At 69.3% G+C, this 57671-nt stretch carries 52 protein-coding genes, 4 tRNA genes and 3 rRNA genes (2 of these 59 cut by a window edge); 27 read left to right on the top strand and 32 right to left on the bottom strand.

Translation table 11 applies throughout. From position 1 onward, the window contains the following. Positions 1-758, top strand: the end of a protein-coding gene (locus AC0VYL_RS00530) for a penicillin-binding protein (protein ID WP_475457831.1). The gene continues 1630 nt to the left of window position 1, outside the view; only the last 758 of its 2388 coding nucleotides appear in the window; the start codon falls outside the window, past its left edge; it ends in the stop codon at positions 756-758. A gap of 61 nt (positions 759-819) precedes the next feature. On the opposite strand, the gene AC0VYL_RS00525 is transcribed toward AC0VYL_RS00530, so the two are convergent. Continuing rightward, positions 820-1272, bottom strand: coding sequence for a GatB/YqeY domain-containing protein (locus tag AC0VYL_RS00525; RefSeq protein WP_475481992.1), 453 nt, complete (start codon positions 1270-1272; stop codon positions 820-822). Between the two features lie 97 nt (positions 1273-1369). Here AC0VYL_RS00525 and AC0VYL_RS00520 point away from each other — a divergent pair, with 97 nt between their 5' ends. Further along, on the top strand, positions 1370-2290 hold the full coding sequence (locus tag AC0VYL_RS00520) for a metallophosphoesterase (RefSeq protein ID WP_475481991.1): 921 nt from the start codon (positions 1370-1372) through the stop codon (positions 2288-2290). A 74-nt stretch (positions 2291-2364) separates the two neighbouring features. Continuing rightward, positions 2365-2438, top strand: a tRNA-Pro gene (locus tag AC0VYL_RS00515). Positions 2439-2506: 68 nt separating this feature from the next. Here the strand turns inward: AC0VYL_RS00515 and AC0VYL_RS00510 are convergent. Beyond that, entirely contained in the window at positions 2507-3736 is a 1230-nt protein-coding gene (locus AC0VYL_RS00510; protein ID WP_475457702.1) for an amidohydrolase, read from the bottom strand. Positions 3737-3858: 122 nt separating this feature from the next. Here AC0VYL_RS00510 and AC0VYL_RS00505 point away from each other — a divergent pair, with 122 nt between their 5' ends. Beyond that, positions 3859-5319 (top strand): amidase, encoded by a 1461-nt coding sequence (locus AC0VYL_RS00505; RefSeq protein WP_475481990.1) that lies wholly within the window; start codon positions 3859-3861, stop codon positions 5317-5319. A gap of 12 nt (positions 5320-5331) precedes the next feature. Here the strand turns inward: AC0VYL_RS00505 and AC0VYL_RS00500 are convergent, their stop codons facing one another. The 3 genes from AC0VYL_RS00500 to AC0VYL_RS00490 all read right to left on the bottom strand — a co-directional run bounded on the left by AC0VYL_RS00500 (position 5332) and on the right by AC0VYL_RS00490 (position 7772). After that, positions 5332-6102: a hypothetical protein gene (locus tag AC0VYL_RS00500; RefSeq protein WP_475481989.1), complete on the bottom strand. Its 771-nt coding sequence runs from the start codon at positions 6100-6102 to the stop codon at positions 5332-5334. A 48-nt stretch (positions 6103-6150) separates the two neighbouring features. Further along, a complete protein-coding gene (locus AC0VYL_RS00495) occupies positions 6151-6777 on the bottom strand; it encodes a hypothetical protein (protein ID WP_475481988.1) in 627 nt (208 codons plus the stop codon). Between the two features lie 470 nt (positions 6778-7247). After that, entirely contained in the window at positions 7248-7772 is a 525-nt protein-coding gene (locus tag AC0VYL_RS00490) for a lytic polysaccharide monooxygenase auxiliary activity family 9 protein (protein WP_475457694.1), read from the bottom strand. Positions 7773-8585: 813 nt separating this feature from the next. Here AC0VYL_RS00490 and AC0VYL_RS00485 point away from each other — a divergent pair. Together AC0VYL_RS00485 and AC0VYL_RS00480 are read left to right on the top strand one after the other, a co-directional pair. Beyond that, a complete protein-coding gene (locus AC0VYL_RS00485; protein WP_475483440.1) occupies positions 8586-9707 on the top strand; it encodes a DUF4037 domain-containing protein in 1122 nt (373 codons plus the stop codon). A gap of 55 nt (positions 9708-9762) precedes the next feature. Further along, the gene (locus AC0VYL_RS00480) at positions 9763-10560 is read left to right on the top strand and encodes an oxygenase MpaB family protein (RefSeq protein WP_475457692.1); all 798 of its coding nucleotides are present in this window, start codon (positions 9763-9765) and stop codon (positions 10558-10560) included. A 22-nt stretch (positions 10561-10582) separates the two neighbouring features. Here AC0VYL_RS00480 and AC0VYL_RS00475 read toward each other — a convergent pair whose 3' ends face one another. Together AC0VYL_RS00475 and AC0VYL_RS00470 are read right to left on the bottom strand one after the other, a co-directional pair. Next, positions 10583-13474, bottom strand: coding sequence for an AfsR/SARP family transcriptional regulator (locus AC0VYL_RS00475; protein WP_475457690.1), 2892 nt, complete (start codon positions 13472-13474; stop codon positions 10583-10585). Between the two features lie 215 nt (positions 13475-13689). Further along, on the bottom strand, positions 13690-13848 hold the full coding sequence (locus AC0VYL_RS00470) for a hypothetical protein (protein WP_475483594.1): 159 nt from the start codon (positions 13846-13848) through the stop codon (positions 13690-13692). 1626 nt (positions 13849-15474) lie between these two features. Here AC0VYL_RS00470 and AC0VYL_RS00465 point away from each other — a divergent pair. The 3 genes from AC0VYL_RS00465 (at position 15475) to AC0VYL_RS00455 (ending at position 17638) form a co-directional block, all read left to right on the top strand. Beyond that, on the top strand, positions 15475-15951 hold the full coding sequence (locus tag AC0VYL_RS00465) for an NUDIX hydrolase (protein ID WP_475481987.1): 477 nt from the start codon (positions 15475-15477) through the stop codon (positions 15949-15951). Positions 15952-16251: 300 nt separating this feature from the next. Beyond that, positions 16252-16689 carry a hypothetical protein gene (locus AC0VYL_RS00460; protein ID WP_475462897.1) on the top strand — a complete coding sequence of 146 codons (438 nt, stop codon included), beginning with the start codon at positions 16252-16254 and terminating at the stop codon, positions 16687-16689. 136 nt (positions 16690-16825) lie between these two features. Further along, a complete protein-coding gene (locus tag AC0VYL_RS00455; protein ID WP_475462896.1) occupies positions 16826-17638 on the top strand; it encodes a DUF2786 domain-containing protein in 813 nt (270 codons plus the stop codon). 200 nt (positions 17639-17838) lie between these two features. On the opposite strand, the gene dnaN is transcribed toward AC0VYL_RS00455, so the two are convergent. Both dnaN and AC0VYL_RS00445 read right to left on the bottom strand, forming a co-directional pair. Further along, positions 17839-18933 (bottom strand): DNA polymerase III subunit beta, encoded by a 1095-nt coding sequence (dnaN, locus tag AC0VYL_RS00450; RefSeq protein WP_475483439.1) that lies wholly within the window; start codon positions 18931-18933, stop codon positions 17839-17841. Positions 18934-19002: 69 nt separating this feature from the next. Beyond that, the gene (locus tag AC0VYL_RS00445) at positions 19003-19461 is read right to left on the bottom strand and encodes a DUF4442 domain-containing protein (protein WP_475483438.1); all 459 of its coding nucleotides are present in this window, start codon (positions 19459-19461) and stop codon (positions 19003-19005) included. Between the two features lie 127 nt (positions 19462-19588). On the opposite strand from AC0VYL_RS00445, the gene AC0VYL_RS00440 reads away from it, so the two are divergent. From AC0VYL_RS00440 to AC0VYL_RS00425, 4 genes are all read left to right on the top strand, one after another. Next, a tRNA-Ser gene (locus AC0VYL_RS00440) sits at positions 19589-19677 on the top strand. A 151-nt stretch (positions 19678-19828) separates the two neighbouring features. After that, positions 19829-20074: a hypothetical protein gene (locus AC0VYL_RS00435; protein WP_475481986.1), complete on the top strand. Its 246-nt coding sequence runs from the start codon at positions 19829-19831 to the stop codon at positions 20072-20074. Positions 20075-20078: 4 nt separating this feature from the next. Continuing rightward, positions 20079-20291 carry a hypothetical protein gene (locus AC0VYL_RS00430; RefSeq protein ID WP_475457674.1) on the top strand — a complete coding sequence of 71 codons (213 nt, stop codon included), beginning with the start codon at positions 20079-20081 and terminating at the stop codon, positions 20289-20291. Positions 20292-20400: 109 nt separating this feature from the next. Then, on the top strand, positions 20401-20601 hold the full coding sequence (locus AC0VYL_RS00425) for a hypothetical protein (protein ID WP_475457673.1): 201 nt from the start codon (positions 20401-20403) through the stop codon (positions 20599-20601). Between the two features lie 25 nt (positions 20602-20626). On the opposite strand, the gene AC0VYL_RS00420 is transcribed toward AC0VYL_RS00425, so the two are convergent. The 3 genes from AC0VYL_RS00420 to AC0VYL_RS00410 form a co-directional block, all read right to left on the bottom strand. Further along, positions 20627-21559: a universal stress protein gene (locus AC0VYL_RS00420; RefSeq protein WP_475457672.1), complete on the bottom strand. Its 933-nt coding sequence runs from the start codon at positions 21557-21559 to the stop codon at positions 20627-20629. 79 nt (positions 21560-21638) lie between these two features. Then, positions 21639-22520, bottom strand: a complete 882-nt coding sequence (locus AC0VYL_RS00415; RefSeq protein ID WP_475481985.1) for a universal stress protein — start codon at positions 22518-22520, stop codon at positions 21639-21641. A 75-nt stretch (positions 22521-22595) separates the two neighbouring features. Beyond that, positions 22596-24248: a MinD/ParA family ATP-binding protein gene (locus AC0VYL_RS00410; RefSeq protein WP_475481984.1), complete on the bottom strand. Its 1653-nt coding sequence runs from the start codon at positions 24246-24248 to the stop codon at positions 22596-22598. Positions 24249-24430: 182 nt separating this feature from the next. Between AC0VYL_RS00410 and AC0VYL_RS00405 the strand changes: the two genes are divergently transcribed. Both AC0VYL_RS00405 and AC0VYL_RS00400 read left to right on the top strand, forming a co-directional pair. Beyond that, positions 24431-25405: an NAD(P)H-quinone oxidoreductase gene (locus tag AC0VYL_RS00405; protein ID WP_475457669.1), complete on the top strand. Its 975-nt coding sequence runs from the start codon at positions 24431-24433 to the stop codon at positions 25403-25405. A 33-nt stretch (positions 25406-25438) separates the two neighbouring features. Next, a complete protein-coding gene (locus AC0VYL_RS00400; protein WP_378743345.1) occupies positions 25439-25990 on the top strand; it encodes a bacterial proteasome activator family protein in 552 nt (183 codons plus the stop codon). A 57-nt stretch (positions 25991-26047) separates the two neighbouring features. Here AC0VYL_RS00400 and serS read toward each other — a convergent pair whose 3' ends face one another. Next, positions 26048-27328, bottom strand: coding sequence for a serine--tRNA ligase (serS, locus tag AC0VYL_RS00395; protein ID WP_475481983.1), 1281 nt, complete (start codon positions 27326-27328; stop codon positions 26048-26050). Between the two features lie 148 nt (positions 27329-27476). On the opposite strand from serS, the gene AC0VYL_RS00390 reads away from it, so the two are divergent. After that, complete coding sequence (locus AC0VYL_RS00390; protein WP_475457665.1) at positions 27477-27653, top strand: hypothetical protein; 177 nt, start codon at positions 27477-27479, stop codon at positions 27651-27653. A 10-nt stretch (positions 27654-27663) separates the two neighbouring features. On the opposite strand, the gene pheA is transcribed toward AC0VYL_RS00390, so the two are convergent. The 7 genes from pheA to AC0VYL_RS00355 form a co-directional block, all read right to left on the bottom strand. Further along, positions 27664-28611 (bottom strand): prephenate dehydratase, encoded by a 948-nt coding sequence (pheA, locus tag AC0VYL_RS00385; RefSeq protein WP_475457662.1) that lies wholly within the window; start codon positions 28609-28611, stop codon positions 27664-27666. Between the two features lie 37 nt (positions 28612-28648). Beyond that, positions 28649-29239, bottom strand: coding sequence for a DUF4446 family protein (locus AC0VYL_RS00380; RefSeq protein WP_475481982.1), 591 nt, complete (start codon positions 29237-29239; stop codon positions 28649-28651). A gap of 36 nt (positions 29240-29275) precedes the next feature. After that, positions 29276-30124, bottom strand: a complete 849-nt coding sequence (locus AC0VYL_RS00375; RefSeq protein WP_475462892.1) for a glycosyltransferase — start codon at positions 30122-30124, stop codon at positions 29276-29278. Positions 30125-30134: 10 nt separating this feature from the next. Beyond that, the gene (locus AC0VYL_RS00370; RefSeq protein WP_378743335.1) at positions 30135-30491 is read right to left on the bottom strand and encodes an STAS domain-containing protein; all 357 of its coding nucleotides are present in this window, start codon (positions 30489-30491) and stop codon (positions 30135-30137) included. Between the two features lie 129 nt (positions 30492-30620). Continuing rightward, on the bottom strand, positions 30621-31214 hold the full coding sequence (locus AC0VYL_RS00365; protein WP_475481981.1) for an ATP-binding protein: 594 nt from the start codon (positions 31212-31214) through the stop codon (positions 30621-30623). Positions 31215-31441: 227 nt separating this feature from the next. Further along, positions 31442-33367: a sensor histidine kinase gene (locus AC0VYL_RS00360; protein ID WP_475457656.1), complete on the bottom strand. Its 1926-nt coding sequence runs from the start codon at positions 33365-33367 to the stop codon at positions 31442-31444. Between the two features lie 89 nt (positions 33368-33456). After that, positions 33457-33789, bottom strand: a complete 333-nt coding sequence (locus AC0VYL_RS00355) for a rhodanese-like domain-containing protein (RefSeq protein WP_475457653.1) — start codon at positions 33787-33789, stop codon at positions 33457-33459. 81 nt (positions 33790-33870) lie between these two features. On the opposite strand from AC0VYL_RS00355, the gene AC0VYL_RS00350 reads away from it, so the two are divergent. Further along, positions 33871-34362: an SSI family serine proteinase inhibitor gene (locus AC0VYL_RS00350; RefSeq protein WP_475481980.1), complete on the top strand. Its 492-nt coding sequence runs from the start codon at positions 33871-33873 to the stop codon at positions 34360-34362. A gap of 43 nt (positions 34363-34405) precedes the next feature. Here the strand turns inward: AC0VYL_RS00350 and AC0VYL_RS00345 are convergent, their stop codons facing one another. Both AC0VYL_RS00345 and AC0VYL_RS00340 read right to left on the bottom strand, forming a co-directional pair. Further along, positions 34406-35017: a TenA family protein gene (locus AC0VYL_RS00345; RefSeq protein ID WP_475481979.1), complete on the bottom strand. Its 612-nt coding sequence runs from the start codon at positions 35015-35017 to the stop codon at positions 34406-34408. Positions 35018-35669: 652 nt separating this feature from the next. Further along, a tRNA-Leu gene (locus tag AC0VYL_RS00340) sits at positions 35670-35752 on the bottom strand. A gap of 229 nt (positions 35753-35981) precedes the next feature. Between AC0VYL_RS00340 and AC0VYL_RS00335 the strand changes: the two genes are divergently transcribed. The 8 genes from AC0VYL_RS00335 (at position 35982) to AC0VYL_RS00300 (ending at position 45596) form a co-directional block, all read left to right on the top strand. Further along, the gene (locus tag AC0VYL_RS00335; RefSeq protein ID WP_475457647.1) at positions 35982-36746 is read left to right on the top strand and encodes an FhaA domain-containing protein; all 765 of its coding nucleotides are present in this window, start codon (positions 35982-35984) and stop codon (positions 36744-36746) included. A gap of 288 nt (positions 36747-37034) precedes the next feature. After that, complete coding sequence (locus AC0VYL_RS00330; RefSeq protein WP_475457645.1) at positions 37035-37535, top strand: FHA domain-containing protein FhaB/FipA; 501 nt, start codon at positions 37035-37037, stop codon at positions 37533-37535. After that, complete coding sequence (locus tag AC0VYL_RS00325; protein WP_475457642.1) at positions 37532-38926, top strand: Stp1/IreP family PP2C-type Ser/Thr phosphatase; 1395 nt, start codon at positions 37532-37534, stop codon at positions 38924-38926. The genes AC0VYL_RS00330 and AC0VYL_RS00325 overlap by 4 nt, the downstream gene beginning before the upstream one ends. 4 nt (positions 38927-38930) lie before the next feature. Then, positions 38931-40337: an FtsW/RodA/SpoVE family cell cycle protein gene (locus AC0VYL_RS00320; RefSeq protein WP_475457640.1), complete on the top strand. Its 1407-nt coding sequence runs from the start codon at positions 38931-38933 to the stop codon at positions 40335-40337. Beyond that, on the top strand, positions 40334-41797 hold the full coding sequence (locus AC0VYL_RS00315) for a peptidoglycan D,D-transpeptidase FtsI family protein (protein ID WP_475457638.1): 1464 nt from the start codon (positions 40334-40336) through the stop codon (positions 41795-41797). The genes AC0VYL_RS00320 and AC0VYL_RS00315 overlap by 4 nt, the downstream gene beginning before the upstream one ends. After that, entirely contained in the window at positions 41797-43275 is a 1479-nt protein-coding gene (locus tag AC0VYL_RS00310; protein WP_475457636.1) for a serine/threonine-protein kinase, read from the top strand. The genes AC0VYL_RS00315 and AC0VYL_RS00310 overlap by 1 nt, the downstream gene beginning before the upstream one ends. An 83-nt stretch (positions 43276-43358) precedes the next feature. After that, positions 43359-45167, top strand: a complete 1809-nt coding sequence (gene pknB / locus AC0VYL_RS00305; RefSeq protein WP_475457634.1) for a Stk1 family PASTA domain-containing Ser/Thr kinase — start codon at positions 43359-43361, stop codon at positions 45165-45167. A gap of 174 nt (positions 45168-45341) precedes the next feature. Further along, positions 45342-45596 (top strand): cell division protein CrgA, encoded by a 255-nt coding sequence (locus tag AC0VYL_RS00300; RefSeq protein ID WP_378743313.1) that lies wholly within the window; start codon positions 45342-45344, stop codon positions 45594-45596. A gap of 213 nt (positions 45597-45809) precedes the next feature. On the opposite strand, the gene AC0VYL_RS00295 is transcribed toward AC0VYL_RS00300, so the two are convergent. Both AC0VYL_RS00295 and AC0VYL_RS00290 read right to left on the bottom strand, forming a co-directional pair. Then, on the bottom strand, positions 45810-46724 hold the full coding sequence (locus AC0VYL_RS00295; RefSeq protein ID WP_475457632.1) for a rhomboid family intramembrane serine protease: 915 nt from the start codon (positions 46722-46724) through the stop codon (positions 45810-45812). A gap of 44 nt (positions 46725-46768) precedes the next feature. Next, on the bottom strand, positions 46769-47293 hold the full coding sequence (locus AC0VYL_RS00290) for a peptidylprolyl isomerase (protein WP_475457630.1): 525 nt from the start codon (positions 47291-47293) through the stop codon (positions 46769-46771). A gap of 236 nt (positions 47294-47529) precedes the next feature. Between AC0VYL_RS00290 and AC0VYL_RS00285 the strand changes: the two genes are divergently transcribed. Further along, positions 47530-48066, top strand: coding sequence for a hypothetical protein (locus tag AC0VYL_RS00285; protein WP_475457628.1), 537 nt, complete (start codon positions 47530-47532; stop codon positions 48064-48066). A 104-nt stretch (positions 48067-48170) separates the two neighbouring features. Here AC0VYL_RS00285 and AC0VYL_RS00280 read toward each other — a convergent pair whose 3' ends face one another. The 5 genes from AC0VYL_RS00280 to AC0VYL_RS00260 form a co-directional block, all read right to left on the bottom strand. Next, positions 48171-48791 (bottom strand): magnetosome magnetite crystal formation protein family, encoded by a 621-nt coding sequence (locus AC0VYL_RS00280; RefSeq protein WP_475457626.1) that lies wholly within the window; start codon positions 48789-48791, stop codon positions 48171-48173. 216 nt (positions 48792-49007) lie between these two features. Beyond that, positions 49008-49337, bottom strand: a complete 330-nt coding sequence (locus tag AC0VYL_RS00275; protein WP_475457623.1) for a WhiB family transcriptional regulator — start codon at positions 49335-49337, stop codon at positions 49008-49010. Positions 49338-50030: 693 nt separating this feature from the next. Continuing rightward, positions 50031-50103 (bottom strand) — tRNA-Ala (locus AC0VYL_RS00270). A gap of 162 nt (positions 50104-50265) precedes the next feature. Continuing rightward, a complete protein-coding gene (locus AC0VYL_RS00265) occupies positions 50266-50388 on the bottom strand; it encodes a DLW-39 family protein (protein WP_014912962.1) in 123 nt (40 codons plus the stop codon). A gap of 189 nt (positions 50389-50577) precedes the next feature. Continuing rightward, positions 50578-51411 (bottom strand): helix-turn-helix domain-containing protein, encoded by an 834-nt coding sequence (locus AC0VYL_RS00260; protein ID WP_475457621.1) that lies wholly within the window; start codon positions 51409-51411, stop codon positions 50578-50580. Between the two features lie 229 nt (positions 51412-51640). Between AC0VYL_RS00260 and AC0VYL_RS00255 the strand changes: the two genes are divergently transcribed. After that, positions 51641-51949 (top strand): hypothetical protein, encoded by a 309-nt coding sequence (locus AC0VYL_RS00255; protein ID WP_017546622.1) that lies wholly within the window; start codon positions 51641-51643, stop codon positions 51947-51949. A 1088-nt stretch (positions 51950-53037) separates the two neighbouring features. Here the strand turns inward: AC0VYL_RS00255 and rrf are convergent. From rrf to AC0VYL_RS00240, 3 genes are all read right to left on the bottom strand, one after another. Next, positions 53038-53153 (bottom strand): 5S ribosomal RNA (gene rrf / locus AC0VYL_RS00250). A 97-nt stretch (positions 53154-53250) separates the two neighbouring features. Beyond that, positions 53251-56340: ribosomal RNA gene (locus AC0VYL_RS00245) — 23S ribosomal RNA — on the bottom strand. Between the two features lie 306 nt (positions 56341-56646). Continuing rightward, positions 56647-57671: ribosomal RNA gene (locus AC0VYL_RS00240) — 16S ribosomal RNA — on the bottom strand (it continues 508 nt past the right edge of the window). Together the 16S, 23S and 5S rRNA genes form the textbook arrangement of a ribosomal RNA operon.

The following is a 57671-nucleotide window of genomic DNA, read 5'->3' as shown; positions in this document are numbered from 1 at the left end:
AGGACCGCCAGGCGGGCACCACGATCGAGATCGAGCCCGAGTGCGAGCGGGTGATGGACGAGGAGGTCGCGGACGGCACCAGCTACCTGCTGTCGCAGCCCTTCAACGGCGGCACCGCCGCCAGCCTGGGCATCGGTCGTCCGGCGGCGGGCAAGACGGGAACCACCGACGGCTCCGCTGCGGCCTGGTTCGCCGGGTTCACCCCGCAGATGGCCAGCAGCGTGTTCGTCGGCGACCCGCGCGGTCCCCAGCAGTACCCGCTGCGCAACGTCAGGATCGGTGACCGGTACTTCGGCACCGTGTACGGGGCCACCATCCCCGGCCCGATCTGGCAGGAGACCATGCGCGGCGCCCACGAGGGCCTGGACACCGAGCAGCTGGCGTCCGCGCCCGGCAAGTTCGGCTCCACCTCGGAGCCCCGCGCTCCCCGGGATGACGACGACGGGGACGAGGAGGCCAGTCCGGCCAGCGACGACGGCGGCGTCCCGAACGTCGTCGGGATGGGCGAGTCGGAAGCGGTGGCCGCCCTGGAGTCCGCCGGTTACACGGTGAACGTGTCCGGCACGACGGTCCGCTCCGCCGAGAGCGAGGGTTCGGTGGCCGCGGTCAACCCGAACCCGGGCACCCGTCTCCCCGAGGGCGCGACGGTCAACGTGTTCCTGAGCAGCGGCGGCGGCCGGGCCAACGCGGAGGAGGACCGGGGCCGCAACGGCTGGTTCCCGGCGACTCCGGCGGCCCAACCGGGCCGGGGCGACTGATCCCGTGACACCCGCGAGGGGGCGGTGGTGACCTGGTCACCACCGCCCCCTCGTCGTTTCGCTAGGCGAGCTGGCGCTTGACCTCGGCGGCCACGCGGGCGCCGTCGGCACGCCCGGCGATCTGGGCGTTGACGATCTTCATGACCTTGCCCATCTCCTTCATCCCGGAGGCACCGGTCTCGGTGACCGCGGCCGCGACCAGCTGGGAGAGCTCGTCGTCGGTGAGGGGCTTGGGCAGGTAGTCCGACAGGACCTCGCTCTCGGCCCGCTCGTTGGCGGCGGCCTCGGGGCGGTCGCCCTTGTCGAAGGCCTCGGCGGCCTCGCGACGCTTCTTGGCCTCGCGGATGAGGAGCTTGGTGACCTCGTCGTCGTCGAGCACCCGCTGCGAGGAGCCCGCGGACTCCTCGGTGGCGATGGTGGTGAGCACCATGCGCAGGGTGGCGGTGCGGACCTTGTCCTTCGCCTTCATGGCGGTGGTCAGGTCGGACTTGAGACGGGCTTTGAGTTCGGACATGGCCCGATCCTATGGCCGCCCCGACCGGGCCCACCAACGGTTTGCGCGCGGGGCACCCCGGATCTGAGACGATCGGTACTCGACGAAGGAGGGCCGGATGGGCGCCGACAACAGACCACTGCTGCGCCGGATCGGGCGCGCGGCCGCGATCACCGGGGCGGTCGGTGTGGCCGGGCTGGGGTACGCCTCGGTCATCGAACGCAACTGGTTCCGGCTGCGCCGGTACGAGCTGCCGCTGCTGCCTCCCGGCAGCCCCCGACTGCGTGTGCTGCACCTGTCCGACGCGCACCTGACGCCCGGGCGGAAGATGCTCATCGACTGGATCCGGGGACTGGAGGCCTACGAGCCCGACCTGGTGATCAACACCGGGGACTCGCTGGCCCACCCCGACGCGGTGGGGCCGTTCATCGACGCCCTGGGCCCGCTCCTGGACCGGCCGGGCGCGTTCGTGTACGGGTCCAACGACCTGTTCTCACCCCAGTTGAAGAACCCGGCGCGCTACCTGTGGCGAACCAGCAAGACGGACTACCGCAAGCGCCGGGTGCCGGACCTGCCCTGGCGTGAGCTGGGCGCGTCGATGTCGGCCTCGGGCTGGTTGGACCTGAACAACCACAAGGGCTCGCTGAAGGCCAACGGCCTCGACGTGGCCCTGGCGGGCGTGCACGACTCGCACATCAAGCTGGACCGCTACGAGGACGTCGCCGGACCGGCCGACCCGCTGGCCGACGTCAGGCTGGGCGTGCTGCACTCGCCGGAGCCCGCCAACCTGGACCGCTTCGAGGCCGACGGGTACCAGCTGCTGCTCGCCGGCCACACGCACGGCGGTCAGCTGTGCCTGCCCCTCTACGGGACGCTGGTCACCAACTGCGGGATCGACCGCCGCCGCGCCTGGGGTCTGAACGAGTACGGGGACGCGTGGCTGCACGTCTCCGGTGGTCTGGGCACGTCCCCGTACGCCCCGGTGCGGTTCTGCTGCCGCCCGGAGGCCTCGCTCCTGGACCTGGTCGCCCGACCCTGACCAGCGGGTTCGATGCGTCCGGAATTGACGTGCACAAGCACTCCCCGAGTCCGCTAGACTTGGGGATGTTGCTTCGGGGTGTAGCGCAGCTTGGCAGCGCGCTTCGTTCGGGACGAAGAGGTCGTGGGTTCAAATCCCGCCACCCCGACAGAGCACGAAGGCCGGTCCCACGGGACCGGCCTTCGTCGTGTCCGGGGTCGGTGCCGGACCGCCCCGTCAGTCCCGTGAGTCGGTGCCGAGGTAGGCCAGGATCCCGGCGACGGCGGCCCGCGTGCCGGTGGCCAGCGTCGGTTCCATGGCGGGCGCGAAGTACGGGGAGTGGTTGACCGGGGCCTCCTCGCCCGGGACGAGGTCGAACCCCCCGAACATCCAGAAGACCGAGGGGACCCCGATGGCCTCCGCCAGGTGGCCGAAGTCCTCGCTGCCCATCACCGGCTCGGCCACGGAGACGTTCCCCTCCCCCAGTCCGGCCCTGAGCGCCGACTCGACGCGTGCGGCCTGGGCCGGGTCGTTGTGGCAGCTCGGGAACGAGTAGACCTCCTCCACCAGCGGTTCCGGGGCGCCGGAGACGGCCGCCTCGCCGGAGACGATCCGGCGGACCGCGGAGAGGACCTGCTCGCGGACCTCGGGTTCGAACGTACGGATGTTCAGGGTGAACTCCGCGCGGTCCGGGATGATGTTCTCCTTCAGGCCCGCGTGGAAGGTCCCGGAGGTGACCACGGCGGGGGTGCGCGGGTCGAGTTCGCGGGAGACGATCGTCTGCAACCGGGCGATCATGTGCGCTCCGAGCACGATCGGGTCGATCGAGGACTGCGGCCGAGAGCCGTGGGACTGCTTCCCGAACACCGTCACCCGCAGCGCGTCGGCCATGGCCATCGCGACACCGTGGGAGATGTTGACGGTCCCCGCCTGGAGCGGCATGACGTGTTGGCCCAGGACGACCTCGGGGACCGGGGCCAGCTCCCACAGGCCGTCGTCGACCATCGCCCGCGCACCGGCCGCGACCTCCTCGCCGGGTTGGAAGACCAGCACGAGGGTCCCGGACCAGGCGTCCGGGTGGGACGTCAGCGCGCGGGCGGCGGTGAGCAGCGACGTGACGTGGGTGTCGTGTCCGCAACCGTGCATGACCGGCACCGCGGTGCCGTCCTCCAGCGTCCCGGTGGCCGTGCTCGCGAACTCCAGGCCGGTGTCCTCGGCGATGGGCAGACCGTCCGTGTCGGCCCGGAAGGCGACCACCGGCCCCTCGCCGTTGCGGATGACGCCGACCACGCCGGTGCCGCCGCAGCGGTGGTTCTCGATCCCGAGGTCGTCCAGCTCGGCGGCGACGAAGTCGGCCGTGGCGTACTCCCGCATGGAGAGCTCGGGGTGGGCGTGCAGGTGCCGGTAGATCCGGTGCGCGCGCCCGGTGTCGAGGTCGGACAGGACGGTGTCGGTCGGGCTGGTCATACGGCCTTCCTTCGCGGTCGGGGGCGGGAGGGAACCCCTGTGGGTCGTTTCCCGAAAAACCGGGGCGAATCCACCGAGGGGAGGTTCCGGAACGCGCGGTCCCGGCGGAGACTGGCGGCACCATGAACGAGATCCAGCTGATGTCCGCGACCGCCCTGGTGGCGGCGATCCGACGCCGCGAGGTCTCCGCGCGGGAGGCCCTCGACGCCCACCTCGAACGGATCGAGGAGGTGAACCCGGAGGTCAACGCCGTGGTCACCCTCGAACCGGAGCGGGCCCGGGCCGCCGCCGATGCCGCTGACCGGCGCACCGTGTCCGGGGCCGCCCTTCCCCCGCTGCACGGGCTGCCCATGACCCACAAGGACACCCACGCCGTGGCCGGAACGCGCTCCACCAGCGGCTCCCGGATCCTCGCGCACCACGTACCCGTCGAGGACGACGCGATCATCGCCCGGCTGCGGGGCGCGGGGGTCGTCTCCACGGGGAAGAGCAACGTCCCGGAGTTCGGCGCCGGGTCGCACACGTTCAACGACGTCTTCGGCACGACCACCAACCCGTACGCCCCCCGGCTCAGCGCGGGCGGATCGTCCGGCGGCCTGGCCGCGGCGGTCGCCAGCGGGATCCAGCCCCTGGGAGAGGGGTCGGACATGGGCGGATCGCTGCGCATCCCGGCGTCGTTCTGCGGTGTGGTGGGGTTCCGGCCGTCCTACGGCGTGATCCCCACGCCACCGGAGGGCGACGACTGGGCGTGGCTGACCCGCACCGGGCCGATGGCGCGCGAGGTGTCCGACGTCGCCCTGTTCATGTCCGCCGTCGCCGGCCCCTCACCGAGGGTCCAGCCCCCGGCCCCGGTCACCGGGGCCGACTTCACCGGCCCGCTCCTCGGTGACCTGCGCGGGGTGCGGGTGGCCTGGAGTCCGGACCTCGGGCTCGGGCTCCCCGTGGAACCCGAGGTCCTGGAGGTCCTGGAGGGTCGGCTGCACGTCTTCGAGGAGGCCGGGGCGATCGTGGAGGAGACCGCCCCGGACCTCACCGACGCGGAGGAGGTGTTCCGGACCACCCGCGCCCTCGACTTCGCCGCCGCGCTGGGACCGCTGGTGCGCGAGCACCGGGAGCTGGTCAAACCCGAGGTGGTCGGGAACGTGGAGGCCGGGTGGGCGCTGAGCGCCAGCGAGGTCGTGGGCGCGGCCGCCGCGCGGACCCGGCTGGCCGCCGCCCTCCGCACCTTCCACGCACGCCACGACCTCCTGGTCAGCCCCGCCGCGCAGGTGCTGCCCTTCGACGCCCGGCTGCGCTACCCGGCGTCGGTCGACGGCGTGGAGAGCTCCGGGTACCTGGACTGGATGCGCTCGGCCTACGCGCTCTCCGCGACGGGGCTCCCCGTCCTGGCGCTCCCGGCCGGGTACACCGCGTCGGGGCTGCCCGTGGGCTTCCAGCTCTCCGTGGACCACTACCGGGACGTGGAGCTGCTGCGCCACGCGAAGGCGTTCGAGGACCGCACGCGCTGCGTGGACCGCCGCCCCGAGATCGGGGCGGGCACGGGGCAGCGCGTGCGTCCTGTGACGACGGTGGCGGCCGGGTAGGACCGCCCGAGGTCATCCCACGTGGGCCACGGCGCGTTCCGCGACGGCCACGAGGGTCTCCTCGTCGCCGGTGAAGTCGGCCCCGCCGGTCTTCTTCTCCCAGTGCTCCTGGGCGGCGACCTCGATCAGGAGGTCCCCCTGGCGGACGAGCACCTTGGCGATGCTGGTCGGTTCGTCACTGCCCTCCAGGTAGTGCGACACCAGCGACTCGTCACCGAGGTCGAGGGTGCGCGACTCCAGGACCTCGATCGTCCGGTAGTCGGGGGCGTCGCCGTCGACGACCCCGGCCCGCTCCTCCTCGTACGTCTCCGCCGCCCTGGCGGCGTCCCGCTCCGGATCGCCGTCAGCGTTGACGGGGAAGCGGTAGACGACGGAGAACGCTCCCCGAGTCCCGTCCGAGAACTCGGCGCTCCACCGGCATTCGGAGCTCGTGGCCAGGAACGTCGAGGACGGGAGGACGGCGCCGACACCGCGGAGTTCGGAACCTGCGGGAACCGAGCACGGGTCGGTGGGCAGACCGTCGAACTCCGGGCCCGCGACGGACCCGCCCGACGAGGACGTCAGCGCCCAGGCGCCCCCGACCACGAGGGCGTAGACGGCGAGCGTCGCCGCCACGGTGACCGCGACGGTGCGTCCGGTGCCGCCCCGACGGCGGGCGGGGTCGGGCCCGGGAACGGGCGGGGGGATCTGGCCGGGGACCGGGGCGCCCGGGCCGTGCGGCTGGTGGGGCTGGTGCGGCTGGTGCGGCTGGTGGGGAAACTGCTGAGGGGGACCGTTGTACACGGCTGTGCTCCTGGTTCTGTACGACGTCCGGGCGCTGTGCGGAAGGGGTCACCCGAAGACGTCGGCGGCCACTCCGTCGAGGAGGTCCTCGGCCGTGTTCAGGTCGATCTCCCCGGTGGCGGGGAACACCCTGAAGGAGACATCGGTGACCAGGTCCCCCTCGCGGACGACGAGCGTCACCTTCTGGTTGTAGGGCTCACCGGACCCGTAGTCGATGTCGGTGACGACGAGTGTGCCCTCGTCACCGTGGCTGAGCGGACGGTCCCGTGTCTCCACGACCTCGATCCCCGGGACCGTGAACCCGACCTCGGCGGCGTCCTCGACCCGCGTCGAGAAGAGCTCCTCGGAGGTCGTGGGCAGGGCCTCCGTGTCCGGTCCGCGCTCCTCGCTCAGCTCGGCGTCCGCCGCGGAGAGCGGCACGTACCGGACCAGGGAGAGGAGCACCTCGTCCTCCCCCGCCAGGGACACCCACCAAGAGCAGCTGTTGGCGTAGACGGAGGAGTTCCAGGCCCTGACCTCGCCGTTCATGTCCGCGAGGGTCTGCTCACCGACGGCCGCGCAGGGGTCGCCGGTCGGCAGGCCGCGCGCGGGGCCGGTGGAGGAACCGTAGGCGGAGGAGACCACCCAGGTGAGGGAACCGGCGACCGCCAGGGTGACGGCGGCGGAGAGGGCCACTGTGAGCGCGGTACGGGGACGGCGTCCGGAGGGCTGGCCGGGGGCGCCCTGGGGCGGGTGGCCGGGCGGCGGCCCGGGCGGGGGCGGGTTCGGTCCCGGGGCTCCGGAGTACCCGGGCGGGCCCTGGGGGTGCGGCGGTTGGTACGGCGGCTGACCCGGCGGGCCCTGGTGGCCGAACGGGGGCTGCCCGTGGTGGCCCGGGTGTCCGGGAGGCGGCGGGAAGGGGTGTCCCATGCGAGGGTCCATCCACGAGTACGTGAGTCCTGACCCGTCGAATGTTCTCACGGCGCCCCCGACGAAACCGGGCACGAGCACCGTCCAGGCGGAAAACGGCCCACTCCGGCCATCCGGAACACGGTGGGCCCGCGAACGGGAACGCCCCGGACCGGCGCTGGGCCGGTCCGGGGCGCGCGCCGCGACGCCCGGGGGGTTGGGCGTCACGGCGTAGGGAGGGGGGAGCCTCCGGGTGTCTACGCGGCGCCGACGTTGAGGTCGACGCAGACGTAGAAGGCCATCGGGGTGTCGGCCACGTTCCAGCGGGCCAGCACCGTCTGCTCACCGCTGTAGCCGGAGAGGTCGATGGTGTGGGAGAAGTTCGCCGGCGGCTGCGCGCCACCGTCGTCGATGCTCTCGATCTGCTGACCGTCGATGAAGTATTCCCACGTGCTGGTGGAGTGACGGGCGGTGATCGTCCAGTCGAAGGTGACGGAGTTGCCGACCGGGGTCACCTCCCAGCCGTGGTTGTTGTCGTCCAGCTCGGAGAAGGCGGCGTTGCCTCCGGAACAGCTCATCAGACCCTTGGGGCCCTCGACGCTCTGCGGCTCGTACTGGATCGGCCCGCAGGAGACCGTCCCGGCGGCGCACTGGGCCTGGCGGCTGGGCGGGTTGTTGATGTAGCCGTGGGCGCTGGCGGTGCCCGCGGGCATCAACGTGAAGGCCAGCGCGGTGGCGGCGCCGACGGCCGCGGTGGAGCGGAGCTTGCTGCTGATACTCATGAGGGAGCCCTTCTTCTGGGTCACGACCCTGGGGGGCCGTAGCGGGGTGACCCGGACCGTTGCCGGACCAGGGCGGGTGGAACGCACTCACGGCCGGTTATCCGTGAGCCCGGGCGGGGGTTGCCCGGGGATGTTCCCGTGGGGTCGGGAACCTCCGTCCACCCAGTACCGAGGACGGTAAAGAGGTTGTCACCCGTCGTCAAGATCCCTGTTACCCATGGGTGTGGAGTGACACCCGTACCAGTGGAACGGCCCAGTGGCGGGGCCTCGGGCACTGGTACTGGTGGGGCGGGTGCCCAGGCGGGCACCCCGAACAGGCCCGATGCCGATCGGTTCCCGCATCCGGTCTGCCGCTCCGGGACTGGACCAAGAGGTCGAACCCGCCGACGTTCCACCAGACCTCACCAGAAGGTGACAATCCCCTTCCCCTCCTGCGCGTGAACGTTAGGGGGCGGACATCGGAAAAGCCGTGGACAGGGCCCCGTTGCGGGTGACAGAACGGACCCGGAACGGAGGGGCGCCCGCGTCACCGACGGCCGACCGTGCGCCGGGATGCGGGGCGCCCCCGCGCGGCCAAGAGCGGAGTGATCACGGATGACCCAGCAGGCACACCCACCACGTCCACCCCGGGAACCGCAGGAGTCCCAGACCCGGTCACGCCCCTCGGTACCCCAGGAACCACGGGCCGGGTCACAGCCGCCGATCCCCCAGGAACCTCCGGTACCCCAGGAACCCCCGGCTCCCCCGTCCCGGACGGAACACGGGGCACCTCCCGCGCACCCCTCAGGTCGGACCTTCCTGCCCGGGCTTGAGCTGTCGCGCGCCCTGTACGAGGAGGGGGTCGCGCCCCTCCTGAACGGGATCCCCCACGCGGCGGCCCGCGTGGGGGCGGGATCCGAGGTGCTGGGACTGGACACCCCGCGCTCCACCGACCACGACTGGGGACCGCGCCTCCAGCTCTTCCTCCCCGGCGACCACGAACACATCCGAGCGCTCCTGGAGGAGGGGCTGCCCCGGCGGGTGCGCGGCTGGCCCACACGGTACGAGGCGGCGCCCGGCGACCCCGGCGTGCACCAGCTCACCGACGGCCCCGGCGGGCGCCACCTGGTGGACGTGGTCGAACCCGGCACCTGGTTCACCGAGTGGCTGGGGTTCGACCCGAGCATCGGAGTGACCACCGCCGACTGGCTGGCGACCCCCACCCAGCGGCTGGCGGGGGCGGTCGGCGGCGCGGTCTTCCACGACGGCGTCGGGGCGCTCACCGCCGCGCGCCGGTCCCTGCGCTGGTACCCGACCGACGTCTGGCGGTACGTGCTGGCCTGTCAGTGGTCACGGATCGCCCAGGAGGAGCCGTTCGTGGGACGCTGTGCGGAGGCCGGTGACGAACTCGGCGCACGGGTGGTCGCCGCGCGCCTGGTCCGCGACCTCATGCGCCTGTGCCTGCTGCTGGCCCGCCGCTACCCGCCCTACTCCAAGTGGCTGGGGTCCGCCTTCTCGGCGCTCCCCGAAGCGGCCGAGGTGGGTCCGGTCCTGCGCCGGGTGCTCGCCTCGCCCGACCCGCAGCACGACCTGGCCGAGGCCTACCGGCTGGTCGCGGTCTGGCAGAACCGGACCGGGTTGGCGGAGGAACTGTCCCCCGAGCCCCGCCCCTTCCACGCGCGCCCGTACCCGGTCCTGGACGCCGCGCGCTACTCAGGGGCCCTGCTCGCGAGGGTCGGGGACCCCGCTCTCGCGGGCCGGCCGCCAGTGGGTGCCGTCGACCAGTTCGTCGACGGCACCGACGCACTGGAGCGCGTCGGGCTGGTCCGGGACCTGGCCCGGGCCGTGGGCGGGCCCGGCTCCGGAGAGGTGCCGCGCGCCTCCCCGGACGCGTCCTCGGAGTGCGCAGGGGCGGCCGGGAAACCCGGACAGACGAACGCGGAGGAAGCCCCATAAACCAGGGTGGGCGCGTCACCTGCGACGAAGCTGGGCGCTGCCCTACGATCCAGGCATGGACCTATCCCACGCCCCGCCGGTTCTCCGGCGGCTCAACACCGAGGCCAGCATCCTGGCCGGGGCCAGCTACGCGATCCTGCTCCAGATCGCCCACCCGAGCGTCGCCAGAGGCGTGGCCGAGCACAGCGAGTTCGCCAAGCGCCCTCTCGACCGGCTGCGCGGCACGATGTACTACGTCTACGGAACCGCCCTGGGCACCCCGGAGGAGCGCGAACGCGTACAGGCCATCGTGCGCGCCATGCACCGCAGGGTCCGGGGGCCGGGCTACGACGCCCTCGACCCCGAACTGCTGCTGTGGGTCGGCGCGACGCTGTATCACAGCGCGGTGCGTCTGTATGAGCTGACCGTGGCCGACCTGACCGAGGAGGAACGAGCCGAGTTCCTTCGTGAGACCTCGGTGTACGCCACCGCCCTCGGCCTACCCCAGGAGCGGTGGCCCCAAAGCACCGAGGAGTTCTCAGACTACTGGGAAAACGCCTGTGCCCGTCTGGAGGTCGGCCCGCACGCCGTCGGTCTGTCCCGGTCGCTGTTCCGACCCGACAACCGGCTGCTGTGGCCGTTCACCCTCACGCAACGGTTCCTCAGCGGCGGCCTGCTGGATCCGGAGCTGCGGAGCCAGTACGGGATTCCCTGGTCCGAGGCTCGTCAGCGCCGCTTCGACCGCCTGATGCGCCTCACTCGCACGGTGTACCCGTGCCTTCCGAAGGGCGTCCGGAGACTGCCGTCGACGCTGTACCTGAGGTCGATGCGCAAGAACGGCGGTTGGAAGCCGTCGAAGTCGTCGAAGCGCTGAGGGGTGGCCGCCGGGGAGGGGTTCAGAGGTCCTTGAGCGCTTCCCGGGCCCGGTCGGCCTCGGGCAGGCCCTGTTCCTCGAAGGTCCGGAGCGCGTCGGTGAGCAGGCCCCGAGCGCGCTCGGCGTCCACCACCGGCGCGGGCAGCCCGCCGAGCGCCAGCGAGGCCCTGGCCGCGGCGTACCGCTCGCCCCGCTCGTGCGCCATGGCGAGAGCCTTCTCCAGGGTCCGTGCGGCCTCCGCGTGCCGACCGGCGGCGGAGTAGGTCGTCCCGAGGTCCGTCAGGACCTCCGCGTCCGCGCTGCGGTTGCCGCTCCGGTCCGCCAGATCGAGCGCCGTCCGGTGTTCCGCGACGGCCTCGTCGAACCTCCCGCCCGCCCTGTAGGCGACCCCCAGGGAGTTGTGGGCGTACATCTCCTTCGTGCTCTTGCCCTCGCACAACGCGACGGCGACCCGCAGGGCCTCGTAGGCGCCCTCCAGGTCCCCGAGGGCCGTCCGGGCCTCACCGACGATGAGCGCCGCCTGGTTCCGGCTGTTGTCCAGGCTCTCGTCCGCGCCCAGGGCCAGGACCCCCTCGCTGAGGACCAGGGCCTCCTGGTACCGCCCGAGGTTCATGTACAGCACCGCCAGGTTGGCCCGCTGCATCACCTCCAGCTGCTTGTCCCCCTGGGACACCGCGAAGGAGATGACCCTCTCGATGCATTCGGAGCACTCCTGGAACCGCCCCGTGCGCTCGTGGACCATGCTGAGGTTGGCCAGGGCGCGGATGATCCCGCGTTCGTCGCCCAGCTCCTCCAGGAGACGGAGGGCCTCCTGGAGGTAGGAGAGCGAGCTGTCGAACCTCCCGGAGAGGCAGTGCGCGATCCCCATGCCGATGAGGGTGACCGCGCGGCCCCGCTGGCTGCCGCGCCGCTCGCTGGCGCGCAGGGCCTTCTCCTGCGAGGTGAGCAGGAGGCCCATCTTGCCGCGCTGGGCGTAGAACCTCCACACCGCGTCGGCCATCCGCCACGCCTCCTCGACGCTCTCCCCGTCGCTGTAGAAGTCGATGACGTCGGCGACGTTGTCCTGGTGGCGGTCGAACCAGGCCTCCGCCTCGGCCCGGTCGAGGAGTTCGGCCCGGTACCGCGAGCCCCCCGCCTCGTCCGGGCTGCCGTGCGCGCGGGGGCCCAACAGGTCCGCCGCGCGCTGCGAGACGTGCATGTACTGCCGGGCCAGCCGTGCCCTGGCCCCCTCGGCCTCCGTCGGCTCCAGGTCGGACGAACCCCGGTAGCGCGAGAAGTCACCGATGAGGTCGTGCAGGCGGTACACGTCTCCGTCCGGTTCCTCCAGCAGGCAGACACCCACGAGCCCCTGGAGGAGGTCGTCCGCGTCCTCGGGGTCCATGTCCAGCAGCGCCGCCGCCCCGTGGAGGTCCACGGTGGTCCCGATCAGCACCCCGAGCAGGAGGAAGGCGCGCCGCTGTTCGCCGTTGAGGCTCTGGTAGGAGAGGTCGATCGCCGCCTCGACGTTCTGCCCGTCCATCTGGAGCTCGCGGAAGCGGCGGCTCTGCTCGCTCAACCGGCGCTCGACGTGGCCGAAGGTCCACTTCGGTCTGCTGAGCATGCGCCCGGCGACCACGCGCAGCGCCAGGGGGAGGCCGCCGCAGATCCGCACCACCCTGAGGGCCTGGTCCCGCTCCCGGACGACCCTGTCCTCCCCCAGGACCCTGCCGAGGAGTTCCAGCGCCGACTCCTCCCCCAGCATGCTGAGGGAGACGTAGTCCGTACCGCTGAGCCCGGCCAGGTCGTTCCGGGTGGTGATCAGGGTGAGCGTGCCCTCGGCGGAGGGCAGGATCGGGTTGACCTGCGCGTAGCTGACCGCGTTGTCCAGGACCACGAGCAGACGCCTGCCCCGGAGGGTGGCCCGCCAGAGGGCGGACCGCTCGTCCACCGAGTCGGGAAGTTCCTCGAAGGGCACGCCGACCGCGCGCAGGAGGGCGCCCAGTGCCGCCCCCTCGTCCAGGGGCTTCTTCTCGGCCGTGTACCCGTACAGGTCGATGAACAGCTGCCCGTCCGGGAAGTGGTGTACCAGTTCGTGCCCCGCGCGGACGGCGAGCGTGGTCTTCCCGGAGCCGCCGCTGCCCGAGATCACGCAGACCCGGGCCCGGTCGTCCTCGGAGGTGCCCACACCGACCAGGTGCTCCAGGGTCTCCCGTCGCCCGGCGAAGTCCGGGATGTCCCGGGGGAGGTCGTTCCGGACGACGAAGTGGTCCTTGACCACGGGGAAGGGCGAGGACAGCCCCTTGGCCGGGGTCTGCTCGGAGGTGTCCGCGCGCAGTATCTGGGTGTGCAGCGCGGTGAGGTCGGGGTCGGGGTCGACGCCCAGCTCGTCCGCCAGACGTGATCGGATCTCCTCGTAGGCGGAGAGCGCCGCCGCGCGTTCGCCGCTGTGCCAGAGGGCGGTGACGAAGTGGTGGTGCAGCCGTTCCCGGAGCGGCTCCTGCCGGACGATCGGCGTGAGGTAGGAGACCACCTCGTTCGCGCGGCCCAGTGAGAGCGCGTAGGAGGCCCAGTCGGCCACGGCGGCCCAGCGCTCCTCCAGGAGCGGGGACACCACCGAGTAGTAGAGGTGTTCGGACCCGACCCCGGAGAACGGGACCCCGCGCCAGCACTCCAGCGCCTCGGAGAGCCGCGCGAGGGCGGTCTCCGGATCGGCGGGGTCGGCGCCGTCGCGCAGCCGCCGGAACCGGTGCAGGTCGACCCGGCCGGGGTCGACGTCGGCGAGGTATCCGCCGGAGGTGGTGCTGATCATCCCGGGGAACGCCCGGCGCAGGTGGGAGACCTGGACCTGGATGACCGAGCGCGCCGTGCGCGGAGGGTCGTCGCTCCAGAGGTAGTGGATCAGCTGGTCGAAGGTGACCTCCCGACCGGCGTACACCAGGAGCGCCCCCAGAACACAACGCTGGCGTGGTCCACCGACCGGAAGGGGTCGTCCCTCGGACCACGCGGCAATGGGACCAAGCACGCCGAATTCCACAAGGAGCAACCCTAGCAAGGCCACCTTGTGGAATTCGGAATGCGTCTGAGTCCGTCCCCGCCGAGTGCCCCCCTCTTCACCAGCACTCGGAGCGGCGGCTCCTCAAAGACGCGCGTCTACTTGTCTTCCTTCTTCTTGTCCTCCGGCTTGTCCTCGCGCTCGGCGGGGACACTCTCCTTCGGAGTGGGCTCCTGGTAGGGATCGAACTTGGCTTCCGGCTCCACTCCGGAGACGATCGCGTCGAACTGCTCGTCAACCGTCAGCATCTTCGGCACTCGTACTCCTTTGCGCACTGCACTCGTGTAGAGCCGCAACGTCGCCCTACGTCGTCTACGAAGCATCATGGGCCACCGCCTTCCGGCGGATCCGCCATCCGTGGCGCTTCCGCCTCAGCTACGCCACGGATGGCATGTGTCCGACAGCCGTCGGACCACTGGGAGCTGCGAGCCGTCCTCACGCAGCTACCGATCCGACGAACACGCTTCACGCTAGAGAGGTCCTCTTCCGCTCCGCTTTCAACCGGCTTTCAGTCCGAGCGGAAAAACCCAAGGTCACAACGGCGCTACCCGTTGTTCACTTCCCGTGCCGCAGGGGCTTTCCCCGGTCCCCCCACCTCTTCTCCCCGTCACGGACCGAACACGAACCACGACTTTCCCGCGTTCTCACGAAGAGGACCCGGAAGTGGAGGTCCCACGCTTTCGGAGAAAAATACGGCCGCGGAGGAACGCCCGACACCTCGGGACACGGTCACCCCTCCTACCCCGCACGCGCCCAGGCGAACATCTCCGGCCCCTCCTCTCCACCCGAACCCCCGGCCCCGTCTGCGAACCGGGCACCGAAACCCGTCCTGCGCTGGGCGAACCCGCGGTGTCCTCTTCTGGCCAGGTCCGGGGGACCCAAGGGCGGTTCCGGGGGGATCGACCCGGTTGGGCCTACAGTCGCGCCTCGTGGTGCACCATGTCCTCGAAACCGACGTTCCCCGTCGGTCCCCTCCCCCGGAACCACGAGGTCGAGAGACTGGACGCCCGCGGCGGCGGGGCGTCCTGTGGCCCACCAGCAAGGAGCTCGCGGGCGCCTCACCGTCCCCCTGGAGGGCGGCGGACGGTGAACCGCACCCTCTCCGTCCTGACCTGCGCCCGGACACCCCCTACGGTTACCCCGGACGGCCCGGGCAGCCCCCGGCCGGTCCCGCCGGTCCCGCCGGTCCTCCCCCGGGCCGAACCCAGGGACCTCCCCAGCCACAGGGCCCGCAGAGGCCGTTCCCGCCCCAGCCCGGCCCAGGACAACCCGGGTCGGCCTCCCGCACCCCCCAGGGCCGCCCCAGGGAGCCCCACGGGCACCGGTCCCGCCCGCCCCGGCCGCCGGTGTTGAGCAGACTGACGCTGTAGGTGTCGTACTGTTCCCCGACCAGCCCCAGGCCCCGTAGAAGAGCAGGAGGGGGAGGATGGCCAGCGCCACCCCGTCGACCACCTCGCGCTCGCTCTCGGCGAACCCGTTCCGACGGTGCCGGACGACCTCGGCGCCGAGTTCGGCGTCGATCAACGGCAGTCCCGGCCTGAGCAGCTGGAACATGACGACGAAGGTGATCAGGGTGACGAGGAGGGTGAGACCGAGCCCAGCGAGGGAAAGGGTGGGGTTGACGTCGGTGAGCGCCACCAGCCCGCGCATGAGCAGCGTGTGGGTGAGCATCTCCGCCGTGTAGGCGCACAGCAGGGGATCCCGTGGCTTCGGACGAGGCCGAGGGCGTACACGGGCAGAGAGGCTGCGGAAGAGGTCGTGCGGGCCATAGGTTCAAGAGGTGAGCGGGAACGGTCTCCGTGGATTCCCGTGGTCCACGGCACGCGGACCGGGGAACCCCCTGATCGCGGGACACGAGGAACGGCTCTGGTTGGAGGGGCTTGATGCAGGAGGGCGACGGAAACGGCTGGGTCGACCTGGCCGACGGATCCCGCAGGTGGGGCCGGTACGGCGCCGCCGGGCTGCTGTTGTACGCCACCGACGTGACCGGTTCCGGTCACGTCCTGCTCCAGCACCGCGCGGGCTGGACGCACATGGGCGGCACCTGGGGCATCCCCGGCGGGGCGCGCAACCGGGACGAGACCCCGCTGGAGGCGGCCGTGCGGGAGTTCCGTGAGGAGGTCGCGGGAGACCTCGGGGACTACACGGTCCTGGGCCGCCACGAGCAGGACCTGGCCGTGTGGCGCTACGACACGTTCCTGCTGCACGTGCCGACCCTGACCCCGTTCCGTCCGGGGAACTCGGAGAGCAAGGAGATCCGGTGGGTCTCGGTGGACGCCGCCGAGGAACTCCCCCTGCTGCCCGCCTTCCGCACCGCCTGGCCGCACCTGAGCGCCGACCTGCGCGCGGCGACGGCGTAGTCCGGTGGCCGTCCCTCACGGCGGGGGCGCGGTCCGGAGCCGTCCCTCACGGCGGCGGCCACGATCCCTGCGGGACGGGCACTTTCGGGCCCCGCCGATCGTTGGACCCTTGAGAGGCGGCGGCCCCCACCGTTCTGGGATGATTCGTGTCGGCTTTCCTCCGCGTGCCAGGTGCCAGAACACCGCCTCGGGGGTAAGTCAGGGACGGGCCCTGATGTGCGGACCGCCCCTGGCCCCGCATGCTGAGGGGGACGGCCCTGCGACGAGTGGGCGCCACGCGATTCGACTGGAGCTGTGAACATGACGCTGGAGCGCGGTAACGCATTCACTCCCGTCGCCTCGGCGACGATGATCTGGCCTTGGGGGGCGTCCGTCGTCGGCGGCACCGTGGCCGGTGCCCTCTCCTTCCTCGCCAACTTCGGCCTGGCCGGCATCCCGGCCGCCGTGACCACCGGCATCTTCTTCTTCGCCCTGATCGGCGGGGTCGGCGGCGTGCTGAGCAAGAAGGGCGACCGCCGTGGCCGCCGCTGGGCCGCCGCCTACCCGTTCCGCTACGCGAGCGCCCCGGCCATCCTCGGCGGTGGCGCCACCGCCGTGGTGAGCTACGTCGTGTCCGTGATCACTGACTTCGCCATCATCGGCGGTCTGTTCGGCGGCCTCTGGGCCGGTCTCGGTGTGGGCCTTGCCCTGTGGCTCATCATCGGCGTCGTGGCCATGGTCGCCGGCGACAAGAAGTAGGGGTGATCGGGCGCCACCGTGATGGTGGAGGGGAACAGAAGGGCCTAGGCTCGATGTTTTCCGCCAAGGAGCGGATGGACCACACCTCACCTACGGGAGACAACCGGCGCCGATGACTGAAGCTGCTCGTCAGAAGATGGTCGAGCGGGTCCGCGGGCTCCTTCGCATGGCGGAGGACCCCGCGGTCACTGATGCCGAGAGCCAGGCGTTCACCGCCAAGGCCGCCGAGCTGATGACCCGCCACGCGATCGCCGAGGCCGAGGCCCGCGCCGAGAGGGGCGAGGAACCGGACGCGATCAGCCGCATGGACTACACCGTCCCGGGAGTGGGTGGCCACGGCAAGGCCAGGGTCAGAGCCCTGGCCGACATCGCCGCCGCGTACGGATGCCAGTCCGCGGTGCGCGGGAACAACTCCGAGAACACCGACCGGACCATCATCCTGGTGGGAACGGTCAGCGCGCTGGACGCGCTGCGGATGCTGATGCCGTCGATCTCCATGCAGATGGAGGCCTCGGCCAGGTTCATGAGTTCGTCCCACGTGGCCGACATCCGGGAACTGCGCAACTACACCCGCTCCGAACTGGAGACCGAACGCAAGCGCTACTACCGGTCGTTCGTGCGTGCCTACGGTCAGGCCGTGGCCGAACGCATTCGGGAGTTCCGGGCGCGACTCCAGGAAATGGCCGCTCATGACGCAGAGACTGGCGTCACAGAGGGTAACGGTGAGAACGGTTCGGCGCGCGGTGCGGAGTTGGTTCTACGGGACGACCCGAACCGGGTGAACGAAGAGTTCCACAAGCAATTCCCACAGTTGCGCAAACACCGCCCCGAGCGGACCCACAGCGCGGCCGGGTACCGGGCGGGATACCGCCGTGGGCGCCAGGCGGAGCTGGGTCTGGACACCCCGGTGACCAGCGGACGGACGTCCACTCTGGCCGAGGGCGAATAGCCCCTCACCCCGAGTTGTCCACAGGCTGTGCAGGAAATCCACAGGCGCTCCGTTTTCCCATGTCACACAGGAAATTCGAGCCGATTCGAGAGGCCGTTCGAGCCCCCGAGGGGGCCGATCACCCGGGGTTATCCACAGGCTGGGGAAGCAGCCTGTGGATAACCTGTGGAGAACTTTCCCAAGAACAGCAAAACACCTGGTCAACTAACCCGAAGGGGTTGAACGAGGTAGCGGAACGAGGGTTCCTCTGCCGCATCCGTGAACACCGCGGGTTTCACCGGTTCGGTGAAGTTCAGGTGAGCGGTGTCGGTCTCCACCCCGTTGAGCCCGTCCGCCAGGTAGTCGGGCCGGAACGCGAGCCGGATCGGGTCCCCCTCGTAGCCGACCTCCAGGGCCTCCACGGCCTGGGCGTCGTCCCCGGAACCGGCCTCCAACACGACCTCACCCTCCGTGAAGGCGAGCCGGAGTGGCGTGTTTCGGTCAGCCACCAACGCGACCCTCTTGACCGCCTCCAGCAGCGGTGCCACCGGTACCTCGGCCCGTGCCGAGAACTCCGTCGGGAACCAGGAGGCGTACTTGACGAAGTCGCTGTCGATCAGCCGGGTGGTGGTCCTGCGCTCGCCGTTCTCGAACCCGATCATGCCCTCGCCCCCGAGGGCGACGTCCACGTCGCTCTGGTTGATCAGGCCCCGCGCCGTGTTGGCCAGGGTGCGCGCGGGCACCAGGGCGTCGGCGTCGATCCCCGCGTCCTCCGGCTTCCACCGGAGTTCGCGGACCGCGATGCGGTAGCGGTCCGTGGCGACCACGCTCAACCGGTCGCCGGTGAAGTCCAGGTAGGCGCCGGTGAGCATCGGGAGGGTGTCGTCCCGGCTCGCCGCCGGGGTCACCTGGCGCACCGCCGCCGTGAACGCGTCCGCGGACACGGAGCCGATCCGCTCGGGCATCCCGGGCAGGCTGGGGTAGTCCTCCAGCGGCATGGTGATCAGGGTGAACCTGGCGGCACCGGCGCTGACGAGCACCCTGGGGCCGTCGGTCTCGATGCGCACGGTGCCCGAGGGCAGGTTGTTGACGATCTCCGCCAACAGCCTGCCGGGTACCAGCACGGCCCCCGGCTCCTCCGAGAGGACCTCCACCGAGGCCCGGGTGGAGATCTCGTAGTCGAAGCCGGACAGACGCAGGGCGTTCCCGTCCGGAGAGACCTCCAGGCGCATTCCGGCGAGCACGGGGACCGCGTGCCGCGTCGGCAGGGCCCTGGCGGTCCAGGCGACCGCCTCCGCGAACGCGTCGCGGTCCACACGTAGTCTCACTGCGCCTCCCGGTCGTTGTCTGCGGTCAACGTACCCAGGGGCACCGACAGTCGACGGCTACCCGCGGTTGGGGCGCAGGGTCCACAGCACGGTCATCCGGCCCGTCACAGTGCCGTCGTCGGTGCGCAGCTCGATCTCCACCGGGAACTCGGGGCGCCTGCCCTCGTCCAGCTCGGCGACGACGTCCTCCCGCGACCGGCCCAGCGTGGCCTCGGCGGTCACGTCGCCCATGGCGAGCTTGAGGTAGTTGATCTCGGCGCTGACCGCCAGCGGTACGGCGCGCTCCAGCTGGTCCCCGAAGGTGCCGATCACGATGGCGCCCGAGGCCGACTCGGCCAGAGTGAACATGGCGCCCGCGTGCGGGCCGCCCACGTGGTTGTGGTGGTCGGCGTTGTCGGGCAGCCGCATGACGGCGCGCCCGTGGTCCAGGTCGGTGAAGGTCACACCCAGCGTGCGCGCGAAGGGAACCGAGGCCAGGAACCCGGACTTGACCATCTCCGCCGTCTCGGCGTCCATTTTCTGCATACCCCCAAGGTTACTCACGAGTAACCCCGGTGCGCCACCCCCGGCCGACCCCGGATACTCCCGCGAACCCGTCCCCGCCGTGGGCTACCATGTCTGGCGGAGAGGGCTCCTCTCCCCGGGAGGGTTCGCATAGCGGCCGAGTGCAGTGCTCTTGAAAAGCACCAAGTCCTTGACGGGGCTTCATGGGTTCAAATCCCATACCCTCCGCAGAAGAGAAGGCCGGTGGGCTGGTCCGCAGGGACCAGCCCACCGGCCTTCGCCGTTGCCGGGACCCCCGCGCCGCAGGGGATCCGGACCAGGACACGGGGTCGCTCCCGCGCTATCTTTCTGGCCCAGTCCCCGGCCAGAAGGAGAGCCAGTGAGAGACCGCGTCCTTCACGTCTCGACCACGGGATCGATGGTGCTGCTCCTGTTCGGGGCGGTCTCCGTCAGCGTCCTCGTCCACTGGGTGTTCGACCCACCGACCTGGGTCGTGGGAGTGACCGTCGGCGCTCTGTGCGGCACCGGGACCACCTTCATCGTGAACAGGGCGGTGTCCCCGGCGCGCGGGGAGGGCACCGGCAATCCGCGCACTGATCAGACCACACACCAGCGAACGGAATGACCTGATGGCCGAGTCCGACTCCCCCGTGGCGGCGCCGCTCACCCTGTTCATCGCGATGGTGGTCTCCATGCTCGCCGTCGGCGTCCCCCTGGGCCTCCTCACCGCATGGCCCCCCTGGGTCTACGGAGCCGTGGCCGGTGGGGTGGGCGGACTCGCGGGCCCGCTCGTCACCCGATGGATCGTGGCCAGACGGGCGCACCGCCAGGAAGACCGGTAGGCACCTGTCGCTTTGTCGACAGATCGCCACCGGGGGGTTTGGGGCGGCTCTGGTTCGGTATGCCGGAGGGTGACCGGTTCGACACCGGTGACACACACGGAAGTTCGGGGTGAGGACGATCGGAACAGCCAGACAGAAGATCCTGTGGGTCACCCTCGGGATCGTCTTCACGGCCGGTGCCCTGGCCGTGCTGGTACCCAGCCTGGGCGGGTCCTGGACCGTCTACTTCTTCATGCTGGCGCCGTTCGTGGTGAGCGGCGTCTGGGTCCTGGCCAGCGGCGGCTCCCGAAGGTCCGAGGTGGAGAGCTAGGGGCGGCCCTGGGGCCGCCCCTTCGCTAGTCGTCCTCGTCGGCGTGCTTGGGGAGCACCACCACGGGGATCTTCGCGTGGTGCAGCACGCCCTGGCTCACGGAGCCCAGCAGGAGCCCCCGGATGGTGCCCCGGCCGCGGGAACCCACGACGATGGCGTCGGCCCCCTCGGCGGCCTCCAGGATCGCGTCGACCGGCCCTGCCTGGGTCCGCACCACGGTGACCTCGATGTTCACGTCCTCGCGCTGCTCGTCCATGGCCTCGGCCAGGAGTTCGGCGACGAGCTCCTCGGACTGCTTCTCGAAGATGTTCTCCTGCGGCTGGTGCCCGGCCGCCGTCATCGCGATCGGGTCGTACGGGTAGGGGACCTCCCAGCTGTTGACCACGACCAGCTCACCGTCGGTCTCGGCCGCCAGGTCCACCGCCAGGCCCAGGGCGCGTCGGGAGGGGTTGGACCCGTCGACCCCGACGACGATCCGCTCCAGCTTCGTGGTGGCGGGATGGCCCCTGCCGTCCGAGGGGACCACCACCACGGGGCACGGGGCCTGCGCGGACACGCGCACGCTCACGGAACCCACGAACATCGACGCGAAGGCGCCCAGGCCACGGGTGCCCAGCACGATGAGGTCGTGGGGGTGGCTGTCCCGGATCATCGCCAGCGGCGCCTCCTCCAGGGCGGTGATCGTCTCGACCCGCGCGGACGGCTGCTTCTCACTGATCAGCTCGACGGCCTCCGTGAGGACCGTGGTGGCCTGCCCGGAGATCTCGTCGGTGGGCTCGAACCGGTTCGGCCCGCCGTAGGCGGACACGATCAGCGGCATCCCCAGCGCGTGCACCACGTGGAGCTCGGCGTCCCGGCGCACGGCCTCGGCCGCCGCCCATTCGAGGGCCGCCCGTGAGTGGCTCGATCCGTCCGCCCCCACGACCACCCTGCCGGGACGTTCGTGTCTGCTTGACATGGTTCCCCCTAGAGACGAGTTCCCTCTGTTCACCATCATCACCGAGTCGGGCGCGAACACACGTGAACGGCACAGGGAATCAGTCGTCGGAGTGCGGCGGGAGCACCGCGACGGGGCCGTGCGCCCGGCTCAGGACCCCCTGGCTGGTGGAGCCCATCACCAGGCCCCGCACACCTCCGCGCCCTCGGGAGCCCACCACGATCAGGTCCGCGCCCTCACCGGCCTCCAGGAGGGCGTCCACCGGGTCGGCCTGCATCCGGACCGCGCTGATCTCCAGGGCCTGGGTCCGGTCGTCGATCACCTCGGCCAGCACCCCGGCGACCACCTCCTCGGACTGGCGGTCGAACATCTCCTCGTGACCGTCGGTGCGGTCCTCCGGTAGCGGCACCTCCCAGCTGTTGACCACCACCACCTCCGCGTCCGTGGTCAACGCGTGCTCCAGGGCGAAGCGCAGCGCCCGGCGCGAGGACTCCGAGCCGTCCACCCCGACCACCAGCCTGCCCCTCGGTTCCGGGGCCGCCTCGGGGACGACCACCACCGGGCAGGGGGCGTGGGAGGAGGTGCGCAGGCTCACCGAGCCGAGCATGATCGCCCGCACCGCGCCCAGCCCCCGGGAGCCGACGACGATGACGTCACCGTGCCGGGCCTCGTCGAGCAGGACCTCCGGGGCGTCCTCCGAGGCGAGCACCGTGGCCACGTCCACCTCGGGGTGGACTCCGCGGGCGTACTCGGCGCTCTCGGTGAGCAGCGCGTGCCCGGCCTCCCGGACCTCGTCGCCGGACTGGTACCGCTCCGACGAGGGAATGGTCCCCATCACGACGGGCAGGCCGAGGCCGTGCACGATCCTCAGCTGCCGCCCGTACCCGGCGGCGGTGTCCGCCGCCCAGGCCAGCGCCGCTCTCGCGATCGGTGAGCCGTCCACCCCCGCGATGACCGCTGGCGGGCGTTCCTGTGCGTTCATGTCCACCTCTTCCCCTCACCTCCATTGTCGGGACCGGGCGGCGGTAAACCGGCGAGGGAGGGCCCGCGCGTCCTCTCAGCGCGCGAAGGCCTCCCCCACGTTCGCGGCCAGTTGCAGATAGGCGTCCCTGGTCGCGGGGGCGAGCTGTTCCAGGTCGACCTCCGCTCCCTCCTCCAGGTGACCGTCCCAGGGCACCCGCACGACGGACCGGCAGCGTCCGGCGAAGTGCTCCTCCAGCCGGTTGAGGTCCACGCTGCTCTTGCTGTTGGAGCGGACCATGGACAGCACCACGGCGGCGCCGCGCACCAGTCCCCCGTGCCCGTGGGCGTCCAGCCAGTCGAGGGTGGCGCTGGCGCTGCGCGCCCCGTCCACGGAGGCCGAGCTCACCAGCACCACCTGGTCGGCCAGGCCGAGCACCCCGCGCATGGCGGCGTGCAGCAGTCCCGTGCCGCAGTCGGTGATGCAGATGGAGTAGAAGTGCTCGACGATCCGGGCCACCTCGCGGTAGTCGGCGTCGCTGAACGCCTCCGAGACCGCCGGGTCGCGGTCGGAGGCGAGGATCTCCAGTCGGCTGGGCGACTGGGAGGTGAAGCCGCGGATGTCCGCGTAGCGCGACACCAGGTGGCGTTCGTTGAGCAGGTCGCGGATGGTGGCCGCGGTCTCCAGGCGCACCTTGTCCGAGAGCGTGCCCCGGTCGGGGTTGGCGTCGACCGCGAGGACCCGGTCCCCGCGCAGCGAGGCCAGCGTCGCGCCCAGGGCGACCGTGGTGGTGGTCTTGCCGACCCCGCCCTTGAGGCTGAGGACCGCCACCCGGTGGTGTCCGGAGGCGACCGGCGTACTGGCGCGGGCCACGAGTTCGCGTTCGCGCAGCACCTTGGGGGACTCGCCCGGGTTGATCAGGCCGAGGCTGGCGCTGTGCACGGCCCGGCGCCACCCGCCGGTGGGGCCGTAGCGACGGTTGCGGACGAGGGTGGCGGCACTGAGGGAGTCGGAGGTCTCCCCATGGTCGGCGGGGGTCGCGGGCAGGCGGGCCGGTGCCTGGCTCCCGCTCCACGGCTGGGCCGCGGGCCCGGTTTCGCGAGGCCCGGTGTCACGGGGCCCGGTCAGGGAGGCTGGCGGGGCGGGGGGTTCCGGCGCCGTCCAGAGCCCCGGCGGCCCCCACTGCGGGTTCGCCGCCCTCGGAGAGTCGGCCTCCGGGACCGGGGCGGGACCGGCCCAGGGCCCCGCAGGCTCCCGCTCCGGGGGTTCGGCGCGCTCCGCCTCCAGCGGCGGCAGCTGTTCGGGTTCGGGCACGTCGGAGTCGCCGGGGATCCCGCGCGGCGCCAACGGGTCCCGCTCCTCCGTCGGCCCCCCGAGGCGCTGGGGGCGCTGGGGTCGGCGTTCCTCCTGCCACGGGCCGGAGGGCCGGGGCCGCCGGTCGCGGGCGCCCGGGAACAGCCGGACCGTGTCGCCGGGCTCCTCCGCGGGTTCGTCCGGCGCGTCGTCCTCCGGCGCCGGTGCCCGGAAGGCCGTGCCGGGGGTCGGCGGCGGCGTGTCCTCGGGAAGGCGCGCGTACGGCGGCGGGGGCGGCGCCGCGCCCTCGAACCCGCCGAACCACTGCTCCCTGGGAGTGGGCGCGGGCGAACCCGGTGCGTCCTCGACCTCCGCCGAGTCGTCGGTCCCGTGCCAGTCCGTCCGCTCGTGCGGCTCCGGCTCGGCTGCCGACCCGTTCTGTTCCTGCTGTGCCACCGGGGCTCTCCTGCGTCGAGGGGTGTTCTGTGGAGGAAGGGTCCCGCCGGGTTGCGGGGGTGGGGCCCTCGGGGTTCTCATACCCGTGCTGCACCAGAAAAGCATCCTCCCCGGCGCTCTGAACAGAGTGATCCCCGGAACCCTCCTCCCCTTCCGTCCCGAGTCTGGGTACTGTCGGCCCCATGCACGCGATCAGAATCACCGAACCGGGCGGCCCCGAGGTCCTGGCCTGGTCCGAGGTCCCCGATCCCGTCGTCCGGGAGGGCGAGGTCCTGGTGGACGTGGCGGCCACCGCGGTCAACCGCGCGGACGTGTCCCAACGCCAGGGCTTCTACCCCCCGCCTCCCGGCGGCTCCGAGTACCCGGGCCTGGAGTGCTCGGGCACCATCGCCGAACTGGGCCCCGGCACCGACGGCACCGGCTGGTCCGTCGGGGACCGGGTGTGCGCCCTGCTGACCGGCGGCGGGTACGCGGAGAGGGTGGCCGTCCCGGTCGGCCAGCTCCTGCCCGTGCCACGCGGCGTGAGTCTGACCGACGCGGCGGCGCTGCCCGAGGTGGCCTGCACCGTGTGGTCCAACCTCGTGATGGTCGGCGGTCTGCGCGCCGGACAGACCGTCCTCGTCCACGGCGGCGGCAGCGGGGTCGGCACGTTCGCCGTCCAGTTCGCGAAGGCTCTGGGCGCCCGGGTGGCGGTCACCGCGGGCAGCGAGGAGAAGCTGGCGCGCTGCCGCGAGCTCGGCGCCGAGATCACCGTGAACTACCGGACCGAGGACTTCACCGAGGTCCTGCGGGCCGAGGGCGGCGCGGACCTGATCCTGGACATCATGGGCGGCTCCTACCTGGAGGGGAACCTGCGGTCCCTGGCCACCAACGGCCGCCTGGTGATCATCGGGCTGATGGGCGGCGGCGCGGCCGAGGTCGACCTCGGCCGCATGCTGGTCAAACGCCTCTCGGTCCAGGCGACCACGCTGCGCTCCCGCCCGGCCCAGGAGAAGGCGACCATCGTCTCGGGAGTACTGGAGCAGGTCTGGCCGTTGGTAGAGGAAGGAACCATCCGCCCCGTCGTGGACCGCGCACTGCCGATCGAGGACGCGGCGGAGGCGCACCGCGTGATGGAATCGAGCGCGCACACAGGCAAGATCCTTCTCACCCGTTGACAGCGTGCCGGACACAGCCGAACTAGGGGATCGATGAGCAACGCAGACGACCAGAAGGAACCGCAGGTCCTGGTGGTCGGGACCGACGACCGCCACGGGAACGGGGACGACGACGGCTCCGACGAGCCGCGCACCCTCGCGGACATGGTGGAGCAGCCCGCCAAGGTGATGCGGATCGGCAGCATGATCCGCCAGCTCCTCGACGAGGTGAAGGCGGCCCCGCTCGACGAGGCCAGTCGCGCCCGTCTGAAGGAGATCCACACCTCCTCGATCAAGGAGCTGGAGGACGGGCTCGCCCCCGAGCTCATCGAGGAGCTGGAGCGGCTGACCCTGCCGTTCGCCGAGGGTGCCGCGCCCAGCGACGCGGAGCTGAGGATCGCCCAGGCCCAGCTGGTGGGCTGGCTGGAAGGCCTCTTCCACGGCATCCAGACCACCCTGTTCGCCCAGCAGATGGCGGCCCGGGCGCAGCTGGAGAACATGCGCAAGGCGCTCCCCCCGGGGGTGTCCGGGCTCCAGGCCCAGGGCGGCCCCGGCGCCGAACCGCAGGAGGACCACCCGCACATGGGGTCCGGCCCCTACCTGTAGGACCACGCGTGACGGAGCCCGCCCCCCCACGTGGGGGGGCGGGCTCCGTCATGCTGCCTACTTCTTGCTCCTGGGGGCCTGGACGGGTTCGAGGACGTCCTTGCCCAGGAAGGGCCGCAGGGCCTCGGGGACCACCACGGAGCCGTCCGCGCGCTGGTGGTTCTCCAGGATCGCGACGATCCACCGTGTGGTGGCGAGCGTGCCGTTCAGGGTGGCGGCGAAGCGCGGCTTGCCGTCCTCGTCCCGGTAGCGCACGTTGAGGCGACGGGCCTGGAACTCGGTGCAGTTCGAGGTGGAGGTCAGCTCGCGGTAGGTCTCCTGGGTCGGAACCCACGCCTCGCAGTCGTACTTGCGGGCCGCGCTGGTGCCCAGGTCCCCGCCGGCGATGTCGACCACGCGGTAGGGCAGTTCGAGCTTGTCCAGCATCTCCCGCTCCCAGGCCAGGAGCCGCTTGTGCTCCTCGTGCGCCTGCTCGGGGCGGGTGTAGACGAACATCTCCACCTTGTTGAACTGGTGGACGCGGATGATGCCCCGGGTGTCCTTGCCGTAGGAACCGGCCTCGCGGCGGAAGCAGGACGACCAGCCCACGTACCGGTTGGGCAGCGCGTCGGCGGGCAGGATCTCGCCGCCGTGGTACCCGGCCAGCGCCACCTCGGAGGTGCCCACCAGGTACTGGTCGTCGGCGGGCAGGTGGTAGACCTCGTCGGAGTGCTCACCGAGGAAGCCGGTGCCCTCCATGGTCTCGGGCTTGACCAGCACCGGCGGGATCATCGCGGTGAAACCGGCCCCGACGGCCTGGTTCATCGCCATGTTGAGCAGCGCCAGCTCCAGCTGGGCGCCCACACCGGTGAGGAAGTAGAAGCGGGAACCGGAGACCTTGGCGCCGCGCTCCATATCGATGGCGCCGAGCATCTCGCCCAGCTCCAGGTGGTCGCGCGGGGTGAAGTCGAACTCGCGGGGCTCGCCCACGGTCTCCAGCACCACGAAGTCGTCCACGCCGCCCTCGGGGGCGCCCTCCTCGACGAGGTTGGGCACGCGCGCCAGCACGGCGTCGAGCTCGTCCCCGAGCCGTCCCGCCTCGGCCTCGGCCTCCTTGACCTCCACCGAGAGCGCCTTGGCCCGGGTCAGGAGTTCCTCGCGCTCCTCCGGAGAGGCCTTCGAGACGGACTTGCCCACGCTCTTCTGCTCGGCGCGCAGGGTCTCGAACCGGGTCAGCGCGGAGCGCCGACTGGAGTCCAGTTCGAGCAGCCGGTCGGCCACGGCGGGGTCCTCACCGCGGGCCCGCTGCGATGCACGGAGTCGTTCGGGGTCTTCTCGAAGAGCGCGAAGGTCGATCACGTCTTGCAGGTTACCGCCCACCCCAGGTCGGCCCCACATCTTTTGCCGACAGTCACGTCATGAACCGTCTCCGGCCCCGTATCTCCATCGAAGGACCGAACGGGGAGCGCGAGCCCCCGAGCGGCACGCCGACCGTGGGGGAGAAGTCGTGAAACCGCTGGCTGAGATGACCACCGAGGAACTCTCCGAAGCCCTGGAGGCCCTGGACGACGCGCGCCCGGAGGACACCGCGCTGCGGCTGGCCCTGTACCTGGAGCTGCGCCGGGCCGCCGCCGAGGAGTGGCTCTTCGAGGAGGAGCCGACCGCCCCCGTCGAGGCCACCTGACCGCGTTCGCCTAGGCGGTCTCGCCCGCGCGGACCCGGGCGAGCCAGAGTTCGGCCTCCGCGAAGTCCGCGTCGGTGGCCGGGCGGGGACGCATCGCGGGGGTGGTCCCGGTGTCCCGGCCGCCGCGCGGGTAGCTGCCCAGGAAGCGCACGTCCCGGCAGACCCGGCGGATGCCCATGAGTGCCTCGCCCACGCGGGCCTCGGAGACGTGCCCCTCGGCGTCGATGCAGAAGCAGTAGCTGCCGAGGCCGTCGCCGGTGGGGCGCGACTCCAGCCGGGTGAGGTTCACGCCGCGCACCGCGAACTGGTTGAGCACCTCGATGAGCGCGCCGGGCTGGTCGTCGGTGATGAAGGCGACCAGGGAGGTCCGGTCCGCGCCGGTGGGTTCGGGGAGGTCCCCGGCGCGGGAGAGGTAGATGAAGCGGGTGGCCGCGTCCGAGCGGTCGCCCACACCGGTGGCCAGGGCGTGCAGCCCGTAGCGCTCCCCCGCGATGACCGCGCAGATCGCGGCGTCGTAGGGGGCTCCCGGCTCCGCGACGGCGCGCGCGGCGGCGGCCGTGGAGGAGACGGTGTGGGTGTCGGCGTCGGGCAGGTTGCGGGAGAGCCAGCCCCGGCACTGCGCGAGGGCGTGCGGGTGCGTGGCCACCCGCTTGACGTCCTCCAGCGCGGTCCCGGGCCGCACGAAGAGGGCGAACTCGACGGGCACGGCGGTCTCACCGGTGATGAGCAGCGGTTCGCCGTTGATGAGCTCCGCGATGGTCGCGGTGACCCCGCCCTCCACGGAGTTCTCCAGCGGGACGACCCCGCCGTCCACGTCCCCGGCGCGGACCGCGTCGAAGACCGCCGCCACGCCGTCACACGGGACGCGGGCTTCGTCGGTGGCTTCGGGTCGCAGATCGCGCAGGGCGGCTTCGGTGAAGGTGCCCTCGGGGCCGAGGTAGGCGTAGCGGTTGGGCATGCTGTTCAGGCTATACGCAGCCGGTGGGCCGGGGTGGTCACTTCTCCGGTCGGGGCGCCGGGGGCCCGTGGGTCTCCCCGGATCCCTGGGTCCGGTCGGCGGCGCCCTCGGCGTCGTCCTGCTGGCCATCGGGCCCCTGGACCACCGTGACCAGGGCCTCCGCGCCCTCGTCCGGTGTGTCGGCGGCCGAATCGTCCGAGGCCTCCGTCGGAGCGGGGTCGGGCAGCGTGGCCCCGATCCCGTTGCCCAGGCGCGCCGAGCGGATCACCCGGTACTCCTCGGGGCTGAGCAGGTGGTCCGCCTCGCCCCGGGTGACGGCCTTGGCGTAGGTGCGGGTCTCGGTGCGCCCGTTGATGGACGTGACGACCACGCCGTCACCGTGGCTGTTGAGCATGGCCAGGGAGAAGGAGCGGGCGCCCGACATCTCCTCCAGGGCGTCGTAGTGCAGGACGGCCACGTCGCGGACCGCGCGTGGGTCGGCCCCCGAGGTGTTGACGGCGAGGGCGCGTTGGGCCAGGACCTGGTACTCACCGCGGACCTGAGCGGTCCGGAACAGCGCGTACACACCGAGGGCGAGCCCGGCCAGCCCGGCGAACAGTGCGATGGATGCGATGGTGGTAGTGAACACAGCGCGAGCGTATCCCCACGCATCGCAGCCATGGGGTCACTCTTGGCGATTTTTGCGAGTAATGTGCCCGGTTTTTCGGGAGTGTTCACGCCGACGGCCGCCGTCTCCCGCCGTCACGCCCCGCCAGGTCCGGCGCAGCGCGGGCCGGAGCTCACGGGCGGTCAGGGCTCGGGCGACGTCGACGAACTGGTGCGCCCGGTGCAGCTGGGCCCGCAGGTCCGTGCCGGTCGCGCGGTGTTCGAGCGGGACCTCGACCTCCATGACCCGGAAGCCGCCGTGCAGGACGTCGATGGTCAGCCCGGTCTCCACCCCGAACCCCGGGGCGAGGGGCCGGGCCGCCTCGAAGGCCGCGCGGCTCAGGCAGCGCTGACCGTTCAGCGGCTGCTCGGGCTCCCACCCGGTCGACCTGCGCACACCCTCCCGGGCCAGACGGACCACGAATCCGTGCCCGCCCAGACGCAGTCGGGTGGCCGGGAACAGCGCGATGGTCATGTCCGCCGTGCCCGCGAGCACCGGCTCGACCAGGGGTGCCGCGTCCTTGGCGGTCTCCCCGAGGTCGGCGTCGAGGAAGAGCAGATGGCGCGGGACGCGGGCCGAACCCTCGTCCGCCTCGCGCACCTCCATCCGGCGCACACCCTCGGCACCGGTCTGCATCGCCGCACCCTTGCCGCGGTTGCGGCCGTGCCTGAGCACCCGGGCCCCCGCCTCCAGGGCGAGGTCGGCGGTGCGGTCGGTGGAACCGTCGTCGACCACCACGACCAGGTCGACCCCGGGCAGCGTGTGGGCGGCCACGACGGTGGCGCCGATGCGGTCGTCCTCGTTCTTGGCGGCGATCACCACGGCGACCGCCACGTCCGTCGGCCCCTGGGGCGCTCCTCGTGCCACGCTCACCCGGCTACTGCGCCGTCCCGGTTCCCGCGGCCACCGGCGACGCGTCGATGTCCGGATGGATCACGAAGACCTCGTCCAGACCGGTGACCTGGAGGACCTTCATGACCGCCGGCTTGGGCGCCACGAGCTCCAGGTCCCCGCCCCGGTCGCGGGAACGCTTCATCGCGGAGAGCAGGACGCTGATCCCGGTCGAGTCGCAGAACTCCGCCCTCGACATGTCGATGACCAGGCGCCGTGCCCCCAGCTCCAGGGACTCGACGAGCTCGGAGCGCAACTGGGGTGCCGTGTACAGATCGATCTCACCGCCCACGGTTACCACTGCGACGTCATCTTGAGATCGGCTTGATATCTTCAACTCCACAGTCGTGACTGTAGCGTCCACGCCAGGGCCAGGCCACCTCGTTGGCGGCGTTTCGCTACATCGGTCACGTTCCTCCGCCCGGAACCACGAAAAGCCCAGCTCAAAGCGGATCAGACCGGTGCGCTCCGGTCAGGGCAGGACGCTCCAGGCGGGTTGGCCCTCCATCGTTCCCAGGTCGAGCTCGACCACGTCGGCGGCGTACGCGCGGACGCGCCCCGCCTCCGAGGAGGCGGGCAGGTCGTCGGCGACCCCGGCCGGTTCCCCGTCGATCTCCACCACCGCCCAGACCGTGGTCGTGGTGGCGTCCATCTCGGTGCCCCAGCGGCCCGCCAGGGACTGCACGATGCCCAGACCCCGGCCGCCCAGGCCGGACAGCGCGGGCCGGGACACCCGCGGCATGGTGCTGGAGCCGCCGTCGCGCACCGAGATCTCCAGCCAGTTCTCGTCCGGGCCCTCGTGGCCGACCTCGGCCCGCCAGCACACACCCACGGTGTCGTCCGGGAGGGGGCTGGCGTGTCTGAGGGCGTTGCTGACCAGTTCGCTGAGAATCAGGGCCGCGTCGTCGATCCGGTCCGCCCCGACCTCCAGGGCGCGCAGGTCCGCGCAGAGCGCCCGTCTGGCGCCGGTGACGCTCTCGGGAACATAGGGAAGGATGACGCTTCGCTCGACCTTCCGGGGCGCGTCGCGGCCCCCGTCGTCGTGTGCGGCGTTGTCTCCTGACACAGCTTTCGTCCCCGCGAGTTCGTGCTTCTCGGTCGGCCCGGAACTCGCCCGAAGTGTGCCAGCGAATTCCACCAGGGGTGGAAATGCCCCGATCCCCCGCAGGGGAAACCAGCATGTGGGCGAATCCACGGGGAGGGCCCCCTCCACGACCGCGTACAACTCCGACGTGACAGGGCTTGAGGGTCGGTTGAGGTTTTTGTGGTTTTCCGTGTGTCGCCGTGTCCGTTCTACGCCTTTGCCGGGAAGACCTCCGGCTCTCCCCTTCTCCGCGGCGTTTCGGACACCAGGGCGCCGAGCTCGGCGTCCTCACCCTGGTGCCGGGGCAGCGTGACCCGCATCCGCGTGCCGGTACCCATCCGGTGCGCGGTCACCTCACCGCCCTGTTCCCGCACCAGCTGGCGCACGATGTACAGGCCGATCCCGAGCCCGCTGTACCCCCGGCGGTCACCCCGCTCACCGCTCTGGAAGAACCGTTCGAAGATCCGCTCCTCGTCGCCGGGGTCGATACCGATGCCCTCGTCGTCGACGTGGATGGTGACGACGTCCTCGTCCTCCTGCACGGTGACCCGCACGGTCCCACCGCTGGGCGAGAACTTCAGTGAGTTCTCCAGCAGCTGGTCGATGACCATCCCCGTGACCAGCGGGTCGCCCACGGTCCACAGGGTGCCGCCGGAGTCCAGGATGAGTTCCTGGCGCTCGGCCAGCGGGCGGAAGGCCGCCACGGACTGGCCCAGCAGCTCCACGAGGTCGAACGGCACCCTGTCGACGGTCATCTCGCCGCTGGCCACGTCCGACCCCAACCGCAGCCGCTCCACCAGCTTGGCCAGCGAACGGGCGCGGTCCAGGATGATCTCGCTCGCCTCCTGGCGGCCCTCCGGGCCCAGCCGTTCACCCTTGCGGGACAGCAGCGCCGCGTACCCCTGGATCACCGTCACGGGGGTCCGCAGTTCGTGCCCGGTGCTGGCCAGGAAGAACTCCCGTTCCTCCTCCAGCGCCTTCTGCGCGGTGATGTCGCGGAAGTCCACCACCCACTCGTGGGTGTCGGGGATCCGCGCCATGAGGATCTCCAGCCACCGGCCGCCCTCGTTCTTGTGCTTGACGGGCTCACCGTGCGCGGCCGGTATCGGGAACGGCGGGTGCCGCCCCTCCATCTCCTCGAACGAGTACCCGGTCAGCTCCGCCGCCGACCGGTTCCACTTGCGGACCTTGCCGGTGGAGTCCAGCACCGCGATGCCGTCCGCACTGGAGTCCGACACCGCCTGTTCCCTGGCCCGCTGGACCTTGAGCTCCTCGTAGGCCATCGCGTTGCCTATGGCCACCCCGGCGTGCTCGGCCAGGAGTTCGAGGAGCTCCAGCTCCACGTGCCCCACCCGGCGCTCGCTGTACAGCGCGTACAGGGCGCCGTAGGGGCGGCCCTGCACGTTGGACACGCACAGGGCGATGGTGTGCAGCCCGGGCAGGTCGGCCCAGACCAGGTCCTCCAGGCTGCGGGTGGCGCTGTTGGCCAGCAGCACGGACTTGCCGCTGCGCAACAGCTCACCGAACAGGCTGGACTCCAGGGGCGCGCTGACCCCGTACAGCTCCTCCGACAGGTGGGTGAGGCTGACCAGCTCCACCCGGTTCTCGTTGAGCAGGACGAACCCGCCCGCGTCGGCTCCGGTGAGTTCGGTGAGGCTGCTGATGATGCGGTCCAGGACCGACTTCAGACTGAGGTCGGCGTTGATGTCCGCGACCACGTCGGTCAGCCGCCGGACCAGACGGGCGCGCTCCATGGCGGAGGCCTGCGCCTGGACCTCCTTCTCGCTCGGGTAGAGCACCAGCACCCACCCGGCGTGGTCGCCGTTGGCGTCCCGCACGCAACCGGTGCTGACCCGCACGTCGACGGCGGTGCCGTCCCTGCGCATGCGGCGGGTGAAGATCGTCAACGGGGTCCCGTTGCGCACCTGCTCCAGCACCGCGCCGTGCTCCGGCCGCATCTCCTTGGGGATGATCGGCAGCTCGCCGCCGAGCACCTCGGCGGCGGGCCAGCCGAACATCCGCTCGGCCGCCGGGTTCCAGACGGTGACCCGCAGCGCGTCGTCGACGCCGATGACCGCGTCCACCGAGGACGCCAGCACTGCTTCGGCACTGAGGGGCGCGCGGTCGGAACTCACGACGTCATAGTGCCATTCGTGGGGCCCCACGTGTCGGGGCTTCGCACAATCCGACCAAATTCGACGGCTCTCACGTCACAGCGTGACCACTAGATGACCGTGGGCTCACCTTCGCCCTCAGCGGCCATGTCACGGGCGGCGTGCTGCCAGGCCTGCATGCCCCCGGCGACGTTGACCGCGTCCCAACCGGCCTGGTTGAGCGCCATGGTCGCCTGGGCGGACCGTCCGCCCACACGGCAGACGACGTAGACCCTCTGGTCCTTCGGGACCTCGCCCGCGCGCTCCCCCAGCGTCCGCAGCGGGATGTGCACGGCGCCGGGCGCGTGCCCCGCCCGCCACTCGTCGTCCTCGCGGACGTCGAGGAGGTAGGCGCCCTCCGGCACGTCGTTGACGAGAACCTCGGCGACCTGCTCACCGAACATGTTGGTGACCCCCTGTGTCAGGTGTGTACTGAAAATCGAAGATCGGTGGAACCCGGGAACCGGGCCCTCCGTCCAACCAGTATGCGTAAGCACACCTTCGCAACGGCCCTGCCGGCCCGCCTCGCCGCACTCGCAGCTCTTGGCCTGCTCATCACGGCCTGCGGCAACGAGCCCACCGAGGTGAACGCACCGGCCCCCGACGAGACCGCCGCCAACGAGACGACCCCCGACGAGTCCGCCGAAGTGGAACTCGTGATCGAACGCTCCCTGTCCGAGGACGACGCCCTCTCCGCCGAGGAGGGCTTCGTCGAGGGCGAGTGGACGCTCACCTGCGCCCCCGTCGGCGGAGACCACCCCGACCCCGAGGCGGCCTGCGCCGAGATCGAGGAGGTCGGGGCCGAACCCTTCACCCTCGACACCAGCGACTCCATGTGCACGTTGCAGATCGGCGGCCCCGAGGTCGCCCGTGTCACCGGGCACGTGAACGGCACCGAGATCGACACCGAGTTCAACAAGCGCGACGGTTGCGAGATCGAGCGCTTCGACGAGGTCCACACGGTCCTCAACCCGTAGACCCCGGACACAGGAGGGGCGGACCCGGTCCGCCCCTCCTCGTCTACGTGTGGGGGGTGTCCCAGAAGGCCACCTCGTGGCGCATGCCCTCCAGGAAGAAGCGCTCCGCCCTCGCCGGGTCGGGCTCCGCCTCCTCCAGCATGCGCCCGTACTTCCTGGTCAGATCGGTGAAGGCCGGGTCGGCGTAGGTGTCGATCCACCGCTGGTACCTGGGGTCCGCGGGCCTGGCCTCGGCCAGTTCGAGCCCCAGCGTGTTGTAGCCCCACATGCAGGGGTAGACGGCCGCCAGCCCGTCACGGTAGTCGGCCGCCGCGTCCAGGAGCCAGGACGTGTACGCCTCACAGGCGGCGCCCTTCTCCTTGGTGCCCAGGTCGGCGCCGAACTCCCCGGAGAGGGAACGGTGCAGCTCCAGCTCCTCCGTCAGGGTGCTGTGCGCGATCCCGATCAGGTCCGCGAGGTGTCCGTCCGGTGCCTGCCAGGCCAGACGGGAGAAGGCCCGCGCGTAGTCCAGCAGGTACAGGTGGTCCTGCTCCAGCCAGTAGCGGAAGGCCCGTTCGTCGAGGTCGCCCCGGGAGATCCCGGCGACCGTCGGGTGCGCGAGCTGTTCGGCGACCAGCGGACGCCCGATGTCATGAAGTCTCTCGATGATTCCCACGCCCGGAGTGTCCCATTCGCGTGGACGCCGCCGCCTCCGGTGTCCGTATCCGGCCCCCGACCTAACGATCGAAGATCGTTAGTAGGCCTCCCCGGCCTCTTGGGGCTACCCGAATCCCGCCGCCCGTGCCAACCGAAAGCCCCGCCACGCCCGGGGTTCCGACAGAATCGCGGGGACCGGAGACCCCGGTCGACCAGGCGCCGGAAGGCAGGTTCTGCCACGCGTCCTGCCCGCGACCACCGCCCGGAGAGCCGAAGGACCAGCCGGGCCACGGGCGTGCGACGGGGCCGGTGGCCGAAGGCCGGGCGCCACATCGGGGTGAGCTCGGGCGTTCCCCCGGACACGGCCCTCCTCGCTGGCCCTGGGCCAACGACCAGGGCCGTTCATACACCGGGGGTGTGGGGGTCGCCCCCCACAGGGCACAACGAAAACGACCCCGGGAGCAAGCTCAGCCTGTGACCAGGGCCGTTCATACACCGGGGGTGTGGGGGTCGCCCCCCACAGGGCACAACGAAAACGACCCCGGGAGCAAGCTCAGCCTGTGACCAGGGCCGTTCATACACCGGGGGTGTGGGGGTCGCCCCCCACAGGGCACAACGAAAACGACCCCGGGAGCAAGCTCAGCTTGCGACCAGGGTCGTTCATACTTGAGTGCGCGAGGAGGGATTTGAACCCTCACATCCTTTCGGACACACGGACCTGAACCGTGCGCGTCTACCGTTCCGCCACCCGCGCAGGTGGTGCTGCATGAAGTTGTGTTGCCAGGTGATCCGGGCGTTTTGCCTGTTCCCCCTGGCGACATGAACAAGGCTAGCACGGCTTGAAGGCGGGTTGCACACCGTTTGTCGCGGGCCCGGATCAGGGCTCCCGGAGGGCCCTGACGGGGGTGCGCCTGAAACCAGGGGCACCCGGGCCCGGTTACGATCGTCTACACATACGGAGTGGAGTACAAGGGAGGTACCTCGTGGGAGTGCTCCAACGCTTCGAGCGCAGGCTTGAGGGCATGATCGAAGGCACCTTCGCGATGGCCTTCAAGTCTGAGCTCCAGCCGGTCGAGGTCGCGAGCGCGGTCCAGCGTGAGATGGACGAGCGCGCCGCGATCGTGGCCCAGGGACGCACACTGGTTCCGAACGACTTCATCGTCGAGCTCTCGGCCAGTGACAAGGAGCGCCTGGAAGTCTACGCCGACAGCCTCGGCCAGGAACTGTCCAAGCTGGCCCGTGACTACGCGACCGAACAGGGTTATTCCTTCGTCGGTCCGGTGCGGGTCCAGTTCAGGTCGGACGAGGGTCTGAAGACGGGTCGCTTCCGCATCCGCTCGGGCGTCGTCCGCGGAACGATGGTCAAGGACGGAGAGGTCCGCCAGCCCGTCGGTGACCCGGGACCGGGCGGAGGGCCGCGCCAGACCGGCCGCCCCCGTCTGCTGATCTCCCCGGGCGGCGCGACCGCCGAGGGCAACATCGCCAGCCAGGGCATGCAGCAGTCCTTCGAACTGACGACACCGGTCACCCTGCTCGGTCGCGGCACCGACTGCGACCTGCGCCTGGTCGACAACGGTGTCTCACGTCACCACGTGGAGATCCGGGTCGACGGCGAAGAGGTCATCCTGGAGGACAAGGGGTCCACGAACGGGACCTTCGTCAACGGACAGCAGGTCAGGCAGGCCAGGCTGGTGGACGGGACCCGGATCAGCCTGGGCCGTACCACGATGACCTTCCGCCGGGACTGACCGCCCGGCCCCGAGCAGTCGGACGATCTGGCCGAACCGGACCGCAACCAACCGCCCCGATTCGGCGTCTGAAAGGTCGATGTCCGAGTCAGGCCTGGTATGGACCTGTGTCGGAACTCCGGCCGGGAGGGTAGTCTCCGCGATGACCTGACCGATCGGGCAGAATGTCCGCGCCCTGGCCGCGGACCAGCGACCCAGACTCACCGACTCGAAGGTGGGGCAGAAACGGTGGCGGCGCCGATGACCGCCACCCCGGCCGAAGCACGACAGGGGCTGAAGAGCAGTTCGATGTCCAACTTGACCCTCATATTGATCAAGATCGCGTACCTCGCGGTGCTTTGGCTGTTCGTCCTCATGGCGGTCGGCGTCATCCGCACGGACCTCTTCGGTCAGTCGAAGAAGAAGGCTCGGAAGAAGCCTCGCCCCTCCGCACCGCGCCCGGCCCAGCGCCGTGCGCCGTCGTCTTCCCAGGCCCGACCCCAGCGTCCCCGCCGCAACGAGCCCACGGTCCTGGCCGTGACCCAGGGCCCGCTGACGGGGACCACGGTCGACCTGGCCTCACAGCCCATCCTCATCGGCCGCGCCCCCGACTCGACGCTGGTCATCACCGATGACTACGCCTCGGGCCGCCACGCGCGCGTCTACTCCGAAAACGGCCGCTGGTTCGTCGAGGACCTGAACTCCACCAACGGCACCTACCTCGGCCAGCAGAAGCTGAACCGCCCCCAGCCCATCACGGTGGGTCAGCCCATCCGTATCGGCAAAACCGTCCTGGAACTGCGCAAATGACAATCGCTCTCCGATACGCGGCGTACTCCGACGTTGGATGCCTCCGCGAAGGCAACGAAGACTCCGGCTACGCCGGCCAACACCTCCTCGCGGTAGCCGACGGCATGGGCGGTTACGCGGGCGGTGAGGTGGCCAGCTCCATCGCCATCTCGTCCATCCGCCAGCTCGACACCCAGGACGACCCCAGGGCCGAGGAGATGGCCGAGGTCCTCCAGCGCGCGGTCGAGCGCGCCAACGAGTCGCTCGCCATCCGCATCCGGCAGGAACCCCAGCTGGAGAACATGGGCACGACCCTGACCGCCATGCTGTGGTCGGGTTCGCAGGTCGCCCTGATCCACATCGGTGACTCGCGCGCCTACCTGCTGCGCGGACCGCGCTTCGAGCAGATCACCCACGACCACACCCTGGTGCAGACCCTCGTCGACGAGGGCAAGATCACCGAGGAGGAGGTCGCCACCCACCCGCAGAGGTCCCTGATCCTGCGCGCGCTGGACGGCAAGACCCCGGTCGACCCGGACATCTCCATCAGCAAGGCGAAGGTCGGCGACCGCTACCTGCTCTGCTCCGACGGCCTGTCCGGTGTGGTCAGCAAGAAGACCATCCACGAGACCCTCGTCGCAGAGACCGACCCGCGCGGCGCCGCCAAGAAGCTCATCGAGCTGGCGATCCGCGGCGGCGGCCCGGACAACATCACCGCGGTCGTCGCGGACGTCATCGAGACGGACACCGACCGCGAGGGACCGACCGGCGCCTCCCAGACGGTGGGCGCGGCCGACCAGCGCGACGAGTCGACGGGGCCGAACGAGACCAGCCCGGCCAGACGGGCCCAGGAGCTGCGCGGCGCCGGCGGCGACACCGCCGAACTGGACCCGGTCCGCGAGGATCTCCCGAAGCAGGAGCCCGGCCAGGCCTACGGCGCCCCCCACGAGGAGCGCCCCTACGACACCCGCGACGACTACGACGCGCCGCCCTCGCGCGGCGGGGACGCGGAACCCGAGTACCGCACCCGCAGCTGGTGGCCGATCATCGTGGTCTTCATCGTGGTGGTGGCCCTGGTCGCGGGCGGCGGGTACTACTTCGGCCGCCAGTACGTCGACAGCCAGTTCTACGTGGGCCTGTCCCCGAACGGGGAGACGGTCAGCGTCTACCAGGGCATCGACACCGACATCGCGGGCATCAGCCTCTCCGACGAGGTCGAGACCACCGACCTCCAGGTCACGTCGCTCTCCGACGCCGACCAGGAGCTGCTGAGGAACACCATCACGGTCGACGACCGTGACGACGCCACCCGTGTCGTCGGGGAGCTGGAGGAGGCCGCCGACGACAGCGCCTCGAACGGGTCCACGACGGGCGGCTCCGACAGGGGGACCGAGACCGGGGAATCGGGGTGACCCTGTGAGTACCACCGCGCCCGAGGCGCCCACGGCACTCCCCCCGATCCAGCGCCGCAACGCGGAGCTGGTCCTGATCGGCATCACCGTCGTCATCACCATGGGTGCGATGGCGATCTCCGGTCTGAACCTCAACGGCCAGGTCCCCGGAGCCATGTGGGGCTACGGCCTCATCTTCGGCGCCCTGGCGCTCGCCACCCACGTGGCACTGCGCTTCATCGCCCCCTACGCCGACCCCCTGATCCTTCCGTGCGCGCTGTTCCTGAACGGCATCGGCGTCGCGATGATCTGGCGTCTGGACGCCGCCGACTCCGGCGAGATCGAGCACGCCGGCGTCGGCATGCAGCTGATCTGGACCGCGGTCGGCATGGTCATGTGCATGCTCCTGCTGTTCTTCCTCAAGGAACCGCGGGTCCTCCAGCGCTACACCTACATCAGCGCCCTGGCCGCCCTGATCCTCATCGCACTGCCGATGGTCCCGGGTCTGGGCGTCTCCGAGTACGGCGCCCGCCGGTGGATCGGCATCGCTGGCCGCACCCTCCAGCCCTCCGAGTTCGCCAAGATCGCCCTGGTGATCTTCCTGGCGTCCTATCTGGTCACCAAACGGCAGGTGCTGTCGCTGGCGGCGAAGCAGGTGAAGATCGGCCGGTTCAAGATCATGGACCTGCCGCGCGCCCGCGACTTCATGCCGATGGTCGTCGGCTGGGTCGCCGCGATCGGCCTGCTGGTCATCACCAAGGACCTCGGCACCTCGCTGCTGCTCTTCGGCACGTTCCTGGCGATGCTGTACGTCGCCACGCAGCGCTCCTCCTGGGTGATCATCGGCCTGACCGTGTTCCTCGGGGCGGCCGCGCTCGCCTTCCAGCTCTTCTGGCACTTCCGCCAGCGCGTCGACATCTGGTTCCACGCCTTCGACCAGGAGGTCTACGACCGTCTGGGCGGCAGCATGCAGCTGGTGCAGGGCCAGATCGGCATGGCCTACGGCGGCCTGTTCGGCACCGGCATGGGCGGCGGCCAGGCCCACCTCATCTTCGCCGCGGACAGCGACTTCATCCTGGCCTCCCTCTCGGAGGACCTGGGGCTGACCGGCGTCATGGCGATCCTCGCCGTCATCTTCATCCTGGTGGAGCGGGGCATGCGGATCGCCCTGGCCTCCCGTGAGCTGTTCGTCAAGATGCTCGCGAGCGGCCTGGCCTTCGTCATGTGCTTCCAGGTGTTCGTGGTGCTCGGCGGTCTCACCCGGCTCATTCCGCTGACAGGTATGACCACGCCCTTCATGGCCGCGGGCGGCTCCGCCCTCATGGCCAGCTGGCTGATGATCGGCCTGTTGCTCCGGATGAGCGACAACGCGCGGCGCCCGGCGCCGCAGGCCATCCAGGACGAGGGGGCCACCCAGGTGATCCGACGATGAACACACCCATCCGACGCCTCAGCGTCTTCGCGATGATCCTGTTCGGCGCGCTGATGCTCCAGCTCACCTACATCCAGGGGTTCCAGGCCGAGGCGATCCGCGAGGACCCGCTGAACGGCCGCCAGTACACCGAGCGCCTCAGCGAGCAGCGCGGTCCGATCGTCATCGGTGACGAGAACGTCGCCTCCTCCACGAACGTCGCCGAGGAGGGCGACCCGGCGCGCTACCAGCGCGAGTACGTCGGCGGCACCATGTACACGCCGGTCGTGGGCTCGTTCCGCCGGTTCGGCGCCTCGGGAGTCGAGTACTACGAGAACGCCCTGCTGGACGGCAGCGACGAACGCCTCGCCGTGCGGAACTTCCGCGACGTCATCACGGGCCGCGAGCCCGAGGGCGCGCGGGTGGAGCTCACCATCGATCCGGCGGTCCAGGAGGCCGGTTTCAAGGGCTTCGAGTCGCTGGGCAAGAACGGCGCCGCCGTCGCACTGGACCCGACCACCGGGGCCATCCTCGGTTCGGTCTCCTACCCGTCCTACGACGGCAACGACGTCTCCAGCATCACCGACGTCACCGAGGCCAACGAGAACTACGTGGCCCTGGAGAACGACCCCAACCAGCCGCTGCTCAACCGGGCGCTGCGCGAGCGCTACCCCCCGGGTTCGACGTTCAAGGTCGTGACGGCCGCCGCCGCCATCGAGCACCTGGACGCCGGTCCGGACAGCACCATGGACGCGCCGAACGTCCTGGAGCTGGGGCACCCGCTCCCCAACGCGACCCCCGGCGGCACCTGCAACAACGGGCAGCCGGACACCCTGGCCCACTCCATCCAGATCTCCTGCAACACCTCGATGGCCAACTGGGCGATCGAGATGGGCGGGCAGGCCCTCGCGGACCAGGCGTCGGCGTTCGGCTTCTCCAAGACGGCCGACGAGCGCGACCCCCTGGAGGTGCCGCTGGAGGCAGTCCCGAGCCTGGCCCCGGTCGAGGACGACCGCAACATCCTGGGCCGCGCGGGCATCGGGCAGTCCAACGTCGAGGCGACGCCGCTCCAGATGGCCATGGTCGCCGCCGGTGTGGCCAACTCCGGCGAGGTCATGCACCCGTACCTGGTCGACTCGGTGCGGGACGCCGACCGTTCGGTGGTCACCCAGACCAGCCCCGAGGTGTACAGCCAGGCCATGAGCGCCAGCACCGCGTCCACCCTCACCGACATGATGGTCCTGGTGACCGAACCGGGCGGGTCCGGCACCAACGGAGCCATCCCGGGCATGGAGGTGGCGGGCAAGACGGGTACCGCCGAGACCGGCGGTGAGAGCGGAACCCACAACTGGTACATCGGATTCGCACCCGCGGACGACCCGCAGGTCGCGGTCGCCGTGGTGATCGAGCACGGCGGCGGCAGCGGTGGCGAACTCGCCGCGCCGATCGCCCGCCAGATGATGGAGGCAGTGGTCCAGTAGTGAGCGCCTACGAGCCGTCTTCCCAGAACGGCCCCGGTGGACTGGCCGGGGCCGTTCTGAGCAACCGTTACCGCCTGGAGGAGCAGATCGGCTCCGGCGGTATGGGCACCGTGTGGCGGGCGACCGACACACTGCTCAACCGTTCCGTCGCGGTGAAGCTGCTGCACCCGGCCCAGATGGCCGAGCCGACGGCACGAGAGCGTTTCCGGACCGAGGGCAGAATCACCGCCGGTCTGTCCCACCCGGGCATCGCCCAGGTCTTCGACTACGGCGAGGAGGACGGCCGCGCGTTCCTGATCATGGAACTCGTGGTCAGCGAGCCGCTCTCGCAGGTCCTGCGCGAGCAGGGCCCGCTCAGCTCCGACCAGACCCTCGACTTCGTGTGCCAGGCGGCCAAGGCGCTCGCCGCGGCGCACGCGCGCGGTGTGGTGCACCGCGACATCAAGCCCGGGAACCTGCTGGTGACCGAGGACGGCCAGCTCAAGCTGACCGACTTCGGTATCGCCCGCGGCGACACATCGGTCACCCTGACCCAGACCGGCATGGTCATGGGCACCGCGCAGTACATCTCTCCCGAGCAGGCGTCGGGGCGGCCCGCGAGCGCCGCCTCCGACCTGTACGCGCTCGGTGTGGTGGCCTACGAGTGCCTGGCCGGGACACCCCCGTTCACCGGGGACAGCCCCGTGGCCCTGGCCCTCGCGCACACCCGTGACGACCCGCCCGAGCTTCCCGAGTACGTCCCCGCCGATATCGACGACCTGGTCTTCTCGCTGTTGCAGAAGGACCCGGAGGACCGTCCCTCCTCGGCGGGCGAGGTCGCCCACCTGGCCGCGGTGATCCGCTCCAACGCGGGCACCGGTCCGCCCACGCCCTCGACCGGCTTCCACGGCATGGCCCAGACCGCGGTGGTCGGTTCCATCCCGGACGGCCCCCGTACCGGACCGTCCGGAACCGTGCGGCGAACCGCCGGGCAGTCGGCCGTAACCCCTGTTCAGGCAGGCGACTCGGCTAGTCTGGCCGAGGGTTCGGGTACCGAGCGACGCGTCCGGACCCCCGTGGTGTTGGCCGCGGTGGCCGCGACCATCCTGATCGTGGCCGCGGCCGTGGCGGGGTTCGTGTTCAACCCGGACCGCGACACCCAGAACGTCAACGACAGCACGAAGCCCCCGACGTCCGAGGTCTCCCCGTCCCCCTCCCCCAGCGAGGACGACGACCCGGACGAGGAGATCGAGGCGCCTCCGCCGGTGGACGACACACCGCACTGGACACCCGACACCGGTGGCTGGGAGGAGACGGAGAGCCCCCTTCCCGACGAGGGCGAGGAGGAGCCGACCGTCCCCGAGGACGACGAGAACGACGGGTCCGAGGAGGAGCCCGGAACCGAGGAACCGGGGGGCACGGACCCGGAGACGCCGCCCGAGGGCGGTGGCGAGAACCCTCCCAACCCCGGCCAGGAGAACCCCGGCAACGCTCCGTGAACAGGTAACGAGCCAGAGACGACGATCAGGGTAGGCGGCGGCCCGCGGGCGGCTTCCGGATGACACGAGGATGAGTGCACGACATGTCCCAGCCCCGGCTCCTCGGTGGCCGCTACGAACTCGACACGGTGGTCGGGCGCGGCGGCATGGCCGAGGTACACCGCGCACGCGACCTCCGGCTCGACCGGCTCGTCGCCATCAAGACGCTCCGGCACGACCTGGCACGCGACCACATCTTCCAGGCGCGCTTCCGTAGGGAGGCGCAGTCGGCGGCGTCCCTGAACCACCCGGCGATCATCGCGGTGTACGACACCGGCGAGGACATGATCGACGGGGTCTCCATCCCGTACATCGTCATGGAGTTCGTTGACGGGCGCACGCTCAAGGAGCTCCTGGACGACGACCGCAAGCTGCTGCCGGAGCGTTCGGCGGAGCTGGTGGACGGCATCCTCAAGGCCCTGGAGTACAGCCACGACAACGGGATCGTCCACCGGGACATCAAGCCCGCCAACGTGATGCTGACCAAGAACGCCGAAGTCAAGGTGATGGACTTCGGTATCGCCCGGTCGATGGACGACAACCAGGCGACGATGACCCAGACCTCCCAGGTCATCGGCACCGCGCAGTACCTCTCCCCCGAGCAGGCGCGCGGTGAGCGGGTCGACCCGCGCAGCGACATCTACTCCACCGGTTGCGTGCTCTACGAGCTGCTCACCAACCGTCCGCCGTTCACCGGCGACTCCCCCGTGTCGATCGCCTACCAGCACGTCCGCGAGGACCCGGTGCCTCCGTCAGAGGTGGACGGGCAGATCCCGGAGTGGCTGGAGGACGTCACCCTCCGCGCGATGACCAAGGACCGCGAGGAGCGGTACCAGAACGCCGCCGAGATGCGCGCGGACATCCAGCGCGGCCTGGCCGGGATGCCCACCCAGGCGGGCACCATGGCGATGGCCGCGGCCGGGGCGACCACGGCGCTGCCGCCCGCCGACGACCGCGGGTACGACGACTACGACGACGACTACGACGACTACCGGGACGAGAAGAAGGGCGGCGCGGGCAAGGCGATCCTGTGGACCCTGCTGGGTCTGGGCGTGATCGGCTCGATCATCCTCGTCTTCTTCCTCATGAGCCAGGGCGGCGGGGACGACGTCGAGACGCTGGCCGTGCCCGAGCTGGCCGGGAGCACGCTGCCGGAGGCGGAGGCCCAGCTCACCGAGGAGGGGTTCGAGAACCACCGATCCGAGGAGAGGTCCGACGACGAGGTCGAGGAGGGCACGGTCATCGAGACCGACCCGTCGGCCGGCTCCGAGATCGAGGCCACCGCCTCCATCGTCATCTACGTCTCCTCGGGCCCCGGTGAGCTGGAGGTCCCCAACGTGGAGAACCAGTCGGAGGCCGACGCGATCTCCACGCTCAACGACGTGGGCTTCGAGAACGTCACCACGGACCGCAGGGCGAACGAGAACGTCGCCGAGGGCTACGCGGTGGGTACCGAGCCCGGTTCCGGCACGGACGCCGACCCCTCCGACGAGATCACGCTGATCATCTCCTCCGGCCCCGACCAGGTGGGGGTGCCCGACCTCCAGAGGATGACCCGTGAGCAGGCGGAGAACGCGTTGAGCTCGGCGGGGCTGAGCGGCGACTTCCAGGAGCAGGAGAACGCCGACTCCCCGGAGGGCACGGTCATCAACCAGTCGCCCGGCGCGGGGCAGACGGTGAACACGGGCACCACGGTGACGGTGACGCTCGCGGTGGCCCCGGCCGAGCAGCCCACCGACCCCGAGGAGCCCACGGACCCGGAGGAGCCGACCGACCCGGAGGAGCCGGGCGTGCCGAGCTTCCCCGACTGGCCGCCGCCGGGCGGGGACGAGTTCGTCTTCCGCAGGGGCTAGGACGGTCACGACGGCGGGCGGGTGCTCCGAAAGGGGCCCCGCCCGCCGTCGTGTGCGTGGGCGCGGATCCCCGGGGCCGTTGGGGTATTGGAACCTTCCTCCAGTGACGCGCGCCCCACCCGACGCGTAGACTGTGTGCGTTCCGAACCTCCGCACAACCTTGGAGCAACGACCGTGCCCAAGTCCCGCAGCGACCGCAAGAAGAAGGCTGTCTACACGCCGCCTCCTTCCAAAGAGAAGCCGAAGGTCAGTCCGCGTTGGCTCGTCCCGACGATGCTGGGCTTCTTCATCCTGGGCATTCTCTGGATCGCGGTCTACTACATCGCGGGTTCCCAGGTGCCCTACATGCAGGACTGGCACAACTGGAACCTGCTGATCGGCTTCAGCGGGATCATCGTGGCCGTCATCCTGTCCACGCGCTGGCACTGACCGCCCCCGCCGCGCGCCCGCGCGGCGCCCCCTGACCCGAGCGGGGTCCGACAACGGCACCAACGCCCCCCGTGGGCGTTCGACCAGCCTTGATCAGTTTTCCACAGGGTTATCCACAGGCTGTGGGTAGCTCTGTTCGCATGCCCGGAAACAGGCGCTGGCGTGGCAGGGAAGAGGCCCCCGGAGAACACGCTCCGGGGGCCTCTTCCTGGATCAGACGGGCAGCACGGTGAACCAGAGCTGCGGCGCCACGAACAACAGCGCGAACAGCAGGACCACGAAGGCCGCCACGAGGAGCGCGTGCGTCAGGGTCCGCTGTCCCTCCCCGCCCTTCCGGGTCGGCAGGTAGGCGAAGACCGCGCCGAGGGCCAGCCCCGCCACGAGCCCGCCGATGTGCGCCGTCCAGGAGATGCCGGGGACCAGGAACGTGATGCCCAGGTTGAGCGCCAGCAGGACCAGGATCATCCGCATGTCCAGCCGCAGGCGCCGACCGAGCACGAAGACCGCCCCGAAGAGGGCGAAGATCGCGCCGGAGGCGCCCACCGAGAGCTGGCCGGGCGCGAAGAGCGCGCTCGTCACGGAACCGGCCAGGGCCCCCGCCACCCACAACGCGAGGAACCGGCCGTGCCCGAGCCAGCGCTCCAGCTGCTGCCCCAGGAGGAACATCGCGTACCCGTTGAACAGCAGGTGCATCACCCCGCCGTGCAGGAAGGCCGCGGTGACCAGCCGGTACCACTCGTGTTGCAGGATCGTCGCGAAGCCGTGCATCCCGAACTCGACGACCAGCGGCGACCGCCCGGCCTGGCCGACCGGGTCGGAGGTGCCGAGCTGCGCGAGGAAGCCCACCGCCATCAGGGCCAGGATCGTCCAGGTCACGTACGGCTTCTGGACGATCCTGCCGCCGAAGGTGGTCCGCGCGGAGCGCACCCTCCGGTTCCCCTCCGCCACGCACTCGGGGCACTGGAACCCGACCGACGCCTCGACCATGCAGTCCGGGCAGATCGGCCGCGAGCACCGTGTGCAGCTGACGCCGGTCTCCCGGCCGGAGTGCCGGTAACAGGTACGGGGCGCTCCCGGCTCGGAGCCGGACGCGGACGGGGTTCCTGGCGGAGGGGGGTACGCGGTCATGGGTGGGTCGTCACTCCTCTGGTGTCACCGCTGTGGTGCCCGCTCTAGCGGGTGATCTCGACGCTGTTGATCACCACGTCCTCGTGGGGACGGTCCTGCGCGTCGGTCGAGACCTTGGTGATCTCGGTGACGACGTCACTGCCCTCGACGACCTCGCCGAAGATGGTGTGACGGCCGTTGAGCCAGTACGGCTCACCGACGGTGATGAAGAACTGCGAGCCGTTGGTGCCCGGACCCGCGTTGGCCATGGCCAGCAGGAAGGGGCGGTCGAAGGTGAGGTCGGGGTGGAACTCGTCCCCGAACTTGTAGCCGGGGCCGCCGCGGCCGGTGCCCAGCGGGTCCCCGCCCTGGATCATGAAGCCGTCGATGACGCGGTGGAAGACCGTGCCCTCGTAGAGGCTGCTGTTGGAGGGCTTGCCCGTGGTGGGGTCCACCCACTGCTTGGAACCGTCGGCCAGCCCGATGAAGTTGGCGACCGTCTCCGGCGCCTGCGCCTCGAAGAGCTTGACGACGATGGTTCCCTTGGAGGTGTTCAGCCGCGCGGTGGGCTGACCCGTGGAGTCCGACACCTCAGTGCCTTTCGGTCGAGCGAGATTTACGTGCTCACGTTACCCGTCCGGCCACCGCGTTTCGCCTGAACCCGATCCACGCTCGACGGTGTCGAAACGTAGATCACAGACGCAGAGGACGTATGTTGAGATAACACCCGGATAACGGGGAAGGACGACGGGAAGCCCGAGGGGGCCGCACACGTCGGCACCGCCGGGTGGCAACGAACCTGAGATCGATCGAAGGAGCTGACGACGTGCCCATCACTGCCAAGCGTCGCAAGGCCCGCAAGGAGGCCGAGGCGACTCTCGCCCGCCTACAGGACCTGGCCAAGGAGCAGGCCGACAAGTTCGGCCCCTACGCCGACCAGGCACGGGACCAGGCAGCGCTCAGGCTCCTCCAGGCGCGTGGCTGGACCGCTCCCCGGCTGGAGACCGCCGCGCAGCGTGTCGAGGACACTGTGGCGCCCCGGGTGGCCGGGCTGCTGACCACGGCCGCGCAGCGGATCGACCCGAAGCCGAGCCGCCGGGGGCTGCGCCTGCTCCGGCGCGGGAACCGCCGTGTTCCCCGGGGTGTCCTGATCGGTGGCGCCGCCGTGGTCGGCGGCGTGATCGTGTACTCGCTCATCCGCATGCGCCAGGCCTCGCAGGACGCCGAGTGGCAGGAGCACCTGGACCAGGCCCGCGAGCAGGTCCGCGAGACCCGCGAGCACCTGGAGGAGAAGGCGACGGACACCGCCAAGGCCACCAAGGCCAAGGCGAAGGAGACCGTACGCGCCGCCAAGGACGACTGACGTCCCGGACCTGACATCCCCCTCCCGGTGAGGGCGGAGCCCCTCCGGGAGGGGCCCGCCGACCGGTGGTGCCCTGAGAGCCGCGTCGAGGTCTCGACGCGGCCTCAGTTCTCCTTGATCAGGCGGTAGACCAGCGGGTACCGCCAGTCCCGGCCCATCAGGGCCCCGGCTGCGGCGATGATCGGCAGGATGAACCAGCCGAGGAAGACGCCGACCAGGACCAGGGCCGGGAGCACCAGCCAGACGAGCAGGACGCTCACGATCGCGCTCACCAGGCAGAAGAGCTGGAAGTTGAGCGCCTCCATGGCCTGCCGCCGCAGGTAGGGCGACAGCTCCCCGCCGACGAGCAGCAGCACCAGCGGGGCCAGGAAGGGCAGGAAGAACGCGGACAGGTGTCCGGCGGCCGCCCCGACCTTCTCCATCGGGTTGTCGGTGGTCAGCTTGCCGTCCTGCCGGGCGCCGTCGGTCCTGGGGGCCCGACCCGTACCGCCGGGCGAGACGCTGATCCCCAGGTCGGACGTGAGCGGCACGAGGTCCCCGCTGATCTTGGCCCGCATGGCCCGGTCGAGCCGGTCACCGAACTCGTCCTCGTCCAGTTGCCCCTGCGAGTAGGCCTCACGGAGAACCTCGGCCACGGCGTCGCGGTCGGCGTGGGTCAGCCGGATCTGCGGCTCCGGCACGGCCGGCTCCCACGGATTCCGTCTCTGAGGGTTCTGCACGGCCATCCCCACTCCCAGTGTGCTCCGACGAGCACGGCCGTACGAGGATGGCCGCGCCCCCTCCATCATGCGGCATCACGAGCGGTGCGGGTATGGGGGGCGTCCCTGATCCTCCCCTGATCCGCTCCTCCCCCGAAGGGAGGATGCGGGCATCGACTTTGGTCGGAACGCCGCTCCCCACACCGTCATCCGTCCGGGCTCCCCTCCCAGACGGGTCTCACCTCACTGTCGCGCGGCGGCGGGCACCCCGGTCCGCGCGGGCTCCTCCTCGGTCCGCTCCTCCTCGTAGCGCCGCTCGGCGCTGGTGAGCAGGTCGAACCAGCTGGTGACGTCCTTGCGCCGACGCAGCAGGGCACGGCGCTCGCGTTCGGTCATGCCTCCCCAGACACCGAACTCGATCCGACTGTCCAGCGCCTCGGCGAGGCACTGGGTACGCACCGGGCAGCCCCGGCAGATCAGCTTCGCGCGGTTCTGCGCGGCACCCTGAACGAACAGGGCGTCAGGGTCGATTTCACGGCACTTGGCTCGGGCGGCCATCTTCTCATTCCACATGTTGCCCCACTCCCAAGATCAGCATGTGTGGTGTTCGAATCCCACCGGGCGGCACGGCCGCCGGTGGACGAGAACAGCGGGCCTACGCGAGGACGGTGTACGAGGCCGGGCGGGGGGCCGCACGGCTCGCCTTCGGGGGTCTCTCGTTTCGGCGCGCTGTGTTTCTCGTTGTCGTTGGTGTCGAAACTACGGATTGCCGGAGTTCACCAACAGGCCCCAAGAGGCCTATTTCTCATATGGCCCACTAGGACCATTGCCTCTCCAGGAAGTGTCATCATACACACACGGAGAGTCACCACATGTGATACGGGCGCCCCCACGCAACCACAATGAAAGGTCGGTCTCAGACCATTCCCAGAAAACCATGATGACCTGCGGATTCACGCCATCCGAGCTGCGACTGTCCCCACTGTGACGGGGATGCCGCAACAGGACAGGCTGTCACCGACCCCACCCGATCGGGCTATGCGGACCCCCCGGACAGACGTGCCGGGCAACCACACAGGTCCCCCAATTCACTCCCACACGAACGGATACAGAACTACCGTTTAGTAACCTAGGGGAATTTTTCGCGAGGCCCTTCCCGCGCATCCCATCCAACGCGGCGAAAGGTTCCAGCGCCGGGATTTCGGCACGAATGGTTCCCGGACACGACGAAGCGGCCCTGTGCCGAGCACAGGACCGCTTCAAGGGTGGAGCCAAGGGGAGTCGAACCCCTGACCTCCGGTATGCAAAACCGGCGCTCTGCCAGCTGAGCTATGGCCCCTTCGGACCCGCAGGTCACCTGGAGAGCATACCCGCATCGGAGCCCCGGTCACGCCGGGAGGACCCGGACCCTGGGGCTACGCAGCACAAAGCCGTGGGTCGCACCACGGGATTGTCGGCCCACCCACGTCTTCGTGTCACCTGGAAGGCTCTCGGCCGGTGATCAGCTCTCGCTGGCCGCGGTGGCTTCAGTCCACAGGTCGAGCTCGGCGCGGTCCGCCTGGATCTTGCGGTAGACGGCGAAAGCCCCGAGGGCCACCAGCGCCAGAACGATGATCTTCTTCACTGTCCGGACCCTTTCTCTGTTGGAAAACCGGTCGTACGCACGGGCACCCGCCGTGGGCGGGGGCTCCATGGGCAACTTTATGAGGTTGTCACCTAGCAGACTAGCAAGCCATGGCGGGCGGTCCCTGCCATGGTGGACCGATTCACACCGTCTTCTTCCCCTGATCCGCACTGAGGGGGTTCCGTACGGTCAGGTCAACAGGGCCATCCGCCCCAGAATCCCCACCGTGGCCTGGGGCGAGGCCGCGATCCGGGTGAGTTCGTCCCACACCCTCCGGCACGACCGGAGCGCCTCCTCGGCCTCGACGATCCCGCCGCCCTGGGTCGCCTCCACGTACGCGAGGTCGGCCTCGTCCTCCTCGAACTCCAGGATGGAGAACGGCCCGGCCAACCCCGGATGGGGCCCCGCCGAAGTCGGCAGCAGCTGCACCGTCACGTGCTCGGACCCGGTGGCGAGCTCGACGATCCGCTTCGTCTGCCCGCGAAGCAGCCCCAGGTCACCCGAGACACGGAGCAGGGCGTCCTCCTCGACCACCGCGTGGTAGTGCCCCAGGGACCCTGAGTCGAGGATCTCCTGGCGTTTGAGGTAGGCCGCGACCATCCGCTCGGCCGCGTGCTCCCCGTGCCCCAGCCGCCGCGCCAGGGCCGCCGTGTAGTCGGGGGTCTGCAACAGGTCCGGCACCAGGATCCCCGCGTAGGACCTCAACGAGACGGCCCCGGCCTCGTTGCCCACGTACGCGGAGGACAGCACGTCCTCGTACTCGGTCCACCAGGGGCGCAGACGCGATTCACGCACCAGCGTCAGAACGGCCTCCCGCTGCCCCCCGGTGACCCCGTACAGGCGCAGCAGCGCGGAGATCTCCATGACCGAGGGCCACTTGCGGATCCCGGTCTCGATGTGGCCCAGCTTGGCCGGAGACCACTCCAGCTCCTCGGCCACGTCGTTGAGGGTCATGCCCGCCTGGACACGGCGACGTCGGAGTTCGGCGGACAGCCTCCGCCGGCGAACAGTGGGGCTCGTCATAGCACTGATCCAATGACGCAGAGTGTCGGGAGTATCAGCGAAACACGACACCTAGCATCTAGCAATGAGTTTCTAGAAAAGAGCGACCGATTCGATGCATTACGAGACGGTCCGCAAAGCCAAAACTTCCGGTTTGTTACGATAAGTAGCCACATCCACCACACACGAACCCACAGTTGGATAGCGCGTACGATGCTTGAGGGCGTACCCGCACACATAGAGGAAACCCATGAGCTACCCGCTTGACGACGCAGAGCAGTTGATCGCGAACGCGGAGGCCCAGATGCCTCCGAGCACCCGGTCACGCCTGATCGCGAAACTCCGCATGGGTAAGCACATCGACGACGCCGCCAAGGAGCTGGACATCAGCCCGAAGCAGGTCTTCTCGACGGCGCGAGTCCTCAAGCCCTTCGGCGAACAGCTCGACGCCACGCTCACCAGCCAGCGGGACCCGTCCCTCCCCCACGGCAGCGTCACCGGCTACAACAAGCGCTGCCGCTGCCCCGAGTGCCGCGGTGCCCTCCAACAGCGGGTCTGACCCCTTCCGGCCACCTCTCCCACCTGCGCCAACTCTCCGTTAACCCAGACTTCTCGAACCAATACGCCACACACAGGCTTACGGACGAAGAAGTTGGGGGAGACCGCTGAACATGAACGAGCACGTGGACTGGTCCGGGATGAGCGAGGACGACTTCGTTGCGCTGCTGCGGCAGCTCATCGACTCACCTGAAGCCGACGAGGACTGACCTCCAGGAGCACAACCCCCTGCCCCGGGGCCCGTGCCCCCAGAGGCTCACACCCCACGGGGCGTGAAGCGCGACCACGCCCTGTTCCCCTCAGCCCCAGGGGGTGTGCTTCAACCTTCACCCGGTCGTTGATCCCGCAGGACGCCTTCCCCCTCAACCACCGGGGTTGCGCACGTGCTGGTGCGAAGCTTCCTCAGCCCCTGGGGTGTGCTCGAACCCCAGCCATCCGCTGTGGTAACCGGCCAGGCACCAACCCCCCTCAACCACTGGGGGGTGTGTACGTGCAGGTGTGTAACTTCCTCGGCCCCTGGGGGTTTGCTTGAAGCTCTGTGTCCGGTGGTTGAACGTGCACGGCGCCATTCCCCTCAGACACAGCGGGGTACAGAGGTGAGGGTGCGCGCTTTGCTGGGTGGTGCGGGTTGGCGGGAGTGCGGTGGGCGGCGCTCGGACGGCGGGGGTTTTCGCCAGTGGTGGGGACACGCATCTCTAGAACACATCGGTTGTCCTGGGGGGTGGCCCGTGTCCGTACTTGGCCCTGAACTACCAGTCGTGCCACTGTTCCGCTCGTCCGCCAAGTGCGGTGCGGGCAGAGCACCATCCACCCGCCCCGCCCTGAATAGACCGAGAAACCCCAAGGGGTACGGTGTGACCCGCACGTGACTACCTTTAGCTAACGGGAGAAGCGGGTTGGCCGTAGAGGATTCCCGCCACCGCAACCCCCCACCGTCGAGGCCACCCACCCACACCACCCCCCCCCAGGGATTCAGGGCCACCACCCAAACTCACAATTCACAAACGCACAAACCAGGGCAACAAAAAAGAGAAGGAGAAGAACCCACACCCCAAGGCGTGAACCCTTCCCCTCCCCTTCCAAGAAAAACCGTGGCGGCGACCTACTCTCCCACCCCATCACAGGGCAGTACCATCAGCGCAAGGAGACTTAACGACCGGGTTCGGAATGAGACCGGGTGTGACCCTCCTGCCAAAACCACCACGGAAACCAACACCCACAACCACCACTCAACCCCGAAAGGGAATGACAGCCACGAGCAAGCTTCGTGAACAAAGTGTGCGCGAACATCCAATTATCTGCAGCGGACAAGCCCTCGACCTATTAGTACCGGTCAGCTCCACCCCTCACAAGGCTTCCACACCCGGCCTATCAACCCTGTCGTCTACAGGGAGTCTTACCCTCTCAAGGAGGCAGGAGACCTCATCTCGAAGCAAGCTTCCCGCTTAGATGCTTTCAGCGGTTATCTCTCCCGAACGTAGCCAACCAGCCATGCCCTTGGCAGGACAACTGGCACACCAGAGGTTCGTCCGTCCCGGTCCTCTCGTACTAGGGACAGCCCTTCTCAAGTCTCCAACGCGCACAGCGGATAGGGACCGAACTGTCTCACGACGTTCTAAACCCAGCTCGCGTGCCGCTTTAATGGGCGAACAGCCCAACCCTTGGGACCAACTCCAGCCCCAGGATGCGACGAGCCGACATCGAGGTGCCAAACCATCCCGTCGATATGGACTCTTGGGGAAGATCAGCCTGTTATCCCCGGGGTACCTTTTAGCCGTTGAGCGACACCGCTTCCACACGCCGGTGCCGGATCACTAGTCCCAGCTTTCGCTCCTGCTCGACACGTCCGTCTCACAGTCAAGCTCCCTTGTGCACTTACACTCAACACCTGATTACCAACCAGGCTGAGGGAACCTTTGGGCGCCTCCGTTACTCTTTGGGAGGCAACCGCCCCAGTTAAACTACCCACCAGACACTGTCCCCGAACCGGATCACGGTCCAAAGTTAGATGCCCGAAACAGTCAGAGTGGTATTTCACCAACGCCTCCACCGCCACTAGCGTGACAGTCTCACAGGCTCCCACCTATCCTACACAAACCATCCCAAACACCAATGTCAAGCTATAGTGAAGGTCCCGGGGTCTTTCCGTCCTGCTGCGCGAAACGAGCATCTTTACTCGTAGTGCAATTTCACCGGGCCCATGGTTGAGACAGTGGGGAAGTCGTTACGCCATTCGTGCAGGTCGGAACTTACCCGACAAGGAATTTCGCTACCTTAGGATGGTTATAGTTACCACCGCCGTTTACTGGCGCTTAGATTCCTAGCTTCGCGGGCCGAAACCCACTAACCAGTCCTCTTAACGTTCCAGCACCGGGCAGGCGTCAGTCCGTATACAGCGTCTTACGACTTCGCACGGACCTGTGTTTTTAATAAACAGTCGCTTCCCCCCGCTATCTGCGACCCCACCCAGCTCCGAAGGCATGCTTCTTCACCGGACAGGGCTCCCCTTCTCCCAAAGTTACGGGGACAATTTGCCGAGTTCCTTAACCATGGTTCACCCGAACGCCTCGGTATTCTCTACCTGACCACCTGCGTCGGTTTAGGGTACTGGCCACACACGAACTCGCTAGAGGCTTTTCTCGACAGCATGGGATCACTCACTTCGCCAAAAACGGCTCGGCATCACGTCTCAACCTTCATGAGAGGCGGATTTACCTACCCCTCGGCCTACACGCTTACCCCCGGACAACCACCGCCGGGTAGAGCTACCCTCCTGCGTCACCCCATCACTTACCTACTACAAGCTCGGGTCCCAGACCAGTTCAGAGGCACTCCCCGAAGGGACCACCAAGAACCAGCGTGGTTAGCATCACCTGATTCGATACTGGACGCTCGTGCACGGGTACGGGAATATCAACCCGTTATCCATCGACTACGCCTGTCGGCCTCGCCTTAGGTCCAGACTCACCCTGGGCGGATTAACCTGCCCCAGGAACCCTTAGTCAATCGGCGGCAACGTTTCTCACGTTGCTTTCGCTACTCATGCCTGCATTCTCACTCGCACACCCTCCACCACTCGATCACTCGGCAGCTTCACTGGATGCACGACGCTCCCCTACCAACCCAAGAATAAACTTGGACTTCACAGCTTCGGCGGTGTACTTAAGCCCCGCTACATTATCGGCGCAGAACCACTTGACCAGTGAGCTATTACGCACTCTTTAAAGGATGGCTGCTTCTAAGCCAACCTCCTGGTTGTCTGGGCAACTCCACAACCTTTCCCACTTAGCACACGCTTAGGGGCCTTAGCTGATGATCTGGGCTGTTTCCCTCTCGACTACGAAGCTTATCCCCCGCAGTCTCACTGCCACGCTTCACTTAACCGGCATTCGGAGTTTGTCTGACGTCAGTAACCTTGTAGGGCCCATCAGCCAAACAGTAGCTCTACCTCCAGCAAGAAACACGCGACGCTGCACCTAAATGCATTTCGGGGAGAACCAGCTATCACGGAGTTTGATTGGCCTTTCACCCCTACCCACACCTCATCCCCCAGATTTTCAACTCTGGTGGGTTCGGGCCTCCACGAGGTCTTACCCCCGCTTCACCCTGGACATGGGTAGATCACTCCGCTTCGGGTCCACAGCATGCGACTCAAACGCCCTATTCAGACTCGGTTTCCCTACGGCTACCCCACCCGGGTTAACCTCGCCACACACCATGACTCGCAGGCTCATTCTTCAAAAGGCACGCCATCACAACCCCGAAGGACTGCTCTGACGGCTTGACAGCACACGGTTTCAGGTACTATTTCACGACCCCTCACCGGGGCACTTTTCACCTTTCCCTCACGGTACTAGTGCACTATCGGTCATCAGGACGTATTTTGGCTTAGCAGGTGGTCCTGCCAGATTCACACGGAATTTCTCGGGCTCCGCGCTACTCGGGAGAACATCAACACCTAGACTCTTCCTTCACCTACGGGACTCTCACCCACTCCGGTACCGCTTCCCAACGGATTCAGCTAGAAAAATCATCAGCGCTCCAGGCCGACAGACCTGAAAAGATGCATCCCACAACCCCGCACACGCAACGACTGTCGTCTATCACACGCGCACGGTTTAGCCTCTTCCCCGTTCGCTCACCACTACTAGGAGAATCACTGTTGTTTACTCTTCCTACGGGTACTGAGATGTTTCACTTCCCCGCGTCACCACCAACTACCCTATACATTCAGGTAGCGGCAACCCGACACAACTCGGGCTAGGTTTCCCCATTCGGACACCCGCGGATCAAAGCTCGGTTGACAGCTCCCCGCGGCCTATCGTGGCCTCCCACGTCCTTCATCGGCGCCTGATGCCAAGGCATCCACCGTGTGCCACTATCACTTGGCCACTACAGATAATAAGATGCTCGCGCACACTATTCACAAATCAAAACACCAACCACAAACTCCCCTACCTCAAACCACAAACCCAACCCGCAAGGGCCAGGATCGTGGGAGTTACTGGAGGTGGTAGCGGGAACCAACCACAAGGATTGCTTCCTCAGATACCCAACAGCGCGCCCCCCGACGCTTCTAGTCGCCGGAGGTTAAGTTCAATTTTCTATGAGCCACTCCCCATCACCCCGAAGGATGTGAGGTCCACTTTCGAGTCCGACCAACGATAGAAAGGTGTTGGTCTTCAAAAGACTCCTTAGAAAGGAGGTGATCCAGCCGCACCTTCCGGTACGGCTACCTTGTTACGACTTCGTCCCAATCGCCAGCCCCACCTTCACTCATTCCCTCCCCGAAGGGTTAGGCCACAAGTTTCGGGTGTTGCCGACTTTCATGACGTGACGGGCGGTGTGTACAAGGCCCGGGAACGTATTCACCGCGGCGTTGCTGATCCGCGATTACTAGCGACTCCACCTTCATGGGGTCGAGTTGCAGACCCCAATCCGAACTGAGACCGGCTTTAAGGGATTCGCTCCACCTTACGGTATCGCACGCCCATTGTACCGGCCATTGTAGCATGTTTGCAGCCCAAGACATAAGGGGCATGATGACTTGACGTCGTCCCCACCTTCCTCCGAGTTGACCCCGGCAGTCTCCCATGAGTCCCCACCATTACGTGCTGGCAACATGGAACAAGGGTTGCGCTCGTTGCGGGACTTAACCCAACATCTCACGACACGAGCTGACGACAGCCATGCACCACCTGTCACCCACCAACTAAATGACCCTGTATCTCTACAGGTCCACGGGTGATGTCAAACCTTGGTAAGGTTCTTCGCGTTGCGTCGAATTAAGCAACATGCTCCGCCGCTTGTGCGGGCCCCCGTCAATTCCTTTGAGTTTTAGCCTTGCGGCCGTACTCCCCAGGCGGGGCGCTTAATGCGTTAGCTACGGCGCGGAAACCGTGGAAAGTCCCCACACCTAGCGCCCAACGTTTACGGCATGGACTACCAGGGTATCTAATCCTGTTCGCTCCCCATGCTTTCGCTCCTCAGCGTCAGGTAAGGCCCAGAGACCCGCCTTCGCCACCGGTGTTCCTCCTGATATCTGCGCATTTCACCGCTACACCAGGAATTCCAGTCTCCCCTACCTACCTCTAGCATGCCCGTATCCACTGCAGAACCGGAGTTAAGCCCCGGTCTTTCACAGCAGACGCGACATGCCGCCTACGAGCTCTTTACGCCCAATAATTCCGGACAACGCTCGGACCCTACGTATTACCGCGGCT

Source organism: Nocardiopsis sp. iso_238, assembly GCF_056173325.1.
The sequence above is the reverse complement of the archived record's forward strand: the minus strand, read 5'-3'. Positions and strand labels throughout refer to the sequence as shown.

Coding starts and splice junctions, on each gene's coding strand:
- AC0VYL_RS00525 (WP_475481992.1), bottom strand. CDS start 1,272: ATGTCCGAACTCAAAGCCCGTCTCAAGTCCGACCTGACCACCGCCATG.
- AC0VYL_RS00520 (WP_475481991.1), top strand. CDS start 1,370: ATGGGCGCCGACAACAGACCACTGCTGCGCCGGATCGGGCGCGCGGCC.
- AC0VYL_RS00510 (WP_475457702.1), bottom strand. CDS start 3,736: ATGACCAGCCCGACCGACACCGTCCTGTCCGACCTCGACACCGGGCGC.
- AC0VYL_RS00505 (WP_475481990.1), top strand. CDS start 3,859: ATGAACGAGATCCAGCTGATGTCCGCGACCGCCCTGGTGGCGGCGATC.
- AC0VYL_RS00490 (WP_475457694.1), bottom strand. CDS start 7,772: ATGAGTATCAGCAGCAAGCTCCGCTCCACCGCGGCCGTCGGCGCCGCC.
- AC0VYL_RS00480 (WP_475457692.1), top strand. CDS start 9,763: ATGGACCTATCCCACGCCCCGCCGGTTCTCCGGCGGCTCAACACCGAG.
- AC0VYL_RS00465 (WP_475481987.1), top strand. CDS start 15,475: ATGCAGGAGGGCGACGGAAACGGCTGGGTCGACCTGGCCGACGGATCC.
- AC0VYL_RS00460 (WP_475462897.1), top strand. CDS start 16,252: ATGACGCTGGAGCGCGGTAACGCATTCACTCCCGTCGCCTCGGCGACG.
- AC0VYL_RS00455 (WP_475462896.1), top strand. CDS start 16,826: ATGGTCGAGCGGGTCCGCGGGCTCCTTCGCATGGCGGAGGACCCCGCG.
- AC0VYL_RS00445 (WP_475483438.1), bottom strand. CDS start 19,461: ATGGACGCCGAGACGGCGGAGATGGTCAAGTCCGGGTTCCTGGCCTCG.
- AC0VYL_RS00430 (WP_475457674.1), top strand. CDS start 20,079: ATGGCCGAGTCCGACTCCCCCGTGGCGGCGCCGCTCACCCTGTTCATC.
- AC0VYL_RS00420 (WP_475457672.1), bottom strand. CDS start 21,559: ATGTCAAGCAGACACGAACGTCCCGGCAGGGTGGTCGTGGGGGCGGAC.
- AC0VYL_RS00415 (WP_475481985.1), bottom strand. CDS start 22,520: ATGAACGCACAGGAACGCCCGCCAGCGGTCATCGCGGGGGTGGACGGC.
- AC0VYL_RS00405 (WP_475457669.1), top strand. CDS start 24,431: ATGCACGCGATCAGAATCACCGAACCGGGCGGCCCCGAGGTCCTGGCC.
- AC0VYL_RS00400 (WP_378743345.1), top strand. CDS start 25,439: ATGAGCAACGCAGACGACCAGAAGGAACCGCAGGTCCTGGTGGTCGGG.
- pheA (WP_475457662.1), bottom strand. CDS start 28,611: ATGCCCAACCGCTACGCCTACCTCGGCCCCGAGGGCACCTTCACCGAA.
- AC0VYL_RS00355 (WP_475457653.1), bottom strand. CDS start 33,789: ATGTTCGGTGAGCAGGTCGCCGAGGTTCTCGTCAACGACGTGCCGGAG.
- AC0VYL_RS00350 (WP_475481980.1), top strand. CDS start 33,871: ATGCGTAAGCACACCTTCGCAACGGCCCTGCCGGCCCGCCTCGCCGCA.
- AC0VYL_RS00330 (WP_475457645.1), top strand. CDS start 37,035: ATGTCCAACTTGACCCTCATATTGATCAAGATCGCGTACCTCGCGGTG.
- AC0VYL_RS00325 (WP_475457642.1), top strand. CDS start 37,532: ATGACAATCGCTCTCCGATACGCGGCGTACTCCGACGTTGGATGCCTC.
- AC0VYL_RS00315 (WP_475457638.1), top strand. CDS start 40,334: ATGAACACACCCATCCGACGCCTCAGCGTCTTCGCGATGATCCTGTTC.
- pknB (WP_475457634.1), top strand. CDS start 43,359: ATGTCCCAGCCCCGGCTCCTCGGTGGCCGCTACGAACTCGACACGGTG.
- AC0VYL_RS00295 (WP_475457632.1), bottom strand. CDS start 46,724: ATGACCGCGTACCCCCCTCCGCCAGGAACCCCGTCCGCGTCCGGCTCC.
- AC0VYL_RS00280 (WP_475457626.1), bottom strand. CDS start 48,791: ATGGCCGTGCAGAACCCTCAGAGACGGAATCCGTGGGAGCCGGCCGTG.
- AC0VYL_RS00275 (WP_475457623.1), bottom strand. CDS start 49,337: ATGTGGAATGAGAAGATGGCCGCCCGAGCCAAGTGCCGTGAAATCGAC.
- AC0VYL_RS00260 (WP_475457621.1), bottom strand. CDS start 51,411: ATGACGAGCCCCACTGTTCGCCGGCGGAGGCTGTCCGCCGAACTCCGA.
- AC0VYL_RS00255 (WP_017546622.1), top strand. CDS start 51,641: ATGAGCTACCCGCTTGACGACGCAGAGCAGTTGATCGCGAACGCGGAG.